General features: G+C 63.5%; 55 protein-coding genes and 2 tRNA genes (1 of these 57 running past the window's edge). 26 read left to right on the top strand and 31 right to left on the bottom strand.

Annotated elements, in window-relative coordinates; translation table 11 throughout:
• The 4 genes from IB235_RS05380 to IB235_RS05365 all read left to right on the top strand — a co-directional run.
• Positions 1-184, top strand: the 3' portion of a protein-coding gene (locus IB235_RS05380) for a hypothetical protein (RefSeq protein ID WP_192335968.1). Its footprint begins 1238 nt before the window's first position; only the last 184 of its 1422 coding nucleotides appear in the window; its start codon lies beyond the left edge, outside the window; the stop codon is at positions 182-184.
• 12 nt (positions 185-196) lie between these two features.
• Positions 197-1933 (top strand): heme biosynthesis protein HemY, encoded by a 1737-nt coding sequence (locus tag IB235_RS05375; protein ID WP_192335967.1) that lies wholly within the window; start codon positions 197-199, stop codon positions 1931-1933.
• Between the two features lie 54 nt (positions 1934-1987).
• A tRNA-Thr gene (locus IB235_RS05370) sits at positions 1988-2063 on the top strand.
• 169 nt (positions 2064-2232) lie between these two features.
• Entirely contained in the window at positions 2233-3066 is an 834-nt protein-coding gene (locus tag IB235_RS05365; RefSeq protein WP_192335966.1) for a shikimate dehydrogenase, read from the top strand.
• Between the two features lie 38 nt (positions 3067-3104).
• Here the strand turns inward: IB235_RS05365 and IB235_RS05360 are convergent, their stop codons facing one another.
• A complete protein-coding gene (locus IB235_RS05360; protein WP_155038583.1) occupies positions 3105-3323 on the bottom strand; it encodes a hypothetical protein in 219 nt (72 codons plus the stop codon).
• A 72-nt stretch (positions 3324-3395) separates the two neighbouring features.
• On the bottom strand, positions 3396-3755 hold the full coding sequence (locus IB235_RS05355) for a hypothetical protein (protein WP_192335965.1): 360 nt from the start codon (positions 3753-3755) through the stop codon (positions 3396-3398).
• A gap of 130 nt (positions 3756-3885) precedes the next feature.
• On the opposite strand from IB235_RS05355, the gene IB235_RS05350 reads away from it, so the two are divergent.
• The gene (locus IB235_RS05350) at positions 3886-5199 is read left to right on the top strand and encodes an MFS transporter (RefSeq protein ID WP_192335964.1); all 1314 of its coding nucleotides are present in this window, start codon (positions 3886-3888) and stop codon (positions 5197-5199) included.
• Between the two features lie 65 nt (positions 5200-5264).
• Positions 5265-6374 carry a cell division protein ZapE gene (gene zapE, locus IB235_RS05345; protein WP_192335963.1) on the top strand — a complete coding sequence of 370 codons (1110 nt, stop codon included), beginning with the start codon at positions 5265-5267 and terminating at the stop codon, positions 6372-6374.
• Positions 6375-6378: 4 nt separating this feature from the next.
• On the opposite strand, the gene IB235_RS05340 is transcribed toward zapE, so the two are convergent.
• The 3 genes from IB235_RS05340 to accD form a co-directional block, all read right to left on the bottom strand.
• Positions 6379-7287 carry a Hint domain-containing protein gene (locus IB235_RS05340; RefSeq protein ID WP_192335962.1) on the bottom strand — a complete coding sequence of 303 codons (909 nt, stop codon included), beginning with the start codon at positions 7285-7287 and terminating at the stop codon, positions 6379-6381.
• Positions 7288-7380: 93 nt separating this feature from the next.
• Positions 7381-8649: a folylpolyglutamate synthase/dihydrofolate synthase family protein gene (locus tag IB235_RS05335; protein ID WP_192335961.1), complete on the bottom strand. Its 1269-nt coding sequence runs from the start codon at positions 8647-8649 to the stop codon at positions 7381-7383.
• A gap of 13 nt (positions 8650-8662) precedes the next feature.
• On the bottom strand, positions 8663-9613 hold the full coding sequence (gene accD, locus IB235_RS05330; protein ID WP_192335960.1) for an acetyl-CoA carboxylase, carboxyltransferase subunit beta: 951 nt from the start codon (positions 9611-9613) through the stop codon (positions 8663-8665).
• A 104-nt stretch (positions 9614-9717) separates the two neighbouring features.
• Here accD and cls point away from each other — a divergent pair, with 104 nt between their 5' ends.
• From cls to IB235_RS05310, 4 genes are all read left to right on the top strand, one after another.
• Positions 9718-11133, top strand: coding sequence for a cardiolipin synthase (cls, locus tag IB235_RS05325; RefSeq protein WP_255524288.1), 1416 nt, complete (start codon positions 9718-9720; stop codon positions 11131-11133).
• A gap of 10 nt (positions 11134-11143) precedes the next feature.
• Positions 11144-11467, top strand: coding sequence for a 4a-hydroxytetrahydrobiopterin dehydratase (locus IB235_RS05320; protein ID WP_192335958.1), 324 nt, complete (start codon positions 11144-11146; stop codon positions 11465-11467).
• 192 nt (positions 11468-11659) lie between these two features.
• Positions 11660-12445 (top strand): DUF6478 family protein, encoded by a 786-nt coding sequence (locus tag IB235_RS05315; protein ID WP_155042310.1) that lies wholly within the window; start codon positions 11660-11662, stop codon positions 12443-12445.
• Positions 12446-12455: 10 nt separating this feature from the next.
• Positions 12456-12842: a hypothetical protein gene (locus tag IB235_RS05310; RefSeq protein ID WP_192335957.1), complete on the top strand. Its 387-nt coding sequence runs from the start codon at positions 12456-12458 to the stop codon at positions 12840-12842.
• Here IB235_RS05310 and IB235_RS25790 read toward each other — a convergent pair.
• Both IB235_RS25790 and IB235_RS05300 read right to left on the bottom strand, forming a co-directional pair.
• Positions 12839-13555, bottom strand: coding sequence for a GNAT family N-acetyltransferase (locus IB235_RS25790; RefSeq protein WP_192335956.1), 717 nt, complete (start codon positions 13553-13555; stop codon positions 12839-12841). The two genes, IB235_RS05310 and IB235_RS25790, sit on opposite strands and share 4 nt — an antisense overlap.
• Entirely contained in the window at positions 13552-14292 is a 741-nt protein-coding gene (locus IB235_RS05300; RefSeq protein ID WP_192335955.1) for a molybdopterin-binding protein, read from the bottom strand. Before IB235_RS05300 ends, IB235_RS25790 begins: the two co-directional genes overlap by 4 nt.
• Before the next feature lie 111 nt (positions 14293-14403).
• Between IB235_RS05300 and map the strand changes: the two genes are divergently transcribed.
• Positions 14404-15207, top strand: a complete 804-nt coding sequence (gene map / locus IB235_RS05295) for a type I methionyl aminopeptidase (RefSeq protein ID WP_155042307.1) — start codon at positions 14404-14406, stop codon at positions 15205-15207.
• 70 nt (positions 15208-15277) lie between these two features.
• On the opposite strand, the gene IB235_RS05290 is transcribed toward map, so the two are convergent.
• Entirely contained in the window at positions 15278-16291 is a 1014-nt protein-coding gene (locus IB235_RS05290) for a LacI family DNA-binding transcriptional regulator (protein ID WP_155042306.1), read from the bottom strand.
• Between the two features lie 101 nt (positions 16292-16392).
• On the opposite strand from IB235_RS05290, the gene IB235_RS05285 reads away from it, so the two are divergent.
• Positions 16393-16469, top strand: a tRNA-Arg gene (locus tag IB235_RS05285).
• Between the two features lie 263 nt (positions 16470-16732).
• Positions 16733-16957 (top strand): sulfurtransferase TusA family protein, encoded by a 225-nt coding sequence (locus IB235_RS05280; RefSeq protein ID WP_225612076.1) that lies wholly within the window; start codon positions 16733-16735, stop codon positions 16955-16957.
• 4 nt (positions 16958-16961) lie between these two features.
• Here IB235_RS05280 and IB235_RS05275 read toward each other — a convergent pair whose 3' ends face one another.
• The 16 genes from IB235_RS05275 to IB235_RS05200 all read right to left on the bottom strand — a co-directional run bounded on the left by IB235_RS05275 (position 16962) and on the right by IB235_RS05200 (position 33540).
• Positions 16962-18506 (bottom strand): DndE family protein, encoded by a 1545-nt coding sequence (locus tag IB235_RS05275; protein ID WP_192335953.1) that lies wholly within the window; start codon positions 18504-18506, stop codon positions 16962-16964.
• Entirely contained in the window at positions 18503-20581 is a 2079-nt protein-coding gene (gene dndD / locus IB235_RS05270) for a DNA sulfur modification protein DndD (RefSeq protein ID WP_192335952.1), read from the bottom strand. Before dndD ends, IB235_RS05275 begins: the two co-directional genes overlap by 4 nt.
• 5 nt (positions 20582-20586) lie before the next feature.
• Entirely contained in the window at positions 20587-20787 is a 201-nt protein-coding gene (locus IB235_RS05265) for a hypothetical protein (RefSeq protein ID WP_192335951.1), read from the bottom strand.
• A complete protein-coding gene (gene dndC / locus IB235_RS05260; protein ID WP_192335950.1) occupies positions 20784-21947 on the bottom strand; it encodes a DNA phosphorothioation system sulfurtransferase DndC in 1164 nt (387 codons plus the stop codon). Before dndC ends, IB235_RS05265 begins: the two co-directional genes overlap by 4 nt.
• 285 nt (positions 21948-22232) lie before the next feature.
• Positions 22233-22430: a hypothetical protein gene (locus IB235_RS05255; protein WP_192335949.1), complete on the bottom strand. Its 198-nt coding sequence runs from the start codon at positions 22428-22430 to the stop codon at positions 22233-22235.
• Positions 22431-22432: 2 nt separating this feature from the next.
• Positions 22433-22696, bottom strand: coding sequence for a hypothetical protein (locus IB235_RS05250; protein ID WP_192335948.1), 264 nt, complete (start codon positions 22694-22696; stop codon positions 22433-22435).
• 518 nt (positions 22697-23214) lie between these two features.
• Entirely contained in the window at positions 23215-23574 is a 360-nt protein-coding gene (locus tag IB235_RS05245) for a hypothetical protein (RefSeq protein WP_192335947.1), read from the bottom strand.
• Between the two features lie 1251 nt (positions 23575-24825).
• Positions 24826-25065 (bottom strand): plasmid stabilization protein, encoded by a 240-nt coding sequence (locus IB235_RS05240; RefSeq protein ID WP_192335946.1) that lies wholly within the window; start codon positions 25063-25065, stop codon positions 24826-24828.
• Between the two features lie 44 nt (positions 25066-25109).
• Positions 25110-25484 carry a hypothetical protein gene (locus IB235_RS05235; RefSeq protein WP_192335945.1) on the bottom strand — a complete coding sequence of 125 codons (375 nt, stop codon included), beginning with the start codon at positions 25482-25484 and terminating at the stop codon, positions 25110-25112.
• Between the two features lie 64 nt (positions 25485-25548).
• Positions 25549-29547, bottom strand: a complete 3999-nt coding sequence (locus tag IB235_RS05230; RefSeq protein WP_192335944.1) for a hypothetical protein — start codon at positions 29545-29547, stop codon at positions 25549-25551.
• Positions 29548-30362: 815 nt separating this feature from the next.
• On the bottom strand, positions 30363-30878 hold the full coding sequence (locus tag IB235_RS05225) for a YbjQ family protein (RefSeq protein WP_192335943.1): 516 nt from the start codon (positions 30876-30878) through the stop codon (positions 30363-30365).
• Between the two features lie 81 nt (positions 30879-30959).
• Positions 30960-31229, bottom strand: a complete 270-nt coding sequence (locus tag IB235_RS05220) for a hypothetical protein (RefSeq protein ID WP_192335942.1) — start codon at positions 31227-31229, stop codon at positions 30960-30962.
• A gap of 13 nt (positions 31230-31242) precedes the next feature.
• A complete protein-coding gene (locus IB235_RS05215; RefSeq protein WP_192335941.1) occupies positions 31243-31470 on the bottom strand; it encodes a hypothetical protein in 228 nt (75 codons plus the stop codon).
• Positions 31471-31526: 56 nt separating this feature from the next.
• Positions 31527-31787 (bottom strand): hypothetical protein, encoded by a 261-nt coding sequence (locus IB235_RS05210; RefSeq protein WP_192335940.1) that lies wholly within the window; start codon positions 31785-31787, stop codon positions 31527-31529.
• Between the two features lie 77 nt (positions 31788-31864).
• Positions 31865-32371 (bottom strand): hypothetical protein, encoded by a 507-nt coding sequence (locus tag IB235_RS05205; protein ID WP_192335939.1) that lies wholly within the window; start codon positions 32369-32371, stop codon positions 31865-31867.
• Positions 32368-33540, bottom strand: a complete 1173-nt coding sequence (locus IB235_RS05200) for a site-specific integrase (protein WP_192335938.1) — start codon at positions 33538-33540, stop codon at positions 32368-32370. The genes IB235_RS05205 and IB235_RS05200 overlap by 4 nt, the downstream gene beginning before the upstream one ends.
• 389 nt (positions 33541-33929) lie before the next feature.
• Between IB235_RS05200 and IB235_RS05195 the strand changes: the two genes are divergently transcribed.
• Together IB235_RS05195 and IB235_RS05190 are read left to right on the top strand one after the other, a co-directional pair.
• Positions 33930-35684, top strand: coding sequence for a hypothetical protein (locus tag IB235_RS05195; protein WP_192335937.1), 1755 nt, complete (start codon positions 33930-33932; stop codon positions 35682-35684).
• A 4-nt stretch (positions 35685-35688) separates the two neighbouring features.
• Positions 35689-36639 (top strand): hypothetical protein, encoded by a 951-nt coding sequence (locus tag IB235_RS05190; protein ID WP_192335936.1) that lies wholly within the window; start codon positions 35689-35691, stop codon positions 36637-36639.
• Here the strand turns inward: IB235_RS05190 and IB235_RS05185 are convergent.
• The 7 genes from IB235_RS05185 to IB235_RS05155 form a co-directional block, all read right to left on the bottom strand.
• Complete coding sequence (locus IB235_RS05185) at positions 36626-37873, bottom strand: hypothetical protein (RefSeq protein WP_192335935.1); 1248 nt, start codon at positions 37871-37873, stop codon at positions 36626-36628. The genes IB235_RS05190 and IB235_RS05185 overlap by 14 nt on opposite strands.
• Entirely contained in the window at positions 37870-38922 is a 1053-nt protein-coding gene (locus tag IB235_RS05180; protein ID WP_192335934.1) for a hypothetical protein, read from the bottom strand. Before IB235_RS05180 ends, IB235_RS05185 begins: the two co-directional genes overlap by 4 nt.
• A 66-nt stretch (positions 38923-38988) precedes the next feature.
• Entirely contained in the window at positions 38989-40047 is a 1059-nt protein-coding gene (locus IB235_RS05175; RefSeq protein WP_225612075.1) for a GlxA family transcriptional regulator, read from the bottom strand.
• Positions 40048-40092: 45 nt separating this feature from the next.
• Entirely contained in the window at positions 40093-41406 is a 1314-nt protein-coding gene (locus IB235_RS05170) for an AI-2E family transporter (RefSeq protein ID WP_370576834.1), read from the bottom strand.
• A gap of 99 nt (positions 41407-41505) precedes the next feature.
• Positions 41506-42729 carry a saccharopine dehydrogenase family protein gene (locus IB235_RS05165; protein ID WP_192335933.1) on the bottom strand — a complete coding sequence of 408 codons (1224 nt, stop codon included), beginning with the start codon at positions 42727-42729 and terminating at the stop codon, positions 41506-41508.
• Positions 42730-42792: 63 nt separating this feature from the next.
• Positions 42793-43899, bottom strand: coding sequence for a carboxynorspermidine decarboxylase (nspC, locus tag IB235_RS05160; protein ID WP_192335932.1), 1107 nt, complete (start codon positions 43897-43899; stop codon positions 42793-42795).
• A 125-nt stretch (positions 43900-44024) separates the two neighbouring features.
• A complete protein-coding gene (locus tag IB235_RS05155; RefSeq protein WP_155042299.1) occupies positions 44025-44483 on the bottom strand; it encodes an Rrf2 family transcriptional regulator in 459 nt (152 codons plus the stop codon).
• A 162-nt stretch (positions 44484-44645) separates the two neighbouring features.
• Between IB235_RS05155 and IB235_RS05150 the strand changes: the two genes are divergently transcribed.
• The 11 genes from IB235_RS05150 (at position 44646) to rpsI (ending at position 57307) form a co-directional block, all read left to right on the top strand.
• A complete protein-coding gene (locus tag IB235_RS05150; RefSeq protein WP_155042298.1) occupies positions 44646-45305 on the top strand; it encodes an alpha/beta hydrolase in 660 nt (219 codons plus the stop codon).
• A gap of 98 nt (positions 45306-45403) precedes the next feature.
• The gene (locus IB235_RS05145; RefSeq protein WP_192335931.1) at positions 45404-46528 is read left to right on the top strand and encodes an HD domain-containing protein; all 1125 of its coding nucleotides are present in this window, start codon (positions 45404-45406) and stop codon (positions 46526-46528) included.
• Between the two features lie 94 nt (positions 46529-46622).
• Entirely contained in the window at positions 46623-47837 is a 1215-nt protein-coding gene (locus IB235_RS05140; RefSeq protein ID WP_155042296.1) for an NADP-dependent isocitrate dehydrogenase, read from the top strand.
• Positions 47838-48048: 211 nt separating this feature from the next.
• The gene (purQ, locus tag IB235_RS05135; protein WP_155042295.1) at positions 48049-48717 is read left to right on the top strand and encodes a phosphoribosylformylglycinamidine synthase subunit PurQ; all 669 of its coding nucleotides are present in this window, start codon (positions 48049-48051) and stop codon (positions 48715-48717) included.
• Between the two features lie 113 nt (positions 48718-48830).
• Positions 48831-50576 carry an ATP-binding protein gene (locus IB235_RS05130; protein ID WP_246195414.1) on the top strand — a complete coding sequence of 582 codons (1746 nt, stop codon included), beginning with the start codon at positions 48831-48833 and terminating at the stop codon, positions 50574-50576.
• Positions 50577-50597: 21 nt separating this feature from the next.
• The gene (locus IB235_RS05125; RefSeq protein ID WP_155042293.1) at positions 50598-51923 is read left to right on the top strand and encodes a sigma-54 dependent transcriptional regulator; all 1326 of its coding nucleotides are present in this window, start codon (positions 50598-50600) and stop codon (positions 51921-51923) included.
• A 482-nt stretch (positions 51924-52405) separates the two neighbouring features.
• A complete protein-coding gene (locus IB235_RS05120; protein WP_192335930.1) occupies positions 52406-54943 on the top strand; it encodes a ribonuclease E/G in 2538 nt (845 codons plus the stop codon).
• 75 nt (positions 54944-55018) lie between these two features.
• Positions 55019-55762 (top strand): cytochrome c biogenesis CcdA family protein, encoded by a 744-nt coding sequence (locus tag IB235_RS05115; RefSeq protein ID WP_192335929.1) that lies wholly within the window; start codon positions 55019-55021, stop codon positions 55760-55762.
• Positions 55763-55788: 26 nt separating this feature from the next.
• Entirely contained in the window at positions 55789-56214 is a 426-nt protein-coding gene (locus IB235_RS05110; protein WP_192335928.1) for a PaaI family thioesterase, read from the top strand.
• Between the two features lie 146 nt (positions 56215-56360).
• Complete coding sequence (gene rplM / locus IB235_RS05105) at positions 56361-56825, top strand: 50S ribosomal protein L13 (RefSeq protein WP_134681911.1); 465 nt, start codon at positions 56361-56363, stop codon at positions 56823-56825.
• Between the two features lie 2 nt (positions 56826-56827).
• Entirely contained in the window at positions 56828-57307 is a 480-nt protein-coding gene (gene rpsI, locus IB235_RS05100) for a 30S ribosomal protein S9 (protein ID WP_155042289.1), read from the top strand.
• The last annotated feature ends 364 nt before the right edge of the window (positions 57308-57671 follow it).

Here is a 57671-nt window from a genome sequence, read left to right as displayed (position 1 = left end):
TCCCGATGCCGTCCTGTCGCGCGCCAATGCCGCCGTCGAGGCGGGCGATCTCAAGGGGGCGCTGGCGGAAATCGCGGCTCTGCCCCCGACCGGCCAGCAGGCTATGTCGGCTTGGACCACCCGCGCCCAGCAATGGGTCGAGGCCAATGCCGCCTTGGCCGATCTGGTCGCAAGCGGAAAGTAAGGGGTTCTCGATATGCTGCTTTCTGCTTTGAAGATCCTGATTTTCTTCGCAATCATTCTGGCGGTCACGCTGGGCGCGGTGCAACTGGCCGAACATGGTCATGGCCTGCGCATGGTCTATGACGGGGTCGAATACACGCTGGGTCCGGTTCAGGCGCTGGTCGGGCTGGTCGTGCTGTTCCTGACCGGTTGGCTGCTGGTCAAGCTGGTCGGTATCACGCTGGCCTTCATCCGCTTCCTGATGGGCGATGAGACTGCGGTGAACCGCTATTTCGCCCGCTCGCGCGAGCGTAAGGGTTTTGACGCGCTGTCCGAAGGCATGTTGGCCGTCGCCTCGGGCGAGGGGCGTCTGGCACAGGACAAGGCCGCCAAGGCCGCGAAATTCCTGGGCAAGCCGCATCTGACCGACCTTCTGGCCGCGCAGGCTGCCGAGGTCGCGGGGGACAACCGCAAGGCTGCCGAGGTCTATCGCCGTCTGCTTGATGACGATCGCACCCGCTTCGTGGGCATCCGCGGTCTGATGCGCCAGAAGCTGGATCAGGGCGACACCGCCACTGCACTGAAGCTGGCCGAAAAGGCCTATGCGCTGAAACCCAAGCATGCCGAGGTTCAGGACACGCTGCTGCAACTCCAGACCCGTGAGGGCGACTGGAAGGGTGCGCGCGCGGTGCTGAAGGACAAGCGCAAGCAAGGCGCGCTGCCCAAGGATGTGCATATCCGCCGCGATGCGGTGCTGGCGCTGAAAGAGGCCAGCGAGGTGCTGGCCGAGGGCAATTCGATCAGTGCCCGCGAGGCCGCGATTTCCGCCAACAAGGCCAGCCCGGACCTGATCCCGGCCTCGGTTCTGGCGGCGCGCAGCTATATCGCGCAGAACGACCGCAAGAACGCCGCCCGCGTGCTGCAAAAGACTTGGAACGTGCGTCCGCATCCCTCGATCGCCGCGACCTTCGCCGAGATCGTCCCCGATGAGACGCCCGCCGCGCGGCTGCGTCGCTTCGAGGATCTGATGAAGCAGAACCCCGATCACGAGGAAACCAAGCTGCTGCGCGCCGAATTGCTGCTGGCCGCCGAGGATTTCCCCGGTGCCCGCCGCGCGCTGGGTGATCTGGCGCAGAAGCATCCAACCGTGCGCTCGCTGTCGATTCAGGCGGCGATCGAACGTGGCGAAGGCTCGGATGACGCCGTGGTGCGGGGCATCCTTGCCCGGGCGTTGGTCGCCAGCCGCGGCCCGCAATGGGTCTGCGACAAGTGCCATAACGTGATGGGCGACTGGGCTCCGGTCTGCGACAGCTGCGGTGGTTTCGACACCCTGACCTGGCGCGAGCCGGAAAGGGCCGCGGCCAGCGCCGGGATCGTGCCGAACGGGGTCGAGATGCTGCCCCTGCTGGTTGGTCCGCTGCCGACGGCAGCCAAGGAGGCTGCGCCCGCCGCTGCTCCGGTCCCCGAGACCAAAAGCCCGGTTGCCGATGTCATCGCGGACGAGATCCCGGATGTCGCGCCCGGCATGGTTCCGCGCGAATCGGATTACCGCCGTCCGCCCCGTCCTGCCGAGGCGGAGCCCGCGATGACCGTGACCGATCCGGAACCAGAGGCCCCGCCCGCGCCGCCGCGCCCGGTGGTCGTTCAGGCCGCGCCGGTCCCCGAGGCCCCGGTCAAATCCCGCATTGCCGGGGATGCCGACATCCTTCCGGTGCGCCCCGATGTCGAGCCGCCCGAGGATGATCCGCGTGTCATGGGGAAAAAATACTGACACCCCCTTTTCGCCCGCGCCGGAACCTGCTATCCGGCGCGGCACAAGGAAAGTGCCGGTGTAGCTCAGCTGGTAGAGCACGTCATTCGTAATGATGGGGTCGGGGGTTCGAGTCCCTTCACCGGCACCACTTTTCTGAAAAAGCCCCGTGACGGTCGCACCCGTCGCGGGGCTTTTTCGTTTTGCTCCCTCGATCAATGGCGATCAGCGACGCATCACGTCGCCATTGAATAGTGTATGACATCCTGCATAATTTCAGATGACTTCGCCGGCATGGTCCCGGCTGTTCGAGGCAAGGCATGATCCGCGGAACGACGAAACTGATCGCCCATCTTGGCTACCCGACAAGCACCTTCAAGGCGCCGATGATCTACAATCCCTGGTTCGCCCATCGTGGCATCGATGCCGTGGTCGTGCCGATGGGCTGCAAGGCCGAGGATTACGCCGCCTTCCTGCCGCTGCTGTTCCGATTGTCCAACATCCACGGCGCGCTGGTCACCATGCCGCATAAGGTGGCGACGGTGGCGCTGGCCGACCGGGTCTCGGTCACCGCGCGGATTGCGGGGGCGGTGAATGCGTTGCGGCTGGGCGCGGACGGGCTGCTTGAGGCCGACATGTTCGACGGCGAAGGTTTCGTCGCCGGAGTGCTGGGCAAGGGGCAAAAGCTGGCCGATCGCGCGGCGCTGGTCGTGGGCTGTGGCGGTGTCGGCTCGGCCATCGCGGCATCATTGGCCAAGGCCGGGGTGGCGCGGCTGGCGTTGTTCGATCCCAATGCCGCCATGGCCGAGGGTTTGGCAGACCGCCTGAAGGCTGCCTATCCGGCGCTGGCGGTGGTGACCGGCTCGAATGATCCCGCCGGTTTCGCGCTGGTGGTCAATGCCTCGCCCTTGGGGATGAACCCCGATGATCCGTTGCCGATGGATGTGGAGCGCATCGATCCCTCGACCTTTGTGGGCGAGGTGGTGATGAAGTCCGAGATGACGCCCTTTCTTGCCGCTGCGGCCGCAAGGGGCTGCCGCTATCAGGTCGGGACCGATATGCTGTTCGAACAGATCCCGGCCTATCTGGAATTCTTTGGCTTTGGCCGCCCCTCGGTCGCCGAGCTGCGCGAACAGGCGGCGATCAGCTATTAGGCGGAATGGGCGGCCCGGTCGGGACCGCCCTTGCGATTTCAGCCGATCAGCTGTCCCAGCAGCCCAAGTGCTGCGAAGCCCCCCAGCATCAGCAGCCAATGCAGCGCGACCGATCCGCGCGAACGGTGCTGTGTGGTCTGGCCCATCGGGTTGGGGCCGTCATCATCGGGCCGGGGCGGCGGCGGGGCCACGACATGGGGTTGGTGGGCAGGCGGGGTCGTCCGGCTCTCGTCCGGCAGGTTGCTTTGGATGTTCATGGAGATGTCCTGATTGAACGCAAGGGTCAGGCCCGCATTCCACGTGGAACGCAGGCAAAAGGATTGCGGTCGTCAGGTCAGAGGAGGCGCGCGGGCCCGCGCGGTCGGCGGGCTGCGCGATTGCGGCAGCGCCAGCTTTGTCCCGGCCAGCAGAATGATTTGCGGCGATCGGGGCGGTGGCGGCAATGCGCCGGGCGGCAACGCGGCGGGCGGCAGCGGACGGAACTGCGCCGCGTCCTGCCTTGAGACCAGCTCGCGCCCCTGATGGCCGGTCAGCGCCGGTTCGGACGCGACAAGCTGGCTCAGATCGGGGCTGTGCTGTGGCGCATGTGGACCGGGCAGCAGGGCCAGCACCAGCACGGCAAGCGCCGCCAGCCACACCCGAAGCGGGTGTGCCCTGTGGTCGTCCTGCGGATGCATTGTCCCGGTCATGCTGGGATTTCGCCCATTTGACCGGTCAAAGGCAAGCGTTGCAGCCGTCCGCGACCCGCCTACAGTGGAATTGCCCGCGAAGTTGTGAACATATGTCGCCAAATTTTCCGAGTCGGAATTGGGGAACAGCATGCAGATGACCGTCGATCAGGCCCTGACACAGGGCGGGGCGGGGCGATTCCAGCGCCGGCTGCTGGGAATCTTTGGGCTGGTCTGGGCTGCGGACGCGATGCAGGTGCTGGCGATCGGCTTCACCGCGGCCTCGATCGCGGCCAGCTTCGGATTGACGGTCCCGCAGGCGCTGCAGACCGGGACGTTGTTCTTTCTGGGCATGTTCGCGGGCGCGACGCTGTTTGGCCGCATCGCCGATCGGATCGGGCGGCGCAATGTCCTGCTGCTGACGGTGCTGTGCGATGCGGGCTTTGGCATGGCCTCGGCCTTTGCGCAGGATTTCACCATGCTGCTGGCTCTGCGTTTCCTGACCGGGATGGCGGTGGGCGGAACGCTTCCCGTCGACTATGCGCTGATGGCCGAGTTCCTGCCCCCAAAAAACCGGGGCCGCTGGCTGGTCTGGCTTGAGGGCTTCTGGGCCATCGGCACGATCCTTATCGCCGTGACGGCATGGATCGCGCATCTGGCTGGCGCGACCGAGGCATGGCGCTGGATCTTTGGCGTGGCTGCATTGCCGGCAGTGGTCGGTGTCTTCCTGCGGCTATGGGTGCCGGAATCGCCGATGTTCCTGCTGCGCCGCGGCCATGAGGAGCGCGCCCGCAACGTCGTCAACCGCGTCCTGACCGGCAATGGCACGCCCGCTCTTGCGCCTGAGGTCCGGCTGGTCGCACCCGATGCGCCGGCAGCCGGGCAGGGCATCTTTGGCCCCGAATTGAAGCGCCGCAGCATCGCGGTCTTTGCCACGTGGTTTCTGGTGTCACTGTCCTATTATGGGGTCTTTGTCTGGCTGCCCTCGCAGCTGGTCTCGGGCGGTGCGGGCTTTGTCAAAAGCTATGGCTTCCTTGTGTTGTTGGCGATTGCGCAGATCCCCGGCTATGCCCTTGCCGCCCATGGGGTCGAGGCATGGGGTCGCAAACGGACGCTGCAGATCTTCCTGATCCTCAGCGCCGGGGGCTGTTTCCTGTTCACCTTGGCCGCAACCCCGCTGACCAGCGCATTGGCGCTGCTGCTGATGAGCTTTGCGCTGCTGGGCACATGGGGTGCGCTTTACGCCTTTACCCCCGAGCTTTACCCGACCGGCCTGCGGGCCACCGGCATGGGCACGGCCAGCGCGGTGGCGCGGGTGGGCGGCCTGCTGGCGCCCTCGGCCCTGGGGCTGGTGGTGGCGCAGGGTTTCGGCGTTGCCATCGGGGTGTTTTCGGCGCTGCTGCTGCTGGCCGCCATTGCGACCCTGTTCATTCGCGCCGAGACCCGCGATCAGGCTATCGGCTGATCCGGTCCGACATTCACAGGACCCCGGCCCTTGCAGGCCGGGGCGAATTTTGACAAGGGACCGGGATGGCGACCGTATCCGAACTGTATGAGGCCCGCGTCCGCGACGGCCTGCTTGCTCCTGATGCCGCGCAGCGCGGTGTTCTGCCTGCGCTTGACCGGCTGGTCCGCGAACTGGGCGCAGCACCCGCGCCGCAGCCGCCGCAAAAGTCCGGTTGGCTGTCGAAGCTGATCGGGGGTGGTCAGCCTGCTGCTGCCGCGCCGGCGCTGAAGGGCGTCTATCTGTGGGGCGGGGTCGGGCGTGGCAAATCCATGCTGATGGATCTGGTCATGGATGCCGCGCCCTTGTCGGCCAAGCGTCGCGTCCATTTCCACGAATTCATGCAAGAGGTGCAGACCGCGCTGGAGGCCGTGCGCAAGACCGGCCAGCAGGACGCCGTTCGCCCGGTCGCCAAGGACATCGCCCAGAAGGTTCGCTTGCTGTGCTTTGACGAAATGCAGATCACCGACATTGCCGATGCGATGATCGTGGGTCGCCTGTTCCAGATCCTGATGGAGGAGGGCGTGACCGTCGTCACCACCTCGAACCGCGTCCCCGAGGATCTGTACAAGAACGGACTGAACCGCCAGCTTTTCCTGCCCTTCATCGGGCTGCTGCGCGAGCGGATGGAGGTGATCGAGCTGGTCAGCGCCACCGATCACCGCCAGAACCGGGATGAGGGCGGGCAGGTCTGGTTCTCGCCTGCCGACAGCATCGCGCATGGCCATCTGGACGCGATCTGGCGCGAGGAAACCAGCGGCGCGCGCGCCAGCCCGCTGATCCTTGAGGTAAAGGGCCGCAAGGTCGAGCTGCCCCGCCATGTCGGACGCATCGCGCGCGCCAGTTTCTGGGATCTGTGCGCCAAACCCCTTGGCCCGGCGGATTATCTGGCCGTGGCCGAGGCGCTGGATCTGCTGTTCATCGACGGCATCCCGCGTCTGAGCCAGTCGAACTACAATGAGGCCAAGCGCTTCGTCACCCTGATCGACGCCCTGTATGAGGCACGCGTGCGCCTGATCGCCAGCGCCGCCGACGATCCCGAACGACTTTATGCCGAGGGCGAGGGCGCGTTCGAATTCGAACGCACCGCCAGCCGCCTGCGTGAAATGCGCGATGCGGATTGGGGTCGGGCCTGAAAGCTCAGGTCTGCACCGGTTTTCCCAGCAGGCGCGCATAGTCGCGATGCCGGATGAACGGCCGGGCAGGCGTCATCGGATTCTGACCCTGCGCCAGTTCGGGAAAGGCCAGAGTCAGGCTGAGCCGCTGCGGCAGGCCAAGCGCGCGTAGCGCCATCGGGCCGGTAAAGAACGTCTCCATCGCCGCGCCTTCGGCCAGCACGATCTGGTGATCTTCGCAGGCGATATGCACCAGCGTGAAGGGGGCATCATCCTGTCTTGCGGCGATGCCCGGCACGCCCGCCTTCATCAGGTGCCGGGCGGAAATCAGGTATTCCTGTCCATTCACGCAGACCAGCACCCGGTGCTGGGCCGAGACCTCGACCGCGCGATGCGGCAGGCCATCCCCCAGCGCCCCTGCCTCGATCCGGATCGGGCGGCGGTCGGGCGAGATGTCCAGCATGTCCCGGCTGACTTGGCTGGAGCTGGTCCAGACCAGAATTTGCGGGCCGTGGTCGCGCGTCAGCACCAGATCGCCCGCGCGTAGCGTTTCGACGGGACGTTCGCCGGTCGGCGTCGCGATCAGCGTTCCGGCCAGAAAGCAGATGTCCAGATCGTCGATCGACGGCCCATAATCCGACTTGCTAAGCCCATCCAGCAGATCGGTCAGGTCGTCGCCTTCCTCATACGGGTGGGGGGTATACAGCGTGCCATTGACCTCGCTGCCGGTTCCATGCGCGGCCCATAGCGCGGGCGGCGTGGTTTCGCCCGCGATCTGGCCATTGGGGCTGCCGGTATAGGCCGCCCATTCGTCGCGATCGATGACGCCGTCATTATTCGCATCGTCGATGGACAGGGTCACGAGGGTCGAGTCGGACTGCGCAACGCCGTCCTGCTCCTCGGTCGCATATAGCGTGATTTCAACGATCGCCATGGCTTCCTCCTGAAAGGAAGTTTAGATCGCTGACGCATCCCGCTAAAGAGGAAATGCACAAATTGCCCATAAGGGCAGTGGGGCTGACTGACCTTAGCCGTTGTCGCGCAGGATCTCGCCCGCAAGATAGAGCGAGCCGCAGATCAGGATGCGTGCGCCCGGTTCCTCAAGTGCGATGCGGCGGACGGCGTCCAGCGTGTCGGGTGCGGTCGTGGCGACCATACCGGCATGGATCGCGGCCTGTTCGGTGGCCTCTGCGGGCAGGGTGGCCTCGGCTCCGGGGATCGGGACGGCGATCAGGCTGCGCACATGCGGCGCAAGCGGGCGCATGTAGCCGACCACATCCTTGGTGTTCAGCATACCGCAGACCAGATGGGTCGGGCGCGGCGGCATGGCGGCAAGGGTCGCGGCGACGGCCTCGCCCCCGGCGGGGTTGTGCCCGCCATCCAGCCACAATTCGCAATCGCCCGCCGCCTCGACCAAGGGGCCGCGGGTCAGGCGCTGCATCCGGGCGGGCCATTCGGCGCGGGTGACGGCGGCAGTGGCTTCGGCTTCGCCAAAGCCCAGCTCGCGGAGCGCCGCGATGGCGGTGCCCGCGTTCACGATCTGATGCGGGCCGGGAAGGTTCGGCAAGGGCAGGTCCATCAGACCGTTCTGGTCGAAATAGACCAATCGCCCATGTTCGGAATAGCTGTCCCAATCCTGCCGCGCGATGCGCAGGGGGGCCGACAGTGCCTCGGCGCGGGCCTCGATGACCTGGCGACCCTCGGGGGCCTGCGGGGCAACGATGCAAGGCACATTGCGCTTGATGATCCCGGCTTTTTCGCCCGCGATCTGGGGCAGGGTGTCGCCCAAGAATTGCGTGTGGTCGATGCTGACCGGGGTGATGATGGTCAGGCGCGGATCGTCGATGACATTCGTCGCGTCCAGCCGCCCGCCAAGGCCGACCTCCAGCAAGGTGAAATCGGCCGGGACGCGCGAAAAGGCCAGAAAGGCCGCTGCCGTGGTGATCTCAAAAAAGGTGATCGGCTGGCCGCCATTGGCGACCTCGCATTCCTCAAGCGTCGCGGCCAGATCGGTTTCGCTGATTAGCTCTCCCGCCAGACGGATGCGTTCGTGGAAATGCGCCAGATGCGGCGAGGTATAGGCATGGACGCGCTTGCCCGCCGCCTCAAGCCCGGCGCGGATCATCGCCTGCGTCGAGCCTTTGCCGTTGGTGCCCGCGACATGGATGACGGGCGGGATGCGACGTTCGGGATTCCCCAGCGCCGCAAGGATACGCTCCATCCGGTCCAGAGACAGGTCGATGACCTTGGGATGCAGCTGCATCAGCCGCGCGAGAATGGCGTCGGATGTGGTCATCGCGCGGCCCCGCTCAGGCGGGTTTCGCGGCAGGTTCCGGGGCAGCCGCGGGCGCGTGTTCGGCCGCGGGCTGTGCGATGCTGCCCGGCGCGGGCAGGTCGGCTGCGATCGGCGCGGGCTGGCGCATGACCATGCGCAGGATCGAGATCAGCTCCTCGCGCATCTTCTTGCGATGGGTGACGCGGTCCAGCATGCCGTGATCCAGCAGGTATTCGGCGCGCTGGAAGCCCTCGGGCAGTTTTTCACGGATGGTCTGTTCGATCACGCGGGGACCGGCAAAGCAGATCAGGGCGTTCGGCTCGGCGATCTGGATGTCGCCCAGCATGGCGTAGCTGGCGGTCACGCCGCCGGTCGTCGGATGGGTCAGGACGACAATATAGGGAAGCTTTGCTTCCTTCAGCATCTGCACCGCGACGGTGGTGCGCGGCATCTGCATCAGCGACAGGATACCTTCCTGCATGCGTGCGCCACCGGCTGCGGAAAACAGCACCAGCGGGCGCTTCAACTTCACGGCGCGCTCGGCGGCGGCGATGATCGCGTTGCCGACATACATGCCCATCGAGCCGGCCATGAAGGAAAAGTCCTGCGCCGCCAGAACGACGGGGGTGCGGCCCATCTCGCCCTCGGCGACCAGCATGGCTTCTTTCTCGCCAGTGGATTTCTGCGAGGCCTTCATCCGGTCGGGATATTTTTTCTGGTCGCGGAACTGCAGCGGGTCGGCGACCGGCTCGGGGACCTTGACCTCGTTGAAGACGCCACCGTCGAACAGCGCGGCAAATCGGTCGCGCGGGGTGATCGCAAGGTGGTGGTCACAATGGGTGCAGACATTCAGATTGTCTGCAAGTTCCCGGTGGAACAGCATGTTTCCGCATTCCGGGCATTTGGTCCACAGGTTCTCGGGCACTTCGCGGCGCGAGAACAGCGAATTGATGCGCGGACGCACATAGTTGGTGATCCAGTTCATCCGAGAAGGCCCCTTGCGCTGTCTTCAGCCGTCCACTTAGGCAAACGGCAGCGGAATTGCAATTCCGCGCTGGCCGGGCTTTGATGTCAGGCATGTGGACCCAGATGTTTGTGTTCATTCACTATGCAATCGCGCTGGCGGTATCCGTCCGCGTGCTTCTGCGTCCGCGGCTGGAACCCACGGTCCGCCTGTCATGGATATTGGTGATCGAGCTGGTGCCGCTGATCGGCATCATCGCCTATGTGCTTTTCGGAGAGATTCGTACCCGCGGCGCCGAGGTCGAGCATATGGCCAATGTCCGCTCTCGGCTGTCGGGCCTGTGGCGGCCCAGCCCCGAACTGGTGCGCAACCCGCCCGATTTCGCCGCCCCCCTGATCGCCGCGAATCGGGCGACGACGGGATTCGGTGCGGTCGCGGGCAACCGCGCGAGCCTGCTCTCTGAGGAAGACAGCGCCATCGACGATCTGGTGGCGGCCATCGACAGCGCGCAGGATCATGTCCATCTGCTGTTCTATATCTGGCTGGATGACGTGTCCGGTCGCGCCGTCGCACAAGCCGCCATCCGCGCCGCCCAAAGGGGCGTCACGGTGCGCGCGGTCATCGATGCCTTCGGCTCGCGGGCGTTCAGCTATTCCGACAGCTGGCGCGAGCTGCGTGAGGCGGGCGCGGAATGCGTCGAGGCTCTGCCGCTTGGCCTGCCGATCATCGGCGGTCTGTTCCGGCGCATGGACCTGCGCAATCACCGCAAGATCGTGGTGATCGACCATGTGCTGGGCTTTACCGGCAGCCGGAACTGCGCCGACAAGGCATTTGCGGTAAAGCCGCGCTATGCCCCCTGGGTCGATGTCCTGCTGCGAATCGAAGGGCCGGTGGTTCGCCAGATGCAGGCGGTCTTTCTGCAGGACTGGATGAGCTATGCGCGAGAGGATCTGGGCGACATGCTGCAGACCGTGCCCTCGGTGCTGCCGCAGGGCGACATCGCGCAGGTCGTGGCGACCGGGCCGGATGACCGGCAGGGGACGCTTTCGGATTGCATGGCGACCATGTTCCATGCCGCGCGTGAAAAGCTGGTGATCACGACGCCCTATTACGTGCCCGACAGTTCACTGGACACCGCGATCCGCACGGCGGCGCGGCGCGGCGTCGATGTGACGATGATCCTGCCCGCGCGCAATGACTCGCTGGTGGTGCAGGCAACGTCCGAGGGGTTCTACTATGGTCTCGTCTCGGCTGGGGTTAAGCTGATGCTGTTCCAGGACGGGCTGCTTCACGCCAAGATCATCACCGCCGACGGGCGCATGTCCATGCTGGGCAGCGCCAATATGGACCGCCGCAGCTTCGAGTTGAACTACGAGATGAACATGCTGTTCGTTGGCGAGGACCTGACCGCCGAGCTGGACGCCCGTCAGGAATCCTATATCGCGCGGTCCGAATCGATCACCATTGGTGAGATCCGCGCCTGGTCCCTGTGGCGGCGGCTGCGCAACAACCTGCTGGCGCTGGCAGCGCCGATCCTATGAGGGGGCGATCATGACGACATTGGCCGAAGGCACCATCATCGACGGCGCGCCCGCATTGGCCGCATCCGAACTGGCCGAAAGGCTGGCGGAACTGCCTGACTGGAGCCTGACCGAAGGTGGCAAGGCGATCCGGCGCGAATGGCGGTTCAAGAATTTCCGGCAGGCCGCTGCTCTGGTCAATCTGGCCGCATGGCAGGCCGAGGCCGCAAACCACCATCCCGACATCGCCTTTGGCTGGGGACAGGCCACGGTCACGTTCACCACCCATTCTGCCGGGGGCGTCACCATGAACGATCTGACCATGGCGGCCCGTCTGGACCGGGCGGCGGGTTGACTGCCGCGATCACGGGCTGTTGCGGTCGGATCGCCCGCATCCGGCAAAATGCCGCGTTGTTTGGTGGTCGGGGACCCTTGCCGGGTCGGGCTGGCTGTGCCTTAAGATCGCTAAGCGCATAAGCCTCGGCGGCCGTCACGTTGCCGTGGCAGACAAGTTCTTGTTTGGATCAATGATTGATGAGGGCGTCGAATGGCGGTGAGACCGGGCAGGTGGCTTGACCGGAAATCCCGTGAGCGCGCAATGCGCCAATGGGCCGAGATGGCGGAAAGCGTCGAATTCATGGCGCATGGCCGTATCCGCGGACTGGCGGATGAGGCCCATGCCCTGCGCGCCAGCCTGAACCGTTTCCTGATGCGGGGCGACCGCAAGGCCTCGATTTCGCGCGTGGCGCTGGATGCGTTGGATCTGCCCGGCGGGACGGACTGGCGCTGGCGTCCGGGCTTCATGGCCGGCCACATCACGCCGCGCGGGGTTGCAGTCCCCGAGCCGGGCACACGGCTGGGGGATCGGGCGGCGGTCTGGCACGATTGCAACGAACGCGCCATGATCCTTGAGCAGGTGCAGAACCCCCGCGCGACCGATCTGTCGCCCTTTGGTATGCGGCTTGAGGTCTTTGGCTTCACCGGCAGCTTCCTGTCGATCTCGATCGACCTGCCGACCGAGGCGCTGGAGGGGCTGACCCGCAACCATATCCTGCGGCTGGAAACGACGCTGGTGCTGGAGCGTCCGCTGAACGTCTATGCCCGCCTGAACATCGGCCACGGCCCGAATACCGACGAGGTGCTGCAGCATCTGCACGGGCTGGAGGCCGGGTTGCAAAGCCAGCGGGTGATCGAGTTCGATCTGGCCTATACCGAGATGAACGAGAAGCGGCTTGAGAAGATCTGGCTGGACCTGATCTTTGAATCTCCCGGCATGAGCGCGGTCGAAATCCGCGAGTTGTTCCTGTCCCGCCATTTGCGGGCCGATTTCTGACGAGGCCAAGTTGGACAGATTTGAATCTCTGGGACTGAAAAGCGGCATCTGGCAGGGCATCCTGCGCCGCGAGACTGCACCCGTCCGGCTGGTACTGGTGCATCTGGGCGAACGCGTCGGCGAGGCCCGCGTGACGACCGGCGACGAAGAGGGCAGCTGGCGCATCGCCGCCGCCATTCCTTCGCAGAAACTGTCGGACGGCGTGCAAAGCTTCATCCTGATGGAGGATGAGGGCAAGGAAGGCGAGGCCCTGCAGCCCGGCGCCTTCCATCTGGCCTCGCTCAACATCGTTGCCGGGCGGCAACTGGATCACGACCTGCGCGCCGAGATCGTCCTGCTGCGCAGTGAACTTGATCTGGTCAAGCGCGAGCTGCGCCGCATCGCGCTGGGGAATTAAGGCCGCGCCCAGTAGCTGTAGGCGCCGATCTCGACAAAGCCCAGCCGGTCGTACAGCGCCCGTGCGCCGGTATTGCCGCGACTGACGGCAAGGCCCATTCGCGCGGCCCCGTTGGCGCTGGCCCAATCTGCCGCGGCCCGGATCAGGTGGCTTGCCAGCCCGCGACGCCGGAACTGCGGCGCGACCTCGACTGCATGGACCATCGCGACATCGCCCGCGATCGCGACGAAACCCGCCCCCGCCGCGCGGTCGTCGATCCGCCCCAGAATCGAGGTATGGGGACCATTCACGCGTTCCATCACCGCCTGCCGTTCGGCCGAGATGTTCCCGGCCGCCCACAGGTCGCGCTGCATCGCAATCGGCGGCCAGATGGCAAAGGCGGTCATTGGCGGCAACTCACGCGTCAGCGCGGCGCAGTCGATGGCCATGACGGCGGTCGGGGTTTCCTGCCGGTAGCCGCGGGCCAGCAGCGCCTCGCGCAGCGTCAGATCGCTGTCGGGCATCCGAAACATCGGTCGCTGGTCCCAGTGGTGATGGACGGCCTCGGCGGCGTCCAGATCATCAGGGTTCCAGTCCGGGCGCAGGGCGATGGTCGAGCTGACCCGCCCGCCCGCGCCAAGGCCGCGTCCGGTCCTGAATGCACCGCTGTCCCGATATTCCGCCGCTGGCCATGTCACCTCGAAGGCATGGGCGGCGGCGGTATCCGGGGTCACAGGTCTAGCCTTTGCTTCAGCGCGGCCATCGCCTCGGCGACGCGCGTGGAATCAAGGCCGCGGATCACCAGGTTGGTGCCCCAGCCCGACGGGTCCTGAAACGGGTAGGAGCCCAGCGACAGATCCGCGAATTCCTCGGCCACGGCCTTCAGCCCCTCGGCCACGTCGCTTTCGCCACGCCGCACAAGGATGGTGTCCGACTGAACCGGCGATCCGCCCGGCAGTTGTGGGATCAGCCAAGCGACCATGCCGCGGAACACCTCGGGGACACCGGCCATGACATGGGTATTGCCGATCGAGAAGCCCGGCGCGCCGGAAACCGCGTTGTCGATCAGCTGGGCGCCGACGGGAATACGGGCCATGCGCAGGCGATTCTCGGTCAGCTCGGTTCCCATCCGGTCGCAGCGCGCCTGCAGGATGGCGCGGGCCTCGGGGTGGATTTCGACCGTGGTGCCATGCGCCTCGGCCACGGCATCGGCAGTGATGTCGTCATGCGTCGGCCCGATCCCGCCCGAGGTGAACAGCAGGTCATAGGCCCCGCCAAGGCTCTTGTCGAAAGCGCGGATCGCGGCGACGATCTGGGCATTGTCATCGGCCACGACGCGGATTTCGCGCAGGTCGAAGCCGGTCGCGGACAGCACCCCGGCCAGATGATGGGCATTGCCTTCGCGTGTGCGGCCGGAAAGGATCTCGTCCCCGATGACAAGGATGGCGGCGGTAGGATTGTCGGAATGCATGGGACGCTCCTCGGGCGTTCATTTTCTCGCAACAATCTATAGGTCCGCGCGCGGGACTGGAACAAGTGGCCCTGCGGGACTATCTGTGGGGCAACCATGCATGAGGAAAAGATGAACGACGCACGCCAGACCCGCGAGGGTATCCGTATCCATGAGCCTCAGGAGTTCGAGGGCATGCACGCGGCCGGGCGGCTCGCGGCGCAGATCCTTGACGAGGTCGGGCCGCTGGTCCAGCCCGGCGCCACGACCGGCGCGCTGGATGATTTCATCCGTAACCGTGTCGAGGAATTGGGCGCGGTCAGCGCGACCATCGGCTATCGCGGCTATCAACATGCCAGCTGCATCAGCGTGAACCATGTCGTCTGCCACGGTATTCCGGGCGAGAAGCTGCTGACCGAAGGCGACATCCTGAACATCGACGTGACGGTGATCGTCGACGGCTGGTATGGCGACAGCTCGCGCATGTATGTCGCGGGCAGGCCCAGCGTTAAGGCCAAGCGCCTGATTCAGGTGACCCATGACAGCCTGATGAAGGGGATTGAGGCCGTGCGCCCCGGCGCCACCTTCGGCGATATCGGCTACGCCATCCAAGCCTATGTCGAAAGCCAACGCATGTCGGTGGTGCGCGACTTCTGTGGTCACGGTCTGGGCCGGGTCTTCCACGCGCCGCCGAACGTCCTGCATTTCGGTCGTCCCGGCAAAGGCCCGGTGCTGGAGGAGGGCATGTTCTTCACCATCGAACCGATGGTCAATCTGGGTCGCCCGGAAACCAAGGTTCTTGCCGATGACTGGACGGCGGTCACCCGCGACAAGTCGCTCTCGGCCCAGTTCGAGCATTCGATCGGCGTGACCGCCGATGGGTGCGAGATATTCACCCTTTCGCCCGCCGGTCTGTTCTACCCCGATTACAATTAAGGTCGCGGCTGACGATTTCGTAGCTGAAAGACCCAATGCGGGCGTGCCGAGTGGCGCGCCCGTTTCCGTTTCACGGCTTGCGGATGGTGTCGCCGGTGCGGAAAGTCGGGGCCAACGCCACGATGCCGTTTTCGGGCGCGGCTTCCTTGCCTGCGACGATGCGCGCGGCGCGACGCCCGATCTCGACCCGGCGGGCATCGGTGGTGGTCAGACGCATGGGCAAGCCGTCCAGCAGCTCCACCGCGTTGAAGCCCGCAAGCCCCAGTTGGCCCGGAACATCGTAGCCCTTTTCAAGGCACCACAGCAGCCCGCCCGCACCGATCATGTCATTCGAGAAATACAGGAAATCCAGATCGGGCTCGCGGGTCAGGATGCGCTCGGTCAGTTCGCGCCCCTTTTGCAGCGACGACCCGCCCTGATAGTATTCCCTCGCGGCCAGCAGGACGCCGGACTGGCCCAGACGTTCCTCGAACCCGGCCAGACGTTTGCGGGCGCGATGGTCCTCGGGCATGTGGGTGCCGATGAAGCCGATGCGGCGATAGCCGGACTTCAGGATCTCCTCGGCCATCTCGGCTCCGGCCCGCCGATGCGAGATACCGACAGCAGTGTCGATCGGATCGCCGTCGATATCCATGATCTCGACCACCGGCAGTCCGGCATTGTCCAGCATGGCGCGCGCGGCGGCGCTGTGTTCAAGCCCGGCCAGGATCACCCCCGAGGGCCGCCATGACAGCATGTCATACAGGACCGCATCCTCACGCGAGGGGCTGTAATTCGTGACCCCCACCACCGGTTGCAACCCGGTATCGTCCAACTCGGCCGAAATCCCGCCCAGCACGTCGGGGAAAACCATGTTCGACAGCGACGGGATGACGACTGCGACAAGGTTCACCCGCTGGCTGGCCAACCCGCCCGCGATCTTGTTGGGAACATAGCCCAGCGTGCGGGCCGCGGTCAGAACCTTCTCGCGCGTCGAGGCCGACACGTCCCCGCGGTTGCGCAGGACGCGGCTGACGGTCATCTCGGAGACGCCCGAGGCTTCCGACACATCACGCAAGGTCAGGGGACGGCGGGGTTTTTTCATATTATGACTTTTCCGGCACGCAATCCTGTTACCGTTATCGCGTCTGGCCCTTCGCGGCAAGCTTGCCAATCCCGCTGGATGCGGGCAAAAGAACCTCCGGCGGCCCCGTGGCTCAATTGGATAGAGCAGCCCCCTCCTAAGGGGCAGGTTACAGGTTCAAGTCCTGTCGGGGTCACCATAAAAATCAGTCACTTACGCTGGAGCTAAGGAGCTTTGTGTCTCTTAGGTGTCTCGAATGGCGTTTACGCGAGGGTGTCCGTGAATGCCAGGATCAGGTACTAGCAGCGCTTGGGATCAGAACGAAGGGATTCGAAAACTTCGGACGCCCCCCTTGTGCGGCGGCAATCGCAACTGTCCCAGTCCCCCGGCATACGGCCGATCTCGTAATCGTCGACGACTTGAGGTAAGGGATGTAGGCTTTCACCTACAAGCCGGATGACTATGCTCCACGATCAACATCTCGACGCACGCGGCACCCTGTGCCCGATCCCGGTAATCAAGGCGAAGAAAATGCTGGAAAAAATGTCAGTTGGGCAAAGGCTGTTGATCGAGACGACTGATCCCGTTGCGCAAATCGATATCCCGCATATGTGTCAACAGCTGAAGTTCACCCTATTAGAGGCCGCCGACATTGCCGGCGGCCACAAATTCTTGGTGCAAAAATAGTCGGCTATTTTGCTGACCATGACTGGACCTTGCGGGCCGCATTGTCGTTGCGCCTTTTTACGTAGGCTTGGCCCGTGGAAAGGGTGGCAAGATTAGCCCCGCGACCAAGAATGCGTGCTGCAGCCTTTGAAGGGGCATTTGTCGAGAACGCGGCAACGAGCCCCATCTCGCTCAAGAAGTCATCTTCTTCGCCGCTGAAATCGTCGGGACTTTGTGAGATCAGCATGACCGCACCACCCTTTGACCGGCTCATGCGTACTAGGTTGGACAAGGAAGGTAGGCGGGAGCCAAGAATCCGATGGGCCTCATCGATCATGGCAATGATCCGCATCCCCCGACTTCCGTCTTCCGCCACCGTAGTGTCAGGCAGGCTGTTAAGATACTGGTCGAGTGCGTCCAAGACGAGGTTCACCACGATTGACCGACTCTCCTCCACCACATGTGGAGGGAGCTTGATGATCCACGACCGAGTGAAGAATTCTTCAGGTGAGAGTTCTGGCGTGAACAATGGGAACCGGCAGACTTCGCGAGCGGCAGCGATAGCGCCGTCCTCCTTCATCTCCCGCTCCGCGTAAACGTTCATCAGCTCTGTCTGAAAATCATCTAACTCGCAGGGCGTACTAGAGCGTAGCGCGCGCGAGGCAGCTTCGTAAACCGCATCCCTCTGCTTGTCGCCGAGTCGGGCGCCCTTAAGCCTTGAGAACGATTCCCGGAAGCGGGATGCACTCTGCGAAAGGTCAATGTCGTCGCGAGAACGAAGCGCCAGCACATCAAGCGGCACGGGCATCCGCGGCGGCTCAATGACAGTCGCGTCAAAGAGTTGCTCAAGATGATAGCCGCCGCCCGATTCGTCAGTTGCGAGGTCGCCCTTGAAGTCAAAGGCGATAACCGGAAGCGGGGCCGCCTTGCGGAGGGCACGGAGAATGGAAACAGCCGTTCTGGTTTTACCGGAGCCGACGCCGCCCATTAGTGCGCTGTGAGGAGAGCAACCGGCTCCATTCAGAACCCATTCGATCTCAGCACCGGTACTTGCTTCTGTCGAAATTTCCCCCACTGGAACGGAGAGCAGACCACTGCTGGCGAAGGCTTTGCTGCGATGTTGTCGGTCATGCAGCCTCATTCTGCCGGAAAACGGTAGCTCGGCATGCTCAACAAGCGTGCGGACAAACTTGGAGATGTCTTCGCTGCTTTGCTTCCAGTCCGAGTCTAATAGTGTAAGACCGCGTCGCCAGTGCGCGGCAACAGCGGCGACAAGTGCACGCAGATCGTAATCTTGCTCAGGCCTGTGCTGAACAATGAGCGCGATCCAAGATATCAGATCTCCGCCAGTTCCGAAGAAGGTGTCCCCCTTGATCGTCTTGCCCCAGTCGGACTCAGAAGAGATCGGTTCTGGAGGCGATGCCACCCCTAAGGAGCGCGACAGGGCAAGACGGGCTGGCAAGTAACGCTTCTTCATACCAAGGCGCTTCATGAACTCCGAATTGAGCTCATCAGAGGCCTCGTCGGTACGGAAATTGGCTCCGGCGACTTCTACGATGGAAAGAGTCACGGACGGTCTCCGTTGCTGAAATAGCCTTCGGTCACGGATGAAACGCCGATGTCACCGACTCGCTCAAAGGACACAAGATACTTCTTCTGCACGTGCGGTTCTATCGCGTCCAAGTATTCGCCGACCACCTCCGTGTTTGTTGTTAAAAGAATTACCTGATGTCCGCGCTGAACAAGATGCCGTAAAACTCCGTTCCTGTGTGCAACATCGAGTCTACCCAGCGGAGTATCGATTACCATTGGGAATGAACGCTTTGAAACCGACGCGACGGCTGAAATAAGCGCCTGAGTAAAGATCTGCTTTTCACCAGCCGACAGATCAAAGTTTCGCAAATCTACTCCTTGCGAGTTCAACAACCGAACTTCGCAATCCTCCGTTATCTCGATACGGTTCACTAAGTCCTTCTTGTGCGCCATCGAGTGATGCGCGTCCGTCATCGCCTTAGCAACAGCATAGATCTGGCTGGGCACCGCCTGCGCAACAACGCTATCCACCATTGACGCGACTTTCAACGCGCGGCTTGCCCGCCGTAGGGATGGCTTCGCTTGATCCCACTGACCAGATAATTTCGACAACTCAGCGTTCTTTTTCGTGACGTCCGATTCGTAGACTACGACCTCTCTGCGTAAAGCGCCAAGTTCTTGGTCAACTTCGCTCAAACGACTATTTACCGCGTTAAGATCGTTTTTCTTCTTGTCAATGTGAGGGGTGATCGTCTCTGTTCGCGTAATTTCCTGCTGCAGTTTGTAAAGGGCATCTTCATCCGCAGAGATCTGGTCTAGTAGTTCGACAACCTGAGGCGCGCCAAGCTCTTCTAGCGAGTCGATCTTTTCAATGACTTTCACTCTGTCAATTTCGTTAAGATATGAATGGGAAATTTCCTCTGCCATGCCGCCCGGCGGCGGGCTCCAGAGTGACTCCCAAGCCTCTCGCGCGATCGAGACGATTGCGTCCCTTTGTGTGTTATCCAAGTGAGGCTGAATACGATCCAGTGAGCCGCGCACACTTTCTACATATCGCTCTAGGTTGGTGTCGCCCTGCTGGCGCCCAGCAATCCATTTTTCACGGATGATCTCACCCTGAAGGGCCTTTTTCAGTTGTTCACGCAGCCCTCGACCCGAAAGGGCAAGCGCTATGTCCTGGGCCAGCAAAATTTCGAGTTGAGACTTTCCATCTTCTACGCTTCGCTGAAGGCGGTTAAGCTTCTCATATTGCTCCTGAAACTGAGCTTGTGAGCCGGCCCCGAAGCTTGCCAGTTCGCGGGTTAGCTTCTCGCGTTGCTCCTTCAGGCTCGCATGATCTGGCTCGAGTTCCAAAATCCGGTCGGATTTCTTCCCTTTTTGAAAATTGAGATTGTCAAGTTCGAGTTCGATACGCTCGATTGTGTTGTCGCTGACGTTATTAACCTCGCTCTTCCTCACCCGCGCATAGGCACGGAGGTCTTGGGCGAGTTCACGTAAAACGGGGATTCCGAGAAGTCCCTCGATACCCGATCGCACTTGCGCCGCCATCTCGCGCTCGGCAAATGCGCTCACCTGTTCTCCATCGAACAGGAAGAATGCGGCGAGGTAGTAAGGCAAAAAACGCTTCGCGATATAGTCTCGGTACCATTCGAGGTCATCGCCGTCGTCTGCGGCCCGAGGGCCAACCACCTTCTTTGTCGTACCCTCGTATATTCTTACCTCTTCGTCTGCGGCCTTGTACTGCCCGCGCTCGCTGAAATACCATACTCTCTGGATTTCGATCTCTTCATCATCGTCCACGAACGTTAGTTTTACTGAACATGAACTCCGCCCAGCATCCGTTGCCCCGCGATGTAGCGCTTTTTCTAGGAAGTTTTTGTATGATGTCGCCAAGCGCTGTTTGTCATCGCTGGCAAAAGGTGATCTAGCAACTAGAGGTAAACCACTTTGACCAAATAGGCCGAGAACAATTGCCTCAAAGAGCGATGTTTTACCGTATCCATTTTGGGCGCCGATCAGAACGATGTTGCGGTTTTTGGAAGGTTCCGGAAAGTCAAAAGAGGCAATAGCGTATGCCTTCCAGTCCCGCAAAACGATGCTCTTGAGGTACATTAGACTTAGTCTCCCATCTCGATGCGATCCAGAATATCATCGAACTGGTCCCAGAGGCCTCTCTTCTTCTGCTTGCCTGTTTGATCAACTTCGGCTTGCACCAAGTCGACGAACTCTTGAAAAATAATCCTGTTCTCGATGCATTCGTCCCTTACCAGAGATCTGCCTTCGGGGTTGTCAAGCAACACAACGACATTTTGAGTCATGGCTTATCCTTCTTAATAGTGTCGACAGTCGCGCTGGCCTGTCTAGACGCATTTGCTGTGAGTTCTTCTGACCAGAGCCTTTTAATCTCTTCAATCTCATCAATGGAAATCAGCTCTACATCGATCCCACCTTGAATGCTCAGAAGCCTATCCAAGATCTCTTGTCTGGCATCCATAGTGAAGGGGCCCGGCACATAGGTTCCTGTACTAGTGATCGTGATCGTTCCATTCCGACGGCGTGCTTGTCGCTTCTTCGGGTCGTTTCGGATTGATACGAGCCAATCGCGGAAGTCGAGTAGGACGCCAAATTCCTCGAACCCTGACTCTACGAAGCCCTCAAGGCTGCGATCTTTATCGACAACCGTGCACGTCCAGCAGCCGAAGCGTGACGACGAACTGCCGCATGATGGCGCATCAGATTTCTGGGTGACGACGGGACATTCTCCGCCACCCGCGTCTCTGTACAGCTTGATAAGCTTGCGATGGTCACCACCCCAAGGTGCGTCATTCTGGCCCAGGTATTCCCACACATCGTCCGTCGTTAGTTCTACGATCGGTCGAAATACGAGGCACCCGACAAGATCGTTGTGGCGATTCAATCTCTCGCCGTTATCATAGCGCTTAACAGATGCTGCTCGGGTTGAAGATTCACTTCGACGGACGCCGAGCAGCAGAATCACATTCTTAGCTTCTTCGATACGGGACTTTATGTACGCGCTTGTTGGTTGGATCTTCATTCGGTCAGTACACCACCGGAAAGTCCGATTTGGCGAGGGATATCCGCGGCCGATAAGGTTCACCCAAAAAGTTTGGGAAATTGCCGGCCGGGTAATGGTAGTCCGAACTGGCAACCTTAGGGCATGCGCTCCGTCTCTGATCTGATCAATACTGTGGGCTATGTGCTTGATAATCAGAGGGCTCTCTACGAGCGTGTCATTCGAAACGATATGTACTTCGCGTTTCCTCTGACTCTTTGGGAGCGCGAGGAGAACGTTAAAGACGAGGTGAGCAACGAGAGTGCTGTCTTTGCCGCCAGAATAGCCAATTACCCAGGGGTATGAGTGCGGTTGGAGATATTCGTCCCGTATCTCTGCTTCGATGACACGGATCGCCTCTTCGAGCGAAGCGTCCGCAAAGTCATGCAGTCGGAGGTCGTCCATTGGACACTACCTATCTTGTTCTTGCTGTCGAACTTCTCAAGTCGCACGCCATGGGTCAATCCACAATGGGTTCCGGCGGGCTTCCAGGGGCTGGCGCCCCGCGTTTTTTGAGTGGATCCCTGAACCCTATTGCCGCGCCATCGCAGCGTCTTGGTTACGAAATTGGCGGCTGGAAACCGAGGTTGGATACGGTTTGCGCAGTCAGGGTCGGCAGGATTGCCAGCCGTTCGGCCAATGGCAGTTCTCCCATGCTCGGATCCAGCAAGGCGGTCATCACTGGGCGGGTCAGTGCCGCGAACCGATGCGGCGGGCGGTAGAGGTGAGGGACCCGTCCATGCAGCCGGATGAACCTCCCCTCGGCGCACGGGCGTGGAAGCGGACCAGAATCGTCTCATCCATCACCGGGGCCAACACGGCCTCGGCCAGATGCGGCAGGGCCAGATCCTCGGCGGCAAGGGCGGCAAGCGGATCGGGGCGGTTCATTGTCAGGCGGCCTTTCGCAGTTCATCGCGGGACCGGGCGAGGGCCGCCTGGGCGATGCGTTGGGGACAAAGTCCGCCCAAGAGGACCGGCCCCATGTGGGCTTGGCTGGCGGTGCGGATCACACGGCTCAGCTTGGCCACCTGCAGGGGCGTCAGACCCTCGCGGATGAACTGGACCACCCGGACCAGCGTGGCCGGCCACAAGAGCGGCCCTTCCAGCTTCACCAGCCAATCCATGTCCTCGGGGGACAGAACCTGTTGATACAAGTCCCCGAGGATTGTTTCCGGCTCACCGCCGCGACCAGTTGCCGGGGGGCGGAAGGGATCAGCGCGAGGGGGCCGAGGGCGCCGGACGCCAAGGCCTGCACCCGGACAGGGGCCGGAAGTGCCAGATCGGGCATCGGGATGAACTCCCTGCCGCCCTCCGGCTCTGCATGGGTGGACGCGCGCAAATCGTCGGTCTTGGTGAAGCCGTATTCCGTCAACGCCACTGCAGTGGCAGCGGATTTCATTGGACGTCCTCCCAGATGGCCGCGGCCGATTGGTCCAACTCGCGTTGCGCGGCCTGTTGACGATGGTGGCGGGCATTGTTCTGGGCGCGCTTGCGATCCTCGATCTGTTCCCGGGTCAGGTTACGGACCAATTCGGGCTCGGAATCCGGCGGCAGGTCCTTCAGGGCGAGGGAAAGGCCCGGCGTGACCCGGTGACGGGCGAGGATCTTCCACTTGGGACCCGTCCAGCGCCAACGTGGCTTCGGTAGCGATGCGCAGCAGGTCGTCCATTGCTTAGAACCGCTCGGCGTGGTCCTGTTCCACCGCCAGCCGGTTCGCCAGCGCCCGCAACCGCTCGGTCAGTTCCTCGGCTTGGGGCTGGTCCAGTTCGGGGCCGAACATCTTGGCGGTTTCCAACTGGGAAGTGGTGACCGCGGCCAGTTCCACCAGCGGGCCAGATCCCTCGAAAACCTCCCCGGATATGGCATCCGCCGCGGCGGTCAGTTGCGCGGCCACGGCCGCCTGACCGTCATAGATCTGGGTCACTTCGTCCCGCATTTCATGCAGGGCCGCCAGCCGGAATTCAGCCTCGGGGGCCGGCAGCTTGGCCACCTCCGACAGGAAGGCCTTGGCGGTGGTTTGCGCCAGCTTCATGGCCCGGTTCGGGACGGACAGGCCAAAGGTGACCGTGCATTTCCGACCGTGATGGTCGGAACCGGGACTTTACGGGCTAGCATGGCGGCGCCTCTTTGGATGGGGGTGGATCGCGGGGGACTGGGACAGGCCAGCGGCAATCGCCCGGCAAACGGGCGGCCTTGCGGTCTTGGTTGTCGGCATCCGGTCGCGCTGCATTGCGCTTCCCCCAATCGCTGATGCCAGAATCATGGGGCCGGGGCCGGGATGGTTAAATATCACATTTTTATCAACGATTTGAGTAGATACAGTCGCTGGTTCTTTGTGGAGGCTACCTTGAGTTTTTCGAGTCAGGTTCAAGGACTTGGACGCGGTAATTGCCACGGGAGGGGTGGTGATCGGCAGTCGTTTCGGGCGGTCTTTTGCAGTTTTCCCAGGGCCGCTTGTGCGGACTTTCCGGCGCCGGGTCGTGGTCGGTGAACAGCACCAGCCCGCCAAACGGCGGCTGTCACCGCAAGCCGGGCGGACAGGCCACGGGCGGCACTTGACCGGTGCCGGCCGGCCATGGGTGGGGGATCGGTGCGGATCGGACTGGCCGAAGCCGGGTTGGGGCGAAGGTCAGCGCCGGTCAAGCCGGGTTTGGCGGTGACCAGAATGCGGCCCCACAGCACGGAAACGGCCGGGAAAAACGGCCGTTCAACCGCCGGTGCAACGATTTCAGACGGGAAATTCTGTTGCGAGGTTCCGGGCGCGGTGTTCGGGGATCCGGGTTGCATTTTGCACCATACCCCCCGGGGTCGCGGCCCCCCGGGGCAACCGGGGGTTGACCAGCGGGTTCGGTCGCGGCCGAGGCCGTGCGGATCGCGGGTGGTGGGCTGGGGTCAGTCGCTCGGACCGGGCCACCGGCCCAGCCGGCCAGCCGGTCCGCGCGCCGCGCCGTGCGATTACCGCAACGCGGATGCGATCATTCGCAACTGGGGGCAGGAGGGGCGCCCCACCCCCTACCCCTCGGGCCGGGGGGTGGGGGTGACTGCAGCGGCGGGCGCGGGCTGGTCGGTCGGCCAGCCGGGACCACCGGGTGGGGGCGTCCCGTAGGCGGTGCGCCGGGTGGCCTTGGGTCAGGGGTTCGGGTGCCGGCGGGGTCGTTCGGTGTGGGATGGGCCCGCGGCGACTCTGTGCGGGCGCTGTGTGGCCTTTGTGCGAGGTCCGGCTAGGGTGATGGCCGGGAAGGCACAAGAGTCACCAGCGGCCCGGAAAAACGGGGCGCGGCGTTCAGAGGCCGTCGAGCTTGGCCGGGATCTCGGGGCTGTTGGCGCGCGCATCCGCGATGGCGTTCAACTCGGCATCTTCGATCCGGTCCAGCATGGCCTCATATTCCGCGGCCGGGACGCAATAGAATGCCGGGTCCGCGGCGTCTGGGGGCAGAATGGCGACGGCCGCGCCACCGCCGGACGCCACGGTTGCCAGCGGGTCGCGCGGCAGGTCGGCAAGGCTGGCGGAGGTGGGGGTCATCGGAACCTCGGGTGGTGTCTCGCGGTATGGATACCACTTGCCGGTCAGGGGCGCACCACCCGGTCCGCCGGGATCGGACGGACACGCAGGTTGCGCCGGAAGGGGCGCGGCAGTTCCCGGGTCTGGATCAGGCCGAGGCGTTCCAGTGCCGCGGCGGCGAGGTCCGGCGGGGTGATGGCAAAGCGTCGGACCAGTCCGGGATCGAAGCGCAGGGCGGCGAAGGCAAAAGGGCCGGGGTGGGCGGTCCAGACCAGCCCGGCCCGGGCGGCCTCATGGTCCAACCATTGCAGGGCGTGGAAGGTGGGCAGGACGGAATACCAGCGCACCGGGTGGCCGGTCAGGTCGCGGACGGTGGCGCAGCGGGGATCCGCCAGCGGGGCCGGCGGGTCCAGTCCGAAGGTCCGGGGGGCGAGGTGCATGGGCGCGGTTCTTTCGGGCGGTGGGGGCCAGTCTCGGCCCGAGGCAAGCCGGCGCGCAAGTCCTTCAGGCAACCCGCCCCGTGACCTGCAGGTAGGCCAGCTTGTTCGCCAACAATCGTTCGGCATCGGCAGTCATCGCCCAGAAATCTGCCGCGGTCCGGTTGCACCGATCTATCGCCGCGGACAGGTTTGCCGCTTGCCGGCCGGCCTCGGCTTGGACCGCCAGAAGGTCCATCCAGATCCGTGGAAGGACGAATGCGGGTTCTGGCAGGGCAAGCAAGCCCGAGGGCGGCGGGATCGGGTCGGCCCATTCGGGAATGGCGTCTCGGCGGCAGATCATCAGGTCGTCACCGCCCGGCCCGGGGCGGGTCCGTTGGGCAAGGACATAGGCGGCAGGATCCAGCCCGTTGGCCGCCAGTGCCTCGGCCATCGGGCGCACGGCCCCGACTGTCGGCAAACCGGTGTCCGGGTCCTTCCAATTATCGAAAGCCCGCTTGGCGGTGCTAAGGGACGGGAGCAGGCCAGCACCCACGAAGCCGGCGGGGCTAAGGACGATGACCGGTCGGGTGGTCAGGGCCTCGGCCGCCAGCTCCAGAGGTGGTCTGGCGGGCCGGCGGAGTTGCTTGCCGGTTGCGCTTGTTCTAAGGCCTTTCGCCCCCTTGTCCGAGATTAGGCCATTTGGCGTCATGCCCAGTAAAGGGGCTCCTTTACTGGCGATGACGCTTTTTGGCCTAATCTCCAAAAAGCCCGCTGGAAGGCCACCCCCCGCCGACACCAGCCCCCGGAATCTGGACCAGTCCGGGCCCCGCGCGTCCGGGCCGGAACCCGTGTAAAAACTGGCCTCTTCGCCATTTTCCAACTTCACCAAAATCTGTTTGCGCTCGGGCAGGCTGGCGTCCAGCCACGCCTCCAGATCGGCAAATTCACGTTGCGCTTGCCGCAATTCCACGTCCCAGACCAGTGGCAGCACTTTCCGGGCCAGTTCCGGGCCAGACGGTATCGCCCCGGTCAGGGCCAGCGTCTCGGCCAGCCGGTCGCGTCTGCCCACCTCGGCCCAGTCCAAAACCTCGTCCACAGTTATGTCCGCCGGCACGTCTGTCAGCAGGTCGATGCGCTTGGCCTCGGTGTTGTGGACCAAGCGCAACCGGTCCGCGGCCTGCACCACTTCGGCTTCCCGGATCTGTTCGAACTCCCGCGCCGCCCACGGGTCGGGATGGGTCAGCGTGTCGCTGCCCTCGGGCTGGCCGTTGCGCTTGCGGATGTTCTGCACCTTGCGCTCCCATTCCTCGGCCGGCGTGAACCCGTCCCCGGCACGGGCCGCCAGTGCCCGCGCGTTCGCTTCCAGTTCCCGTAGGGACGGGGTCACCTGTCCGACCACCACGGCCACTTTGCGGTCTTGCCAATGGTTCTTGCCGCGCAGCGCATTGAAATGCCCGAAGGCCACGCCAGAACCTTCCAGCAGCTTCTCCAACTGGACCCGGACTTGCTTGGCGCAGAAAACCACGTCCGCCCTCACCCTGCGGATATAACCGGCCACCAGCCGTGCTTGCGGCGATATGCCGTCTGCATCCTTGTCCTTGTCAAAGCGGGTCTTGCCGAACCCGCCGCCGATCACCTGATGCACGATTGCATTGCGCTCGGTCCGGGCGTCCACCACCTCGCAGGGCCCGCCCAAGGTCAGCCGGGTCACCTCTGGATCCGCCGAACCGTCCAGCAAGATCACCGGCACCTCGGCATGAAACAGCGGCCGCAGGAACGCTGCCCGCACCCAAGGCCCGCGGCGGCCTTCCGTGTCCCCGGGCGCTTCCGGATCCGTCTGGACCGGGTCCAGCCAGACGTTGACCCCGGGCCGTATGGAAAACTCTCCTGATGCGTCCCCGTCGCGGATGAGGGCGTCCAGCAGCACCCCCGCCCGCCGCGCCAGAGCGGCGCGCATCAACTCCCCGCCCGTCGCGTCCAACTCCGCCCGGGCGGCCTTCACCACCTCGCGCAAGGCCTTGTGGCGGACTCGGTCCAAGCCTTCCTGCATGTCGGCCACCTGCCCTTTGCCGATATGGTGTGGGACCTCCCAGCCGGGTTGGTCCGTTCCGAAGTGGCGCTGCAGGAAATGCCCCAAGGCCCGGACACCCTTGCTCTTGCTGGTCGCTAGTTCCCCGGCGTCGGCATCGTTGAACGCCACCCGTTCGGTAAAATCGCCGGGCCGTTCATCCACCACGATCAGGTCCGGCGCGATCGGCTCCAGATCCGCCTCCGGCAAACCGGCCAGCAAGGGCGCGTGAAGGTGGGCGTGGGTGCCGAAGATCACCACGCCCGCCCCGGACAGCGCCGCCTGCCGGATCCCCGCCACCTGCCTAAGATAGGCGCAGCCCACGCGGTGCCGGCAGGTCTTGCATAGCAGTTCCGGGACCGACCCCCCGAGGCGCGCCACTTGCTCGGCCAGTCCCCCCTCGCGGCACAATGGCTCACCATCGGACGCTGCCGGATCCACGGCGGCGCGCCCCTTCAGCAGCATCCCACGCGCCCCGACCCCCGAGTCCAGCCGGGCCGCCTCGTAATCGCCGCAGGCCTGCCCCGCCAGTTCATGGGTGGGGAAGGCCGCCAGAACCACCTTGCCAGCCTGCCCGTGCAACTGGCCGGGTTGCGCGTCCCCGCCGAACAGTTCCCGGGTCTTGCCGGACCCCTGCGTGGCCCGGACTAGTAACCTCCCGTCTGGTCGGGCGAGGAAAGCTGCCAACCCATCGCGGATCCGCCGGGCGGCTTCGTCCCGGGGCAAGGACGGCGGCGGGTAGCGCGGCGGCTCCCCGGGCGGGACCACCGGCCGGCGCGGATGCCCGGAGAAGGTGAATTTCTTTTCGATCCCGCCATGGGTCAGGATTGCCGGCGCCCGGAATCCCTTGTTCCAGATCAGCGAAGCCCGGTCCCGGTAATGTGTGTCCCCAAGGTGGCCGGGGTGCCAGATGGTGATCGGTTCCCCGCCCTTGCGGATCATGGTCCGGGCTTCCCGCCCGGTGATGGGGGACCCGTCCGGCAACAGCAATTCGTCCTCGTCGTATATCGCCCCGCCTTCCAGCCAGTCGTGCAACCGGCGTTCGGCTTCCGCACGGCTGATCCCCTTGGCCATGTGTCGGGCGATGTAGGCCGCATCGGCCCGTTCGTTATGGGCGTCGATCTTCGGTCGCAACATCCCGCGCAATTCTTGTTCGGTATCCTTGGCCGCCTTCCGTTCCGCGGGCGTCGGATCCGGGATCCCTGCCAGCAGCGGCGCGTCCGGGTTGAACAGCGACCAGTCCCGGTCTTGCGTCAGGCCGTCCCGCAAGAGCGGCGCGGTAAAGTCCGGTTGCATGGGCCGGGCCAGCATCTGGTCGGCCACCGAACGGACCAGAAAGCTGGTGTGGTGGCCCTCGACGGCGTTGGACAGAAACCCCAAGGCCCCCACCCGGCGGGCCAGTGACCGGACGTGCAGCAGGTGTAACAGCCGGGGAACGTCCGCCCCGGAAGCCACCCCGATGTCCAGCCGGAAAGTCGTGGCAGGCTTCACCAGCGCACCGTCTGGGCCGATGATCCCGCCCGAGGATGACGCGTAGCCGAAGGCAGGGAATGGTCCCAGATCGGACAGCAGGTCCGCCACGGTGGCAAACAGTTCGGCCGGGGTTTGTGGCGACACCTCTCCGAAGATGGCCAGTCCCTGGGTTTCATCCTCGTTGCGCTTGTCGAAATCCACCGGGCAGATGGCGGCGTGGTCTGGGTCGAACCGGGTGGTTTTCTTGTTTCTGGCGTATGTTTTACCCGCTCCCCTTTCCAGACGGTTTCCGACAAGGCCCGGATTCCATGTCCCGGCAATCAGCATCACGTCTGGCCCCGCCTCGCGGCGCCATGCGACATAATCCCGGAAGTTGTCAAAGTCCCAATTGTGCAGCACTCCGTTGGGATCGTAAGGAACATGCGTCCCGCCCTTCACCAGCGCCCCGCCTACCCAGTCGAATCTCTTGCCTACGTCCAAGGCCTCGCCTTGGCGCTGGTGGCGGATCCCGGACCGGCGGATGGTTCTAGGCGTCTTGCGCATCGTTTCCCCTCGGCGGAGTTGCCGATTGATTGCGGAGCGGACGATGCTAGGATGGCCTGTGCAAACCCCCAGCGCGGTCCGCACCGCTTGGTTTCCATCAGGCCTCGGGTTTGCCCCCCGGGGCCTTTTCCTTTTCTAAACTAGCGCCCTGTAACGCGAGGCGACTGCGTCCCGGGCTATCCTTGCGCCCGGGAATCCCTCGGCCGAAAACGTCCGGGGTGCCTAGCGCCGTTGCTTCGGGGGATCTGTCCGGGTTACATTTCCGGGACGAAATCAGCCGGTTGCAGCGGCGGTTTCTCTCGCGGTCGTCCGTTTGCCCGGGCGGCCGCTTCCTTTTCAGCCTAGGGCCACCTGACAGCCCGCGGCAAGCGCAATTGCAGGTGGGCTTCGATCCCATTCACGGGTCGTAGACCAGCGCAGTATGGAGAGCAGTTCACGGCGCATCGTCGGCCGTGGTCCATTTTTGCGCGAAACGCCGAAACCGCGTGACTAACTCGTTTCGCTAGGCTTTCTTTGGCGAAGCGACGTGCAGAACTGGGGGGGACGCGTGGTCTGGGTTTCTATAATTCTTGCTTCATCCATACTGGCTGTAATCGGTGGCGGGCTTTTGAATAGGTGGCGCACCAATAAAGGCATTGGCTGGCAGTTCATCCGCTTCAACGTGATAGCACTGGGCCTTCCCATTACCGCACTCTTGGCGCTGAATAATTGTCTCACGGGTGAGGCCGCCACAATCTTGGCCGGGGCCATGGGGTATGCCTTCGGTAAGCCCAGTGAGAGCGACACGACAGGCACCTGACATCGCACATCGTCCATCAGCCCGGTTCCGCGATGACCACGGCCGTGCCCGAGGCAACCAGCATGACCATGGACCCGCCGGTGGACAGTTCGACATAGTCTAGATCCACCCCCACCACCGCATTGGCCCCGATCAAGTGGGCCTCGCGGCGCAACTCGTAAAGCGCAGTCTTGCGGGCGTCCCGCATGGTCTTTTGCACGGCCTCGGACCGCCCCCCGAAAAAGTCCCGGGCGCTGGCGAACAGGTCCTTGAATATGTTCATGCCAAATGCGCATTCGGCGGTCACCACGTCCAACCGCTTGACCACCCGCAGGTCGGACGCGGTTTCCGTGGTCAGCAGCACCGCCCGGATTTGGCTTTCCCGCTCAGCCGCCTTGCGTTCGGCCTCGGCCTTGTCGGCAGCCGCTTTAGCCCGCGCTGCCTCGGTTTCCGGATCAGTCCCGAATGCCTGTTTGCGGCTGCAGTCCGCACAGCGCCCGCCGATACCCTCAAAGATGCTTATCTTCTTTCGGCAGTCGATACACGCGGCCATGGATCATCCTTTCAATGGGTCAGGGCGACAATGACGGCCGAGGGCAGCGCGAAGGCGACCAGCATCACTTGCCCACCCCTTTTAGCCTTCCTGGGGGAGAAATGAACGAACGTGCGTAACAAGGTCGGCCAGAACCTCACTGGATATGGTGGTGTCACCATCCGGGGCGTGGACCATCACGAGATAGGGTTGGTCCTTGCCGTTTTGAGCGACGATCCACTTGATCGCTTCTAGCAGGTTGGGGAATTGTTCGTGCCCAATCCATAGGGCGTCGGCACTCCGGCCAAGGGGTGTGACCGACACTTGGTCATCGGCGTGATCGTCAAAAAGATCGGCAGACAATGGTAGCATGCAGTTCATCCTTTCAATGGAGCAGGGCAGCAATGACGGCCGAGGCCAGCCCGAAGGCCACGACAAAGCCCAGCACGAACCGCAAGGCGTTCTGGCCGGCCGTGGGCGGGGGCATCACCTGCACGTAGATCCGCAGCACGGGCGGGGCAGGTTCCGGGACCGGGGTTGGCCGGTCCTCGGCTTGGGGGTGCCGGTTCGGGTCCGCCGCGATCCGGCGCAACAGGTCCAGACTGTCGGTCATCGCTCCCCCTTCCGCGTGAGCCTTCCGTGCAAATTGCCCGCAAGGCGGGGGATCCGTCAATCATCGGTCTGGGCGCCGGCGCGTCCTTCCAGCCAAGCCTGCCAGTCGCGCAACAGGACGTAATTGCGGCGCCCGATTTGAAACACCCGGGGACCGCGCCCGGCCGCCTTTTCTGCTTGGTAGGTGGATAAGGGCAGGTCCAGTTCCGCCACCAGTTCGGTTTCCGGGGCAGCGTAGCGCGGGCGCAGCCCGCAGGTCAGGGCTTCGGCAATCCGTTCAAAGCGGTCGTCCAGCGCTGCGTCCAGTTGGGTGGTCATGGGGTCGGGCTCCTATTCTGTCCTGACCACCCTAGCAGGTGGGTTTGGCACCCAGCTTGGCACGGTGCCAACTGATGTCAGTCCGACCCGAAAATTCTGGTGGATCCGACCCGCTCGGGGACCTTGCGCCGGATGGTGTCCGCTTGGATCGTGTCGCCCAGTGCGTCGTTTACCCGTTCCACGATGGCGCCGGCCGTCGCGCGGGCCGAGGCAAAGGGCTTCTGGCGCCTTTCCCTCGCCCGCAGGGCCTCTTGTGCGATCAGCGGACCCAGATCCACCCGCCGGGCCGCCCGGGCCTTGCCGCCGGCGCTACGGGCCGCGCGGGCCTTGGCCTCGGCCTCGGCCAGCCGGTTCAGCGCGTCCTGTCTGTCGAAGGCAATTGCCCGATCCAGCCGCACCTTGGCCTTGTCCGGGTCATCCGCGCGCAAAGCGCGTTCTGCCCATATCCGGGCCGATTGCGCGGAGCTGGGGGCCGGTGGCGGGGGGTCCCCCACGAACCCGCCGGGGAGGGCCACCCCGGCCGCTAGGTGGCGCTGCAGGATCTCGCCAGCGGCCTTGCGGATGGCGTCCAGACGGTAGGTCACGGCACCACCTCGGCCCCGAACCAGATTTCCAGATCCGTGGCGATAAAGTTGGCGTAGGTCTTTTCGATCATGTCGGCCGAGGTGCCGCATTGCTTGGCCACCGCCACCACCGGCACCCCCCGGGCGAGGTGTTCCGTGATGTAGCTATGCCGGGCCGCGTAAGCGGTCACCCCGCCTTCCAGCTTGGCGTTGGACGTGGCCCGGGCCACCGCGTCAATCAGCCCTTCTTCGGTCCAGCGTTCGCCGCTGGGGGCGGGCAGCAAGGGCCGGTCCGGATCGTGCTTGCACTGGGTCAGCCCGGCCAGAAACGCGGCGGTGCCGGGGGACAGGACCATGGTGCGGGTCCCGGTCTTGCCGGTGACGGTCAGCCGGCGCCCGGACAGGTCGCGCAGCCCCGCGGTGACCAGTTCGCCGGACCGGCAGCCGGTGGCCAGCAGCGCGTGGATCATGTTGCGCGTGGGGGTGTCGGGGGCGCCCGCCAGCCAAGCCTCGCGTTCGTCTTGGGTCAGCACCCGGACCCGTTTCCCGAAGGCCTCGGCCCGCCCGAACTTGGGCACGTCATCCCAAGGCCGGGCTATGTCCAGCCGGTGGTTGCGGACGGCCAGATTGCAAATGGCTTTCAGGGCGGCCAGTTCCCGGTTGGCCGTGGACCGCCGGGCGCGTTGCCTTTCGTCATCGGCGCCGGGGATCAGGTATCCGTCCCGCCATTCCCGGATCTGTTTCACCGTCAGCTTGTGCAGCATCTGGCCTTCCGGGAACCGCTTGGGAATCCGGCGGGCGGTCAGGGTGATCTTGACCCGGGCGCTGGGGCGGTCATTCTCGGCCAGCTTGCCCCCGGCCCATTCATCCGCGGCCGCCTGCAGGGTCAGTTCCTCGGCCGGCCGGGCCAGCACCCCCCGGGCCTTGGCGCAGGCCTGATCGAAGGTCAGCACGTCCACGCCATTCGCGGCGCCTACGTCATCGGCCACGATGCCGTCCAGCTTGCGCTCGGTATAGGTCCCGTCATCCGCCCGGGTCTTGGTGACCCACGTCCCGGGCAGGGTGTTCTGGCGCCGGTAGCCGATTTGAATGGTGTCCGTCAGGCGCCGGTAATAGGGTTTCCGGCGCGGGGTAAGCCGGGCGCGTTGTGTGGGCGTGGTGATCTTCTGGTCGTCGGTCTGGCGGGGCATCTGGGCGGCCCGTGTCTCGTTGGTGTCTCGAATAGCTTCCAGATTTGACTAGACCCAGTCGGAGCCATCTGCAACCATCTAGAACTAAATCAACAAGTTAATCGGACTAAGACCTTGAAAAGACGGGTCCTGTTTTTCCCTCCTAAGGGGCAGGTTACAGGTTCAAGTCCTGTCGGGGTCACCAGCCCTTTTCCGCCCCTGCCAAAACCGATCCCCACCCTGCTTTGCAGTGATCTCTTATTCGGAATCGTGGCGTTTCGGCACGCGATGGAATGGTGAGGATCGTTAAGCTTTGTTAACCGATTATTACAACCCAAAGTGGTTTTACAAAATCATTTACATCTAATTGGAGAGATGGCACGCTCAGGCAAAACCAACCGGGGGCGGGCATGGAAGTTCAATGCTTTGAGGCAGTTACGTCGCAGGTCAAGTTGGTCGTCTGGGATCTGGACGAGACTCTTTGGGGGGGCACCCTGTCGGAGGAAGGCGTCCGCGTGATCGACGCGCATCTGGACATGGTGCGGGTTTTGGTGGGGCGCGGGATCATGTGTTCGATCTGCTCCAAGAACGATTTTGCTCAGGCGCAGGCGAAGCTTGAGGAGCTTGGGATCTGGGACCTGTTCGTCTTTCCGCATATCGCATGGTCGCCCAAGGGGCAGGCCATCGCCCAGATGATCGAAGAAATGGGCCTGCGTGCAGAAAACGTCCTGTTTCTTGACGACAACCACCTGAACCTTGAGGAAGCGGCGTTCTTTTGCCCCGGCATCATGACGATTGACGCCTCGAAAGGGGGGCTGCCGGGCCTGCTGGATCTGCCGCAACTCAAGGGCAAGAATGACCGCGACCACAGCCGCCTGACCCAGTACAAGGTGATGGAGCAGAAAAAGGACGAGCGTGAGAACTCCGGTCTGAGCAATGTCGAGTTCCTGCGCCAGTCCCAGATCCGCATCCGCATCGTCACCGACGTCGAAAACCATATGGACCGGGTGCTGGAGCTTCTGAACCGCACCAATCAACTGAACTTCACCAAGATCCGGGCCAATACGCCCGAGGAACGCGCCGCGCTGGACGAATTGCTGGCGGTTTCGGGGATGCATGCGGGGCTGGTGCAGGTGCAGGACCGTTATGGCGATTACGGCACGATCGGCTTCTTCTGCGTACGGACAAAATATTCGGGTACGGCGGTGCATCACTTTGCCTTCTCGTGCCGAACGCTGAACATGGGGGTTGAACAGTGGGTCTGGAATTATCTGGGCCGCCCCGAATTCAAGGTCGTGGGACCGGTCGCCAGCAGTCTTGAGCAGCCTGATAAGATCGACTGGATCACCGAGGTCAGCGATTTCGGCGCCTCGACCAATCCGCTGGATGATCGGCGTCTTTGCCTGATCGGCGGCTGCGACTTGCTGCAGGTCTCGTTCTATTGCGGCACGAACCGGGACGAATTCGTCAACAAGCAGGACGATCAGGGCATGCTGGTCCGTTATGACGATGTCGGCTTCATCCTGAACCCGCGGCAGCCGCAGCTGAAGCATTCGATGCCGCTGAACAAGCTGGTCGGGCAAAGCCTTGAGGATATGCTGGCGCTGGACCGCTCGATCCGGGCGTCGGACCTGATCCTGCTGTCGCTGTATTTCTCGGTCCCGAGCGATCTGTTCTTTACCTATGGCGGCTCGGAATGGGGGGGAGAGTTCTGGGCCACCATCCCGCCGCGACGGTTCAACAAGCTGATGAAGCTGCCCGAACTGGCCAAGCGTTTCTCAAAGGAAATGTATCACCGCCGTCTGACGCTTGAGGAACGGCTTGACCTGACCCGGCGCAGCCTTGAGCGGGTCGACAGCCTGCGTGCGCCGCAAGCACCGCTGTTCCTGCTGTCTGCGGTCACCCAACACGGAGAGCAGGCGCTTCGCACCTATGAGATCCGCGAAAGCTACAACGCGATGTGCCGGAACTTCTGCCGAAGCACCTCGAACGCGCATTTCATTGATATTGACCAGCTGCTTGCGCCCGAGGATTTCGTCGACAGCGACCATTATACCCGCACGGGCTACTTCAAGATCGCCGAGTTCGTGAACAGCTATGCGCGGCCCATCGTCGATGCGTCGGCGCTGGTGAACGTAGAGGGCAGTGACCGAGAGGCGGCCTAGGGCGATGCCTGTCGAACAGAACGTCCCGCGCGTCCTGTTCGACGGGCAGCATCTGCAGCTTTTGCATGTCGCGCGTGGCGGATCGCTGCGCCTGCTCACTTTCGACATCATGCATGCACGGGCGAATGGCCGGAACGCCTTTGCCAAGGTACTGTGCGAGCGACTGGGATATGACCTGCTGGCCATCGTGCCGAAACATCCTTGCTGGTATCCGGCGACAGAGATGCAACGGATTGTTCCGATCTGCCTTGCGCTTGGTGGGCCGCTGACTGTCGCCTATGGGGCTTCGATGGGCGGATATGGCGCGCTGCGCTGGGGTAGGGCACTGGGGGCTGACCATGCTCTGGCCTGTAGTCCGCAGGACAGCATCGATCCGACGGTAACCGGCGCGCATGATCAGCGCTATGCCCGTCATTTTCGCGCCGACCTGCACCGCGGGATGGAGGTCGACGCCGAGAACCTGCCGGCAACCAGCATTGTCTTGCACGATCCGCATTTCCGGCAGGACCGGTTTCACGCCGAAAGGCTGAAAGCGGCAGGGGCCAAGCTGCTGGCCTTGCCGCATATGGGACATCGCACGGTGGAAGCTGTCGCGGGCAGCGCGAATGCGGCGCGTGTGTTTCAGGATCTGCTGGCCGGTGATTTGTCGTCCTTGCGCCGCCGCCTGCTGGCGCGGCGTAAGGAAAGCCAAAGCTATCGCTTGCATTTGGCCAGCCACGCGATCCAGCATGGCCGCCATGCGACGGCCGAGCGTGTGGTCTCGACCGTGACTGACCCGTGGAGCTATCATCGGCTGATGGCGCGGCTGGCCGCTGCGCGTCAGGATGCGGCGACCGAGGCGCTGCATTACCAGCAAGCGCTGGCGGCGAAGCCGGGCTGCAAGCTGACCCGGCTTCGATTGGAACGGCTGGGACAGGACGTGACCCTGTCCTCTGCCACGGTCATTCAGGCGTAAAGACATCCCCAAGAAGGCTGCCCCGAAACCCCGGCAAAGCCCGCCATAGCCTTTGCCCCGATACGAAGCGGCTCTCGCGGCTTTCGCTGGCAAACAGCGTGGTGCGGTGTGCCGACATCGTATAGCCCGCTGCATCGGTCAACGCGTAACAGTCCTGCACCTGATGGGCAAAGCGCAGCCAGCGGGCGGAGCCGTCGTGCAAACGAAGGGTAACGCTGTTCCCGGCAAGATCGGGGATGGCTTCAATGATGCCGCCATCTGCCTCGAAACCGTAATTCGCGCAGGTCGCCGCGCCGCCGAAAGCATCGTAGAGCCCGCTGCGGTTGAGCAGCACCTCGCCCGGACGCAGCGCGAAGCTGACCGTGACCAGATCGCCCTGTTTTGCCACCCCATAGGTGATGTTCCACGGCCGGCCCGCTTCAACCTCACTGATCGCCCAGTTGCAGGTTTCGCCGACCAGAACCTTGGTCGAGCCGTCGATATGGGCGTTCTGGTCGTTGATCGGATAGATCCGTTGCCAGGTGGCGATGATGCCCTGTTGCGCCAAGGTCAGACGATACTGCACTCCGGGTATGGCATAGACATCGCCATTCGTGTCCACATCCGCTCCGTTGATCACCGTGACCAGCTTGGGCGCGGTCCCGAACAGCGCGCGGGCCTGCGCCAGCGTCGCCTCATGCGCGATCAGGAAGTCCGGTTCATATTGGCTGCCCGATTGGTCCTTGGCCGATGAGCCCTGAAACAGCAGGACATAGGGACACGAGATACCGATTCCGAAACCGTCTGCCAGCCGCTTGGCCTCTCGCATCCAGTAAAGCTGGTTGCGGCCGACAGGGCTGGCATCGTCGGGACGCCATTCGTTGATGTAGCGCCCGCCGTAGCCGTGATCGGCGATCACCGCGCCCTTGGCTGGGGCCAGTTGGTCACGCCAGCCGACGGCCCGGCAGTATTGCAGCGTGAAGGCCGGAGAAACCCGCCCCAGCCCTTCAGCCGTGGCAAATCCAGTCGCGGCACGGCTTTGGTCGATTGCGGCCATGCCTGTGCCCGACCAGCCCGCCCCCGAGGGGCCGACGGCGCGCCCGGCCTGATCGCGCATGCCGAACAGGTAATGCACCTGTCCCGGTGTCGCGCCATCCAGTATGGCGGCAAGCGGATCTTCCGAGGACCGGTTTTCGGACTGGCCATAGACCGGCAGAATTTCCAGCGAGGTGACGGAGGGTCTGGGGGCCGTCACACCCCCCGCCGAAAATCCGCGATGACCTCCTGCATGGTGACGGGCCAGCTGCCGCCCTCGGCCCGGCCGACAAGCGCCAGCCGATGCAGCGTGCCGTTCAGGTATCGCCCGGAAATGAAGCGTGTGGGCGTGGGATCGGCCAGCCCGGTATGCGCCGCCGTGACAACCGCACCCGACAGGTCATGTCCCGACAGCACGTCCAGCACGTCGTCCAACTGTCCGCCGATGATCAGTCGCGTGCCATAGGGCACCGTGCCCAGTGACAACGCGCCCAGCCCCGAGACCGGACCCACCGCCTGCAGGTTGCCCGCATTGTTTCGCAGCTTGATCGTGGTCCCGGTCCCGTCCAGCAACTGAGTCGCGGCGGTGCCGTAGCTGGTGATCGTGACATCGACCACCGCGAAGATCCCGTCGGTGGTCGGTAGGCCCGAGACGGTCTGGCTTTGCAGATAGTAACCACCCGCGAAAACAAAACCCGCCTCGGTGCGCTGGATCGCGGTGCCGCTGCCGGTCTTGCTGAAGACCAGATGGCTTTGCCCTGCGGCGCTGATCGAGGTTACATCCTGCGCCGTCCCCGCATAGGTCGAAGCCGCGTTCAGATAGGCCAGCGTCACCGTCGGATAGTCGATCGTGGGAATGACCACCGGCGCGGCCACCACCAGCGAGGCCGACTGGGCGCGCACCGTCCCTTGGCTGTTGGTCCACTCGACCGACAGGACGTACTCGCCCGGCTCGGCCAGTTCCATCGTCATCATCCCGGCGTCCAGCTGGGATTTGATCGATACGCCGTTCAGCGTGAAATCCCATGCGGCGACGGGCGCGGGCACGCCTTCGGCCTGCCCCAGGTTCAGGGTGATGCTGTCGCCCAGCCCTGCCGTCGCGGGCAGGACGCCGGGCTGCTCAAGGATCGACGGCAAGGTCAGCGTTTCGGCAGCAACAAGGGTGTCGCCCAAAGCGTTCAGGACAGCGACCTTGGTCCCGCGGAAATGGACCTCGGACAGTCCAGAGAGCAGGGCGGGATGGACCTCTCCGATTATTTCAACGGGCATGCGCGGACCTCCAATGGGCATCAACCGGGATGCCGCATTATCTGTGCGAGGCGACCGTGTTGCTGGTCAGGGCGATGCAACGTCCGTCAGTTGCCCCGCCTCGGACCAAGCTTCCGCCTGTCCCTGTCGCCACAGGTCGGGCGTCATGCCTTCGGATTCGCGAAACACCCGGATCAGGTGCGAGGCATCGCAAAAGCCGGTTTCCTCGGCGATCCGCGTCACCGTTCTGTCGGTGCGGGCCAGCAGCATCCGTGCCTGTGCCAGCCGGATGCGGACCGAGGCATCGGCAGGAGGAATCCCCAGATCCGAACTGAAATGCCGCTCCAGCTTGCGTCGGCCCACGCCCAGATCGCGGGCGATGCGGGCCACCGATAGCGGCGCATGCAGGTTCTGCTGCATGGCCAGCAGCGCGCGACGCACCAGCGGATCGCGCGGGCTTAGCTCCAGCGGCAGGCCGGGTTGCGGGCGGTCGCCCTGCATCGGCTCATCGATCATCAGGATCGACAGGCTTTTTCGTGCAGCCGCGCGTCCCAGATGGCGGTCCACCAGAAACGCCGCCAGATGCGCGGCGCTGACCCCGCCCGAACAACTAAGCCGGTCGCGGTCCACGACGAATATCTGATCCGAGATCGGTCGCATCCGTTCGAATTCCGACAAGAAATCCTGATGGTGAAACCAACTGACGCAGCAACGATAGCCGTCCATCAGCCCCAATCGTGCCAAGGCAAAGACCCCTGTGCAAAGCCCGCCCAGACCAACCCGTTGGGCGGCGGCTTTTTGCAGGAACGCGCCCTCCTCGGACGACAGCCCCGGCCCGCCATCGATCAGCCCCCCGACCGCCACGATGTAGTCGAAGCGCGAGGGGTCGCCCAAGCGCTCTTCGGGTTCGATCCTGACCCCGCAGGACGATTGCACCGGGGCCATGTCGGCGGAAAGCACGCTCCATCGGCAGCGGATCGGGCGCGAGCCGTCCCCGTCATCGGCGGCCAGCCGCAGCACGTCCACGAATGTCGCAAAGGCGGACAGCGTGAAACGCGGCGCAAGGATGAAACCGATCGTCAGCCTTGGCGCAGGGGCGGTCGCACGGGGGTCGGCGGGATGGGTCATGTGTCGCGAATCAACCATCGTTCATGTCGTCATGATGCCATCACCCGTGCCGTGGTCCAGCATTCAGTTTGCGGCAGGGGGAACGTCGCCGATGACGACCTGCTCACTTGCGCTGGCCTCGTCCTCATCCTCGTCCGCCAGCGCAGGGGGACTTTCCCCGGCAAGGAAATTGCCGAACTTCTCAAGCCCCGGAATATGGTCGGCCAGCACCCGCATGACGACCAGCAGCGGCACCGCGACGATCATGCCCAGAACCGACCAGAGCCAGGCCCACAGCGCCACCGTCAGGAACACCACCACCGTATTCAACTGCAGCTTGCGCGAGACGAAATAGGGGGTGATCAGCTGCCCCTCGATCGCGGTCAGGGTCAGATAGGACAGCCCCACCATCAGCGGCGTGAACAGATCGTCAAAGACGAACAGCCCGACCAACGCCGCGCCGATAATGCCAAAGACCGCTCCCAGATAGGGGATGAAGTTCAGCAGAAAGCCCACCACACCGAACAGCACGGGGGACGGCATCCCCCATGCCCACATGGTGATGCCGATGGCCACGCCAAGGCAGGCATTGATCAGCGTGATTGCCCCCAGATAGGCGCCCAGCCGATCCTCGATTTCCCGCAGCGCCAGATAGGCGGCGCGCTTGTCGCGCATGCGGTCGAAGCTTTGCACGATCTTGAGGTAAAGCAGGTCCCCCGATGAGATCATGAAGAACAGCAGGAACAGGGTGAAGATGATCTGGCCCAGAACAGCCGGGCCAAGGTTCACCACGCTACCCAAGGTCGATGATGCCGGGTGCTGGTTCACCTCGACCTGAATATGCTGGTCGGGGGGCTGCGGCGTTCCGGGGGCGGGAACGCTGGTGACCGTGCCGGTGACCATGCCCGTCACGCCCGGCTCGGGCATGGGGGTCGATGCGCCGGGGATGGTCTGTCCTTCCTCGGGCTTGGGTTCGGCCCCTCCGGTGATTTCGTCGATCTTGCGGGCGGCGCGCTCGATCCCCGCGAAATTGCTGCGGATCTCGGTGAAACGCTGTTCCAGTCGTGCCCCGATTTGGGGGGCGTTGTCGATCAGCCGACTGACCGGGCCCGAAACGATCAGTCCGATCCCCGCGATGGCGATGATCAACCCCAATGAGACGATGGTGGCGGTGATGCCCGCGCCGACGCCCCAGCGCTCCATCGCCCGGCGAAAGGGCACGAAGACAAAGAACAGCAGGAAGGCCAGCGTGGCGGGCATCAGGAAGTCACGAGCCTGCGCCACGAACCAGAACAGCAGGATGACGAAAATACCGATGACGGCCCAGTTCGCGACCTTGCGGCCTTCTGATCGGGGCAGGCTCGGGAACATGTGGGTCAGCTGGTCGGGAGGCGTCACGTTGGAATTCCCCGGCGCATGGATGCAGGGGGAAACGCGAACCCCGCGGGCAGGTTCCTGTCCGCGGGGTCATGGTTGTTCAAGATTTGAGCAGCGCGCTTACAGAGGGTGGTCGCCGGTCGCGTCGATGACGCGGGTGGGCAGGCCCAGATCGCCCAGCAACTCAAGGAAGGGACGGGCCGGCAGGTCCTCGACGTTCACCATCTTTTTCGCGTCCCAGATGCCGCGCGCGACCAGAATGGCTGCGGCGACGGGGGGGACGCCAGCGGTGTAGCTGATGCCTTGGCTACCAACCTCGTTGAAGGCTTCCTTGTGATCGGCGACGTTGTAGATGAAGACCTCGCCCGGCTTGCCGTCCTGCGTGCCTTTGACCAGATCGCCGATGCAGGTCTTGCCCTCATAGTTCGGGGCAAGGCTGGCCGGGTCGGGCAGCACGGCCTTGACCAGTTTCAGCGGCACGACTTCCAGACCCTCGGCGGTCTTGACCGGCTGTTCCGACAACAGGCCGAGGTTCTGAAGGACCGTGAAGACATTGATGTAATGCGCGCCAAAGCCCATCCAGAAGCGGACATCGGCTTCCTTGTAGCGGGCGGACAGGCTGTGAACCTCGTCATGGCCCGACAGATAGGCGGTCTGCTTGCCGACGACGGGCAGGTCCCATTCGCGACCGACCTCGAACATCTTGTTCTCGGTCCATTCGCCCTTTTGCCACGCATAGACCGTGCCAGTGAATTCGCGGAAGTTGATCTCGGGGTCGAAATTGGTGGCGAACCATCGGCCGTGGCTACCGGCATTGATATCGACGATGTCGATGGACTCGATCTTGTCGAAATACTCGTCCTCGGCCAGACGCGCATAGGCGTTGACGACGCCCGGATCAAAGCCCGCGCCCAGAATGGCGGTGACACCGGCAGCCTCGCAAGCCTCGCGGCGCTTCCATTCGTAGTTGCCGTACCACGGCGGGGTCTCGCAGACCTTCTTGGGGTCTTCGTGGATCGCGGTGTCGATATAGGCCGCGCCGGTGTCGATGCAGCCCTGCAGCACGGTCATGTTCACGAAGGCCGAGCCCACATTGATCACGATGCTGGCGTCGATCTTGCGAATCAGTTCGGCCACGGCATTGCTGTCCATGGCGTCCAGCGAATGGGTGGTGAATTCGACCGAATGGCCTTTCTCACGAATGCTCTCGATGATCGTGTCGGCCTTGGACACCGTTCGGCTGGCGATATGCAGCGTTCCGAATTCCTGGGCGTTTTGCGCGATCTTATGCGCGACCACCTGGGCGACGCCGCCGGCGCCGATAATGAGCACGTTTCTTGCCAATTCAGTCTCCTTCAGAGGGGCAGGAAAAGGGGGGAGGACCTCGCTTTCGCCTGAGCTTCCGGCTCAGGACAGGCTGGATTTGTAATCGTCGTAAGAGAACCGGCGAACTTCGCGGATCGTTCCGTCCTCATCGCGGATCGCGATCGAGGGCATGCCGACGCCATTGAACCAGTTCTTCTTGACCATGGTGTAACCGGCGGCATCCGCGATGCTGATCTGGTCGCCGATCTGCAGCGGTGCTGGGAAGCGGCCCTCGCCGAAGATGTCGCCGGCCAGACAGGTCTTGCCCGCGATCTGATAGGCATGGTTGCCGTCCTGCGGCAGCTTCGCGGTTTCGCGATAGATCAGCAGGTCCAGCATATGGGCCTCGATCGAGCTGTCGACGATGGCCACGTCCTTGCCGTTATGGATCACGTCAAGGACCGAGACCTCAAGCGAGCTGGACTTGGTGATGCTGGCCTCGCCCGGCTCAAGGAACAGCTGGACGCCGAACTTCTGCTGGAAGGCCTTCAGCCGTGCGGCAAGGCGGTCCAGCGGATAGCCGTCACCGGTGAAATGGATACCGCCGCCCAGCGAAACCCAGTCGAGCTTTTCCAGGAAGCCGCCGAATTCGGCCTCGATGCGGGAAAGTTGCGCGTCGAACAGATCGAAGTCGCCGTTCTCGCAATTATAGTGAATCATCACGCCGGATATCCGGTCCAGCGCGGATTCCAGCCGCGGCAGGTCCCATTCGCCAAGGCGCGAGAAGGGACGCGCCGGGTCGGCCAGATCGAAGCCGCTGGTCGAGAAGCGCGGGTTCAGGCGCAGGCCCATAGTGATGCCGCGCTCGGCGGCCTTGGCCCCGAAACGGTCCAGCTGGCCAAGGCTGTTGAAGATGATCTTGTCGGAATAACCCAGCGCTTCGTCGATCTCGTGATCGGCCCAACCGACGGAATAGGCGTGAGTTTCCTTGCCGAATTCCTCATGGCCCAGACGCAGCTCGAACAGCGAGGACGAGGTGGTGCCGTCCATGAAAGGGCGCATGAAGTCGAACGCCGACCATGTGGCGAAGCATTTCAGCGCCAGCAGGCATTTCGCGCCCGAATGCTCACGCAGATACTGGATGCGCTCCATGTTGACCCGCAGCTTCGCAAGGTCGATCAGGTAATAGGGCGTCTGCAGTTCGGACATGGCGCGTATCCCCTCGTGGCGAAGCCGGGTCGAATGAAGTGGCTCATTTAGGGCCACTTGCGTCGTTTCGCAAGGAATGGTGACTTGCCCATGACGTGGGGGCGGTCCAGCCGCCCCGCAGGCGATTATTCGTCGACGATCGACAGGATCTTGGGCAGGGCCGGGCAGGGCAGAAGCTGATTGCGTGCCACATCCGCCAGCGTGTGGTTGTGCAGGAAAACATAGACATGCGCCGACAGGCTTTCCCAAAGTCGGTTCGACAGCGTCTGCGCCCGCGATCCCGAAATGCCGCCCGAGGCCCCCGCGCCGACATGCATGGCGCTGACGGTCTCGTCCACGGCCTCAAGGATGTCGGCGACCCGGATCGTCTCGGGCGTTTTTGCCAGCCGGTAGCCGCCGCCGGGACCGCGCACGGATTCGACCAGCCCCGCCCGGCGCAGCCGCACGAACAGCTGTTCGAGATAGGGCAACGAGATGTCCTGACGCTTCGAGATCTCGGCCAGCGAGGTCAGATCATCGCCCTTGGCGATGGCCAGGTCGGTCAAGGCGACCATGGCGTAGCGGCCTTTGGTGGACAGTTTCATCGTGGTCTCCCTCTGCCATCGCATTGACGCAACGCGGGCTTCAGGCTAATCCGCCTGCGCCGTCTTTGATTGCGTCTTGCCTATGTCTGGTGCGCTTCCCAGATTGACCATCTAGAGCCGCGCCGTCACAGGGTCAAGAAACCCGAGTTTCAAAGGAAGCCCATGCCCGAACTGATTTTCCCCGGTCCCGAAGGTCGTCTTGAGGGGCGCTATCACGCGCAACCGATCCCCGACGCCCCGATCGCCATCATCCTGCACCCGCATCCGCAATATGGCGGCACGATGAACAACCGGGTCGTCTACAACCTGCATTACGCGTTCCACCGCATGGGCTTCACCGTCATGCGGTTCAATTTCCGTGGCGTCGGCCGCAGCCAGGGCGAATTCGACCAGGGTATCGGCGAGCTGTCGGACGCGGCCGCGGCGCTGGATTACCTGCAGGCGATGAACCCGAACAGCAAGCATTGCTGGGTCGCGGGCTTCAGCTTTGGCGCGTGGATCGGCATGCAACTGCTGATGCGTCGCCCCGAGATCACCGGCTTCATCTCGGTCGCGCCACCGGCGAACATGTATGACTTCAGCTTCCTCGCGCCGTGCCCGTCCTCGGGGCTGATCATCAACGGCTCGGCCGACCGCGTCGCTCCGCCCAAGGACACCAACACGCTGGTGAGCAAACTGCGCGAGCAGAAGGGCATCACCGTCACCCATGAGGAAATCGAAGGCGCGGATCACTTCTTCCGCGACGATGAGGTCCACATGAAGCCGATGATCGACAAGGTGCAGGGCTATGTCCGTCGCCGCCTGACGGAAAACACCCGCTGAACCCATCGCCCCGGCCCATCGCCGGGGCGTTCTTCTTTGCGGCTGGTCACGGTCCGCGCATGGCGCTAGGACCGGGGCGAAACGAAAAGGAGCCGCGCATGAGCGATCTGACCGCCCGTTTCAATTTCCTGAATGAGGCCGATCGGCTGAAATCCGTTGAGCGCGCCAATGTGCTGATGGACCTGTCCCGCGCCGAGAACAGCGCCGAACACAGCTGGCATGTCGCGCTTTTCGCCATGGTCTTTGGTGCCAGCGATCGCGCCATCGCGATGATCCTGCTGCATGATCTGGTCGAGGTCGATTGCGGCGACCACCCGATCCATCTTGCCCATGACATCGCCGCCGTCGAGGCCGCCGAACTGGCCGCCGCGCAAAGGTTGTTCGGCATCCTGCCCGATGGCGCGGATCTGCTGGCGCTGTGGCAGGAATTCGAGGCCGCCGACACCCCTGACGCGCGTTTTGCCAAGCGCATGGATCACATTCAGCCGTTGTTTCAGGTGCTACACGCGCCCGAGCCCCTCGCCGATCACCTTGCCATCGTCGCCGACAACATGACGACCGGTCGCGCCGCTCGGATCTGGCAGGAATGGCCCGAAGCGATGCAGGCCGCGCAGGCCATCCGCGAGGGCCGCCCGGTCGAGGGCGATCTGTCCGGCCAACTGGCCTTTCTGGCGGAAGCCGACCGATTGAAATCCGTCTATCGCGCCAGCACGCTTTGCGACGCCTCGCGCCGCGAAAACAGCGCCGAGCACAGCTGGCATCTGGCGCTTTACGCGCTGGTCATGGCGGGCCATGCGGGCGAGGGCGTCGATATCGGCCGGGTCATCCGCATGCTGATCCTGCATGATCTGGTCGAGATCGATACCGGCGACGTGCCGATCCATGCCCAGAACGGAGCGGCCCATCACGGCGCGGCGCAGATGGCGGCTGAGGATGCGGCAGCCGACCGCATCTTTGGCCTGCTGCCGCCCGCGCAGGGGGCCGAGTTCCGCGCCCTCTGGACCGAGTTCGAGGCGAATGAGACCCCGGATGCGGTCTTTGCCAAGTCGCTCGACCGGGCCCAGCCGGTGATGCAGAACATCGCCTCGGGCGGGGGAAGCTGGGTCGAATATAACGTGACCTATGAACAGCTGGTCGAGCGGGTCGGTCTGCGCATCGAACGCGGTGCGCCGAGCCTGTGGCACTGGTTGAACGAAAGCTCGCGGGTCTATTTCGCGGGATGATCGCGGCTCGGTATGCAATCGCATACCAGCCTTTTCTTCGCCCGCTTTAGCCGCTATAGGGCGGGCAGCCGAATCCTAACCAAAGGGACCACCTATGTCGAAGATCAAGGTAGCGAACCCCGTCGTTGAACTCGACGGCGACGAGATGACCCGGATTATCTGGGATTTCATCAAGCAGAAGCTGATCCTGCCCTATCTGGACGTCGACCTGAAATATTACGATCTGGGCATCGAGGAGCGTGACCGCACCGAAGACCAGATCACCATCGATGCCGCCAATGCGATCAAGCAATATGGCGTCGGCGTGAAATGCGCGACCATCACCCCGGACGAGCAGCGTGTCGAGGAATTCGGCCTGAAGAAGATGTGGAAGTCGCCCAACGGCACCATCCGCAACATTCTTGGCGGCGTGATCTTCCGCGAGCCGATCATCTGCAAGAACGTGCCGCGTCTGGTTCCGCATTGGACCAAGCCGGTCATCGTCGGCCGCCACGCCTTCGGAGACCAGTACAAGGCCACCGATTTCCGTTTCCCCGGCAAGGGCAAGCTGACGATCAAGTTCGTCGGCGAAGACGGCGAGACCATCGAGCACGAGGTCTTCCAGGCGCCGTCCTCGGGCGTGGCCATGGCGATGTACAACCTCGACGAGTCGATCATCGACTTCGCCCGCGCCTCCATGAACTACGGCCTGCTGCGCGGCTTCCCTGTCTACCTGTCGACCAAGAACACCATCCTGAAAGCCTATGACGGTCGCTTCAAGGACCTGTTCCAGAAGGTCTATGAGGAAGAGTTCGAGGACAAGTTCAAGAAGGCCGGTATTCACTACGAACACCGCCTGATCGACGACATGGTGGCCTCGAACCTGAAATGGTCGGGCGGTTATGTCTGGGCCTGCAAGAACTACGACGGCGACGTGCAGTCGGACACCGTTGCGCAGGGCTTCGGCTCGCTGGGTCTGATGACCTCAGTGCTGATGACCCCCGATGGGCAAACCGTCGAGGCCGAGGCCGCGCATGGCACCGTGACGCGCCACTACCGCGAGCACCAGAAGGGCAACCAGACCTCGACCAACTCGATCGCGTCGATCTTTGCCTGGACCGGTGGCCTGAAGCACCGCGCGAAACTCGACAGCAACGAAGCGCTGATGAACTTTGCCCAGACGCTGGAAAAGGTCACCGTGCAGGCGGTCGAAGATGGCCACATGACCAAGGACCTAGCGCTGCTGGTCGGGCCGGACCAGAAATGGCTGACCACCATGGGCTATCTGGAAAAAGTCGACGAATACCTGAACAAGGCGCTGGCCGGCTGATCTGCCGCGCTGGAGTGATGAAGGGCCGGGGGTATTCCCCGGCCCTTTTCATACGCCCATCTGGCAGGCGTATCGCGTGTCGCGGCCTTGCTGTCGGGTATTTGTAAAACGGTGAATTTCCCGGGCCGCGCGCCTTGGAATGCGCGTTGCGACTTAACAGTCCGGCCAGAATGGAGTAAGGGGCGCGCAGGTCAAACCCGGAGTGCCCGCCATGAAAGCTGCCGTCATCACCTTCCCTGGTTCGAATTGCGACCGCGATCTTGCCGTTGCCCTGACGCAGGCGGGGGCCGAGGTGACGCGGGTCTGGCACAAGGATGTGGCGCTGCCCACGGGGACCGATCTGGTCGCGGTGCCGGGCGGTTTCTCCTTTGGTGACTATCTGCGCTGTGGCGCGATTGCGGCGCATTCGCCGATTGCCAATGCCATCCGCGAGCATGGTGCCAAGGGCGGCTATGTGCTGGGGATCTGCAATGGTTTCCAGATCCTGACCGAACTGGGCCTGCTGCCGGGCGCGCTGATGCGCAATGCCGGGCTGACCTTCCTGTGCCGTGAGGTCGAGTTGAAGGTTGCAACCGCTGCAAGCCCCTTCACCGCCGGTTATGCCAAGGGTGACAGCATCCGCGTTCCGGTCGCCCATCACGATGGCAACTATCAGATCGACGCCGAAGGACTGGCCGCGCTGAAGGACCAGGACCGCATCGCCTTTACCTATGCGCCGGGAATCAACGGCTCGGTTGAGGACATTGCCGGGGTGCTGTCCGAGAACCGTCGCGTGCTGGGCATGATGCCCCACCCCGAGCGTGCCGCCGAATCGGTTCACGGCGGAACCGATGGCGCAAGGGTTTTTGCATCCCTTGTGCAAGAGCTTGCCACCGTCTGACTTGAGTGCGTGACATTCGCGCACTAGATTGGCTTGTTCCCTGAGGGACAGGCCAGAGGCGCATGCAGGAAGACGATCTCAGTACCGCAATGACGGAAAGCAGCCGGGCAGCAATGACCAGCCGCTGGGGGCTGCGTGCCGTGATCGCTGCGCTGCTGGTGCTTGCCGTCGGCACGATCTGGTTCACCAACAGCTGGCTATCGGCCCGGTTTTCCGAAAACACCCGCGTGCGGACCGAGTTGCGATCCGCCTTGTATACCGGGAACCTGCTGTCGGAACTGCAGCGGACATCGGTCGTGCCGCAGTTGCTGGCGCGTGATCCGGCGTTGATTTCGGCCCTGACGGGGAATGATTTCTCGGGGACGTCGGCGCGGCTGATTTCCGCACAGAAGGAAATCGGCGCGGCCTCGATCCGGTTGCTGGATGCCTCGGGGCGGACGGTGGGTTCGACCGACCGCAATCTGATCGGCACGAATTACGTGCAGGAACCCTTCTATGTCGAGGCGCTGCGGTCGAAGGACACGGTGTTCACCGTCGCCCCCTCGCCGCAGGGTGTCTATGAATTTGCCTATTCGCGGGCGGTGGTGGCCGACGGGCGGACGCTGGGCGTCGTCGTGGTCGGTGCCGATCTGACGCGGCTGGTGCGGTCATGGGCGGGGATTTCCGATGCCATCGCCGTCACCGACAGTTCGGGCCAGATCATCCTGTCGACCGAGCCGCGCTGGCGTGGGCTGACTTTGCCCGAGGCGCTGGCCGTGCGATCCGCCCCTTCGGCGATTGCACGGGCGTTTCAGGTGACGGCGGATTGGACCTCGGCCCCCGTTGACGCCTATGTGCAGGGCAAGGCGGTGATGCAGGCCGAGACCCGCATCCCCTTCCGCGGCTGGAAGATGATCGCCTTTACCACTTACGATTCCGTGCGTGAGCGGGTGAATGCCGTTCTGGCCATGGTGATCATGGGCTTTGCGATCCTGCTGGCGGCGGTGTTCTACCTGCTATCGCGGCGCGCGCGGGTGGAATCGGCAGCCTATATGCGCGAATCAGCCGATCTGCGGGCGCTGAATCTGCGTCTGACCCGCGAGATTGCCGAACGCGAGCGCGTCCAGCGCGAGTTGCGCGTGGCCGAGCAGACAGTGCAGCAATCCTCGAAGCTGGCCGCACTGGGCGAGATGTCGGCAGGCGTCAGCCATGAGCTGAACCAGCCCCTTGCCGCGATGAAGACCTATCTGGCCGGGGCACGCCTGCTGCTGCAGCGTGGCCGCGGTGAGGAAGCGCTGTCCAGCTTCCAGCGCATCGACGATCTGGTCGAGCGCATGGGGGCGATCACGCGGCAGCTGAAATCCTATGCCCGCAAGGGCGGCGAGGCCTTTGAGCCCGTCGATCTGCGCGCAGCATTGTCCAGCGCTCTGGTGATGATGGAGCCGCAATTGCGCAACCGCACCATCAAGTTGCAGCGCAGCATTCCGCGCTATCCGGTGATGGTTTACTGCGACCGCATCCGGCTGGAACAGGTCATCATCAACCTGCTGAGGAACGCCATCGACGCGATCAAGGCCGTGCGCGACCCCGCGATCGAGATCACGGTCAGCTCGGGCTCTCACGCATTCTTGTCCATCCGCGACAACGGTCCAGGCGTTTCCGATCTGGAAAAACTCTTCGAACCCTTCTTTACCACCAAGAAACCCGGAGAGGGGACCGGCCTGGGGCTGGCCATCTCGTCCGGGATCGCAGCTGATTTCGGCGGCCGCCTGACCGCGCATAATGCCGCGGACGAGGGTGGGCGAGGCGCCGTGTTCGAACTTGAACTGCCGCTTCACGATCCGGCCCGCAGGGTCGGAACGCAGCAGGCGGCAGAATGACGATGGAAAGGTGATGCGCCAATGAGCCGCACGATGAAGATTGCCGTGGTTGATGACGAACCGGATATGCGCGAGTCGATCCGGCAATGGCTGGCGCTTTCCGGCTTTGATACCGAGACCTTCGCCAGCGCCGATGATGCGCTGAAGGTCATCTCGGCGGATTGGCCGGGGGTGATCATCTCGGACATCCGCATGCCGGGGATGGACGGGATGGCGTTCCTGAAGCGGCTGATGGGGATCGATTCGGGCCTGCCGGTCATCATGATCACCGGTCATGGCGATGTGCCGATGGCGGTCGAGGCCATGCGGATCGGCGCGATGGACTTCATGGAGAAGCCCTTCAACCCGGAACGCCTGACCGAGCTGGTCAAGCGCGCGGGGCAGGCGCGCCGCATGACGCTGGATAACCGCGCGCTCCGCCGCGACCTGTCCGAGGGCCAACAGGTCATGTCCAAGCTGATCGGGGCCAGCCCGGTCATGGACCGCCTGCGTGAGGATATTCTTGATCTGGGGCAGGCCGACGGCCATGTGCTGATCGACGGCGAGACCGGGACTGGCAAGACCTTGGTCGCCCACGCCCTGCATGCCGTGGGGCCACGTGCCTCCAAGAAGTTCGTGCCGATCTCGTGCGCCGCTTACAACGACGAAGTGCTGGCCGGAAAGCTGTTCGGCCCGGTCGAAAACGGTCTGCCCGCCGTCGAGGAGGCCCGTGGCGGGACGCTGTGCCTTGAGGATATCGAGGCGCTGTCCGATCCGCTGCAAGCCCGCCTGCTGGCGTTCATCGCCGAGCAGGGCGCACCCGCGGAAACCCGTATCATCGCGATTTCCAATGCCCGTGGCGAAGGCCGCAAGGCCGAGGATTCGTTGCGTCCCGACCTGTTCTATCGCCTGACCGCGCTCAAGATCACCCTGCCGCCACTGCGCTCGCGCGGCGAGGATATCCTGTCGCTGTTCACCCGGATGACCGAGCAGTTTAGCGAGGAATATGGCTGCGAGCCGCCGCAGGTCACCGCGCAGGAAGCCGCACAACTGCTGCAGGCGCCTTGGCCGGGCAATGTCCGCCAGCTGATCAACGTCGCCGAACGCGCCGTGCTGCAGAACCGCCGCGGTTCGGGCTCGATCGCGTCGCTGCTGATGGCCGATGGTGAGGACAATCAGGAAGCCACCACGACCGAGGGCAAGCCGCTGAAGGAATATGTCGAAAGCTTCGAGAAGATGCTGATCGACAATACCATGCGCCGCCACAAGGGCAGCATCGCCGCCGTCATGGACGAACTGTGCCTGCCGCGTCGGACGCTGAACGAGAAGATGGCGAAATACGGCCTTAGCCGCGGGGACTACCTTTAAGACAGCGGACGGCCCCGCGCCTTTGTGCGGGGCCCTGCCGAGCGGGGGCGGGAATGGCCGCCCCGGCGAGATGTTTTGAAAAACCCATTGTAACGGCGCGGCCTTCCCCGTTATCTTGCCCACAAGGGGTGGTCTTCCGCAATTTCCGGTTGCTTGCCCCCACCAGTTTCGCAGCGCGTCTGCCAGCCGCGACACCCGAAAAGTGCCGGCTATGCCACGCGCGGAAAAATCGAGCCCATGCCCCGACGGGGCCTCTGGGCATCCGTGATCGCCGCCCGGACCGCTTGCATGTGGATCGGGCCAAGAAAGGTAAACAGACGCGATGGGTCGCGCTGAGCAGCTTGATCGACAACGGCGTAAGGGGTTTGCCCCTGACGCCGCGATTGCTGCTGTCTGCGCGGGGCATCGTGTTCTCTCATTGAACGGCCATCAGCCTGTGCCCCCTTTGCGCGCGGGCCTGCGGCCGTCCGAAAGTCGGAAACATGTCAAAGAAAATGCTGATCGACGCCACGCATGCCGAGGAGACTCGGGTTGTCGTGGTGGATGGAACCAAGGTCGAGGAGTTTGACTTCGAGACCGTCAACAAGCGGCAGCTTGCTGGCAATATCTACCTGGCCAAGGTAACGCGGGTCGAACCCTCGCTGCAGGCCGCCTTTGTGGATTACGGCGGCAACCGCCACGGCTTCCTCGCCTTTGCCGAGATCCACCCGGACTATTACCAGATCCCCGCCGCCGACCGTAAGGCGCTGCTGGAGGAAGAACGTCAGGCCGCTGCCGCCGAAAGCGAAGAGGCCGACAAGCCCCGTCGTGGCTCGTCCTCGCGTCGCCGCAAATCCTCGAAGCCGGCTTCGGCCGATGCGGGGGATGTGGTCGTCTCGGAAGACATCGCCGGCATGGCCGTTGTCGATCCCTCCGAGGGCGATGAGGATGCATCCGGGCCGATCCTGACCACCGAAACGGCGCAATCCGCCCCGGTCGCCGAGGATGACAGCGCTGATGAAGCGCATGAGGAAGACGGCATCGAGTCGGTCGCCGAAGAGGACGTGACCGAGGAAATCCGCGCGCCCAAGCGTCCGCGTGCCCGCCGCTACAAGATTCAGGAAGTGATCAAGGTCCGGCAGATCATGCTGGTCCAGGTCGTCAAGGAAGAGCGTGGCAACAAGGGCGCGGCCCTGACCACCTACCTGTCGCTGGCCGGTCGCTACTGCGTGCTGATGCCCAACACCGCCCGCGGTGGCGGCATCTCGCGCAAGATCACCAACGCGGCCGACCGCAAGAAGCTGAAGGAAATCGCGGCGGATCTGGAGGTGCCGGAAGGCGCCGGCCTGATCATCCGCACCGCCGGCAGCCAGCGCACCCGGACCGAGATCCACCGCGACTATGAGTATCTGATGCGGCTTTGGGAACAGATCCGCGAGCTGACCTTCAAATCGATTGCGCCCGCGCCAGTCTATGAGGAAGGCGACCTGATCAAGCGCACGATCCGCGACATCTACAGCAAGGAAATCGAGGAAGTTCTGGTCGAGGGCGAGCGCGGCTACCGCACCGCCAAGGACTTCATGAAGATGATCATGCCCACGCATGGCAAGAACGTGAAGCATTACACCGACCAGATGCCGCTCTTCGCGCGCTTTCAGGTGGAAAGCTATCTTGGCGGTATGTTCAACCCGGTCGTTCAATTGCGCTCGGGCGGCTATATCGTCATCGGCGTGACCGAGGCGCTGGTCGCCATCGACGTGAACTCGGGCCGGGCCACCAAGGAAGGCTCGATCGAGGACACGGCGGTCAAGACCAACCTCGAAGCGGCCGAAGAAATCGCCCGCCAGCTGCGCCTGCGCGACCTTGCCGGTCTGATCGTGATCGACTTCATCGACATGGAAGAGCGCAAGAACAACGCTGCCGTCGAGAAGCGCTTCAAGGACAAGCTGAAGACCGACCGCGCCCGCATTCAGGTCGGCCGCATCTCGGGCTTTGGCCTGATGGAGATGTCGCGCCAGCGTCTGCGTCCGGGCATGCTTGAATCGACCACGCAGCCCTGCGCCCATTGCCATGGCACCGGCCTGATCCGCTCGGATGACAGCCTTGCGCTGACCATCCTGCGCGCGATCGAGGAAGAGGGCACCCGCAAGCGCTCGCGCGAAGTGCTGGTCAAGGCCCCGGTCGCCGTCGCCAACTTCCTGATGAACGCCAAGCGCGAGCATATCGCCGGGATCGAAGCACGTTACGGCATGTCCGTCCGCGTCGAGGCCGATCCCTCGCTGATCTCGCCCGATTACGCGATCGAGAAGTTCAAGACCGCCACGCGCAATGTCCCCGAGGTCGTGAGCCCGGTGGTCTCGGTCGATGCCAGCCTGATGGCGCAGATCGACGACGAGGATCTGATCGAAGACGAAGTCGAGGACGAAGAAGAGGACCGCGCCGAAGAAGTGCAGACTGAGTCGCCGCGCGCCGAGACTGCCGAGCAGGGCGAAGGTTCGGGCAAGTCGCGCCGTCGTCGCCGTCGCCGTCGCCGCAATGGCAAGAACGGCGATGACGCCGCCCATGCCGAAGCTGCGGATGCCGATGACGCCGAAGATGATGGCGCTGACGAGGCCGGTGCCGAGGACGAGGCGGCTGAAGACGTCGCGGTGACCGAGGCTGTGGAAGTGGCCGAGGTTGCTCCGGTGGCCGAGGAAGGCAAGAAGCCGCGCCGCCGCAGCTCGCGCCGCCGTGGCGAGGATCGGGCCGAAGCCGCTCCGGCGGAAGCGGTTGTCGAACTGGCGGTTGCCGAGACGGTCGAGGTTGTCGCCGTGATCGAAGACGCTCCGGTGGAGACCATCACGACCGAGCCCGCAGTCGTCGAGACGCCTGCACCCCAGGTCGAGACTGTCACGGAAGAACCCGTCGTCGAAACGGCTGTCGAGGCTCCGGCGGTGATCGAAACCCCGATCCCGGTTCCGGCCCCGCAGCCCGAACCGGCCATGACCGCCGAGGACGACGCGCCGCGTCCGAAACGTCGTGGTTGGTGGTCGATCGGCTGAACCCACGGCCACATGACGCAAGTTTGAGAGGCGCGGGACTTTCCCGCGCCTTTCCATTCGCGCAATCTGCACAGCATGTTGGGAATCGAACTTGCTGATACCGCCTTCCTGCCTGCCGCGATGGTCGCGTTGCTGGCGGGTATCCTGTCCTTTCTGTCGCCCTGTGTGCTGCCGATCGTCCCGCCCTATCTGGCCTATATGACCGGTGTCGGCGTTGGCGGTCTGAAATCGGGCGAACGCAGCGCGATCCTGCCTGCGATCTTCTTTGTCATGGGCCTGTCCACGGTGTTCCTGCTGATGGGACTGGCGGCCTCGGCTTTTGGCCGGATGTTCCTGCAATGGCAGGACTGGCTGGCGCGTGGGGCAGGGGTAACGGTCATCATCCTTGGTCTGCATTTCCTGCATGTGATCCGTATCCCGATCCTCGATACCGAGGCGCGGCTGGAAACCGGCGATCGCGGTGGCAGCACCTTTGGCGCCTATATCCTCGGCCTAGCCTTTGCCTTTGGCTGGACGCCCTGCATCGGGCCGCAGCTGGGAATGATCCTCTCGCTGGCCGCGACCGGGGGCGAGGCGGGCAGGGGGGCCTCGCTTCTGGCGATCTATGCGCTGGGGTTGGGGATTCCCTTCCTGCTGTCGGCCATCTTCATCAACCGCGCCATGGGGCTGATGAACCGGGTCAAGCCGCATCTGAAGCTGATCGAGCGCATCATGGGCCTGTTGCTGGTGGTTGTGGGTGTGGCGCTGGTGACCGGTGCCTTCCCTGCCTTTGCCTATTGGTTGCTGGAAACCTTCCCCTTCCTGGCTTTGCTGGGCTAGCGTCGCCACCAATCAGAGGGGGCGGCATGCAGCTGGCGATGAACGCAGAGGAATTGAACCTGTTTCTGGACCGGGTCTTTCCGCAGGTGGCGGGGCAGATCCGGGTCGAGAGCGTGGATAAGGACATGCTGCTGTCGCGGCTGATCGTCGGTGACGCGCATCTGCGCCCCGGTGGCACGATCAGCGGGCCGGCGATGTTCGCGCTGGGCGATGCCTCGATCTATCTGGCGATCCTGTCCCGGATTGGCGAGGTGGCGCTGGCGGTGACCACGAATGCCTCGATCGACTTCATGCGCAAGCCCGCAGCCGGGCGCGATTTGCTGGCCGAATGCCGTATCCTGAAGCTGGGCCGGGTGCTGGCCGTGGCGGATGCGATGATCCGTTCGGAAGGGGACGATGCCATCGTGGCGCGCTGCTCGATGACCTATTCGATTCCGCCAAAAAGCCTGTAAAAGCGGGTGCTGCGTAGCGGTAAATAGATACCTATTTCGTAAACATATGATAACGCTTGCTTAATTCACGGTCAGCCCACTTGATTCAAAGCGCGCGATGGACGATACAGCGCCAATCTCGAATTACACCCCAAAAGGGACGACCGATGAAAACCTATACCGCGAAACCGGCGGAGATCGAGAAGAAGTGGATCCTGATCGACGCCGAGGGCGTTGTTCTGGGCCGTCTTGCCACGATCGTTGCCATGCGCCTGCGTGGCAAGCACAAGCCGACCTTCACTCCGCACATGGACATGGGCGACAACGTCATCATCATCAACGCCGACAAGGTGCAGATGACTGGCGACAAGCGCGATGCCAAGAAGTACTACTGGCACACGGGCCATCCGGGCGGCATCAAGCACCGCACCGCGCGCCAGATCCTTGAAGGCGCTCACCCCGAGCGCGTCGTGACCAAAGCTGTTGAGCGCATGATCTCGCGCAACAAGCTGGGCAAGCAGCAGATGACCAATCTGCGCGTCTATGCTGGCGCCGAGCACCCGCACGAAGCTCAGCAGCCCGAAGTTCTGGACGTCAAGTCCATGAACGCCAAGAATACCCGGAGCGCATGATCATGGCTGAAGACATCAAAACCCTGGACGATCTGAAATCGGTCGCCACCGTGGCGGTTGCCGAAGCCCCCGTCCGTGAAGCTCAGCGCGATGCGCTGGGTCGCGCCTATGCCACCGGCAAGCGTAAAGACGCTGTCGCTCGCGTCTGGGTGAAACCGGGTTCGGGTAAAGTCGTCGTCAACGGCAAGGACATTGCGGTCTACTTCGCTCGTCCGGTGCTGCAGATGATCCTGCGCCAGCCCTTCGAGGTTGCTGGCGTTGACGGTCAGTACGACGTTTACGCCACCGTCGCTGGCGGCGGCCTTTCGGGTCAAGCCGGTGCGGTCAAGCACGGCATCTCGAAAGCTCTGCAGCTGCACGAGCCGTCGCTGCGCGCCGCTCTGAAAGCCGCTGGCTTCCTGACCCGCGACTCGCGTGTCGTCGAACGTAAGAAATACGGCAAGGCGAAAGCCCGTCGCTCGTTCCAGTTCTCGAAGCGCTGATCCGGCACTTCTTGGAATTCGGGAAACGCGGTCCTTTTGGGCCGCGTTTTTCATTTCGCGATCGGGTTTGGTCGCGAATCTGGGCGGATATGGCTTTGTGGGCTGCTTCCCGCAGCGGCATCCGGGGTTTGGGGTGCCTAATCCGATGACATAAAAATGACGAAAGATCATCAGCTTGGGAATTTTCTTTGGGTGACCTGCGTTTTTCTGCTTGCAAGCCCCGAACGCAGCGCCTAAATACGCCTTCACCGAGCCGGCAGGGTGCTGGAGCGGTTCGGACGGATGGCCTTGACGGTTGTTTGTCTGGTAAAATCGGGAAGTTTGATGGCTTGTGCGGCGCCTGATGAGAAGATGGCGCGGTTCG

The sequence above is a fragment of the Paracoccus sp. PAR01 genome (assembly GCF_014851995.1).
Classification (GTDB): domain Bacteria; phylum Pseudomonadota; class Alphaproteobacteria; order Rhodobacterales; family Rhodobacteraceae; genus Paracoccus; species Paracoccus litorisediminis.
The sequence above is the reverse complement of the archived record's forward strand: the minus strand, read 5'-3'. Positions and strand labels throughout refer to the sequence as shown.

Coding starts and splice junctions, on each gene's coding strand:
- IB235_RS05145 (WP_192335931.1), top strand. CDS start 45,404: ATGAGCGATCTGACCGCCCGTTTCAATTTCCTGAATGAGGCCGATCGG.
- IB235_RS05240 (WP_192335946.1), bottom strand. CDS start 25,065: ATGACCCCCACCTCCGCCAGCCTTGCCGACCTGCCGCGCGACCCGCTG.
- IB235_RS05265 (WP_192335951.1), bottom strand. CDS start 20,787: ATGACTCAAAATGTCGTTGTGTTGCTTGACAACCCCGAAGGCAGATCT.
- IB235_RS05350 (WP_192335964.1), top strand. CDS start 3,886: ATGCAGATGACCGTCGATCAGGCCCTGACACAGGGCGGGGCGGGGCGA.
- accD (WP_192335960.1), bottom strand. CDS start 9,613: ATGAACTGGATCACCAACTATGTGCGTCCGCGCATCAATTCGCTGTTC.
- purQ (WP_155042295.1), top strand. CDS start 48,049: ATGAAAGCTGCCGTCATCACCTTCCCTGGTTCGAATTGCGACCGCGAT.
- IB235_RS05320 (WP_192335958.1), top strand. CDS start 11,144: ATGACGACATTGGCCGAAGGCACCATCATCGACGGCGCGCCCGCATTG.
- IB235_RS05115 (WP_192335929.1), top strand. CDS start 55,019: ATGTTGGGAATCGAACTTGCTGATACCGCCTTCCTGCCTGCCGCGATG.
- IB235_RS05335 (WP_192335961.1), bottom strand. CDS start 8,649: ATGACCACATCCGACGCCATTCTCGCGCGGCTGATGCAGCTGCATCCC.
- IB235_RS05175 (WP_225612075.1), bottom strand. CDS start 40,047: ATGGTTGATTCGCGACACATGACCCATCCCGCCGACCCCCGTGCGACC.
- IB235_RS05280 (WP_225612076.1), top strand. CDS start 16,733: ATGCTCCACGATCAACATCTCGACGCACGCGGCACCCTGTGCCCGATC.
- rplM (WP_134681911.1), top strand. CDS start 56,361: ATGAAAACCTATACCGCGAAACCGGCGGAGATCGAGAAGAAGTGGATC.
- IB235_RS05150 (WP_155042298.1), top strand. CDS start 44,646: ATGCCCGAACTGATTTTCCCCGGTCCCGAAGGTCGTCTTGAGGGGCGC.
- IB235_RS05225 (WP_192335943.1), bottom strand. CDS start 30,878: ATGGCCGCGTGTATCGACTGCCGAAAGAAGATAAGCATCTTTGAGGGT.
- IB235_RS05365 (WP_192335966.1), top strand. CDS start 2,233: ATGATCCGCGGAACGACGAAACTGATCGCCCATCTTGGCTACCCGACA.
- IB235_RS05360 (WP_155038583.1), bottom strand. CDS start 3,323: ATGAACATCCAAAGCAACCTGCCGGACGAGAGCCGGACGACCCCGCCT.
- IB235_RS05315 (WP_155042310.1), top strand. CDS start 11,660: ATGGCGGTGAGACCGGGCAGGTGGCTTGACCGGAAATCCCGTGAGCGC.
- IB235_RS05255 (WP_192335949.1), bottom strand. CDS start 22,430: ATGAACCGCCCCGATCCGCTTGCCGCCCTTGCCGCCGAGGATCTGGCC.
- IB235_RS05195 (WP_192335937.1), top strand. CDS start 33,930: ATGGAAGTTCAATGCTTTGAGGCAGTTACGTCGCAGGTCAAGTTGGTC.
- map (WP_155042307.1), top strand. CDS start 14,404: ATGAACGACGCACGCCAGACCCGCGAGGGTATCCGTATCCATGAGCCT.
- nspC (WP_192335932.1), bottom strand. CDS start 43,899: ATGTCCGAACTGCAGACGCCCTATTACCTGATCGACCTTGCGAAGCTG.
- IB235_RS05120 (WP_192335930.1), top strand. CDS start 52,406: ATGTCAAAGAAAATGCTGATCGACGCCACGCATGCCGAGGAGACTCGG.
- dndC (WP_192335950.1), bottom strand. CDS start 21,947: ATGGACGACCTCCGACTGCATGACTTTGCGGACGCTTCGCTCGAAGAG.
- IB235_RS05375 (WP_192335967.1), top strand. CDS start 197: ATGCTGCTTTCTGCTTTGAAGATCCTGATTTTCTTCGCAATCATTCTG.
- IB235_RS05140 (WP_155042296.1), top strand. CDS start 46,623: ATGTCGAAGATCAAGGTAGCGAACCCCGTCGTTGAACTCGACGGCGAC.
- cls (WP_255524288.1), top strand. CDS start 9,718: ATGTTTGTGTTCATTCACTATGCAATCGCGCTGGCGGTATCCGTCCGC.
- IB235_RS05200 (WP_192335938.1), bottom strand. CDS start 33,540: ATGCCCCGCCAGACCGACGACCAGAAGATCACCACGCCCACACAACGC.
- IB235_RS05130 (WP_246195414.1), top strand. CDS start 48,831: ATGACCAGCCGCTGGGGGCTGCGTGCCGTGATCGCTGCGCTGCTGGTG.
- rpsI (WP_155042289.1), top strand. CDS start 56,828: ATGGCTGAAGACATCAAAACCCTGGACGATCTGAAATCGGTCGCCACC.
- IB235_RS05215 (WP_192335941.1), bottom strand. CDS start 31,470: ATGACCGACAGTCTGGACCTGTTGCGCCGGATCGCGGCGGACCCGAAC.
- IB235_RS05300 (WP_192335955.1), bottom strand. CDS start 14,292: ATGCATTCCGACAATCCTACCGCCGCCATCCTTGTCATCGGGGACGAG.
- IB235_RS05180 (WP_192335934.1), bottom strand. CDS start 38,922: ATGCCCGTTGAAATAATCGGAGAGGTCCATCCCGCCCTGCTCTCTGGA.
- IB235_RS05230 (WP_192335944.1), bottom strand. CDS start 29,547: ATGCGCAAGACGCCTAGAACCATCCGCCGGTCCGGGATCCGCCACCAG.
- zapE (WP_192335963.1), top strand. CDS start 5,265: ATGGCGACCGTATCCGAACTGTATGAGGCCCGCGTCCGCGACGGCCTG.
- IB235_RS05210 (WP_192335940.1), bottom strand. CDS start 31,787: ATGACCACCCAACTGGACGCAGCGCTGGACGACCGCTTTGAACGGATT.
- IB235_RS05340 (WP_192335962.1), bottom strand. CDS start 7,287: ATGGCGATCGTTGAAATCACGCTATATGCGACCGAGGAGCAGGACGGC.
- IB235_RS05125 (WP_155042293.1), top strand. CDS start 50,598: ATGAGCCGCACGATGAAGATTGCCGTGGTTGATGACGAACCGGATATG.
- IB235_RS05110 (WP_192335928.1), top strand. CDS start 55,789: ATGCAGCTGGCGATGAACGCAGAGGAATTGAACCTGTTTCTGGACCGG.
- IB235_RS05355 (WP_192335965.1), bottom strand. CDS start 3,755: ATGACCGGGACAATGCATCCGCAGGACGACCACAGGGCACACCCGCTT.
- IB235_RS05190 (WP_192335936.1), top strand. CDS start 35,689: ATGCCTGTCGAACAGAACGTCCCGCGCGTCCTGTTCGACGGGCAGCAT.
- IB235_RS05290 (WP_155042306.1), bottom strand. CDS start 16,291: ATGAAAAAACCCCGCCGTCCCCTGACCTTGCGTGATGTGTCGGAAGCC.
- dndD (WP_192335952.1), bottom strand. CDS start 20,581: ATGTACCTCAAGAGCATCGTTTTGCGGGACTGGAAGGCATACGCTATT.
- IB235_RS05220 (WP_192335942.1), bottom strand. CDS start 31,229: ATGCTACCATTGTCTGCCGATCTTTTTGACGATCACGCCGATGACCAA.
- IB235_RS05245 (WP_192335947.1), bottom strand. CDS start 23,574: ATGAAGCTGGCGCAAACCACCGCCAAGGCCTTCCTGTCGGAGGTGGCC.
- IB235_RS05235 (WP_192335945.1), bottom strand. CDS start 25,484: ATGCACCTCGCCCCCCGGACCTTCGGACTGGACCCGCCGGCCCCGCTG.
- IB235_RS05155 (WP_155042299.1), bottom strand. CDS start 44,483: ATGAAACTGTCCACCAAAGGCCGCTACGCCATGGTCGCCTTGACCGAC.